The 57,671-nt window shown below is 68.7% G+C and carries 44 protein-coding genes and 1 pseudogene (2 of these 45 only partly in view); 26 read left to right on the forward strand and 19 right to left on the reverse strand.

Annotated features, from left to right (window positions below):
• Together VXD91_RS00750 and VXD91_RS00755 are read right to left on the reverse strand one after the other, a co-directional pair.
• A protein-coding gene (locus VXD91_RS00750; RefSeq protein ID WP_346414385.1) for a helix-turn-helix domain-containing protein crosses the window boundary here: on the reverse strand, window positions 1-65 show its 5' end (the start). Its footprint begins 508 nt before the window's first position; only the first 65 of its 573 coding nucleotides appear in the window; its start codon is at window positions 63-65; the stop codon falls past the left edge of the window.
• A 162-nt stretch (window positions 66-227) separates the two neighbouring features.
• Window positions 228-1,544: a hypothetical protein gene (locus tag VXD91_RS00755; protein ID WP_346414386.1), complete on the reverse strand. Its 1,317-nt coding sequence runs from the start codon at window positions 1,542-1,544 to the stop codon at window positions 228-230.
• A gap of 197 nt (window positions 1,545-1,741) precedes the next feature.
• Here VXD91_RS00755 and VXD91_RS00760 point away from each other — a divergent pair, with 197 nt between their 5' ends.
• Genes VXD91_RS00760 through VXD91_RS00770 form a run of 3 tightly spaced genes read left to right on the forward strand, consistent with a single transcriptional unit; the run spans window position 1,742 to window position 5,415 of the window.
• Window positions 1,742-2,560 (forward strand): ComEA family DNA-binding protein, encoded by an 819-nt coding sequence (locus VXD91_RS00760; protein ID WP_346414387.1) that lies wholly within the window; start codon window positions 1,742-1,744, stop codon window positions 2,558-2,560.
• Complete coding sequence (locus VXD91_RS00765; protein WP_346414388.1) at window positions 2,557-4,026, forward strand: ComEC/Rec2 family competence protein; 1,470 nt, start codon at window positions 2,557-2,559, stop codon at window positions 4,024-4,026. The genes VXD91_RS00760 and VXD91_RS00765 overlap by 4 nt, the downstream gene beginning before the upstream one ends.
• Window positions 4,027-4,056: 30 nt before the next feature.
• Window positions 4,057-5,415, forward strand: coding sequence for a glutamine synthetase family protein (locus VXD91_RS00770; RefSeq protein ID WP_318985510.1), 1,359 nt, complete (start codon window positions 4,057-4,059; stop codon window positions 5,413-5,415).
• A gap of 4 nt (window positions 5,416-5,419) precedes the next feature.
• Here the strand turns inward: VXD91_RS00770 and VXD91_RS00775 are convergent, their stop codons facing one another.
• Window positions 5,420-6,136: a hypothetical protein gene (locus VXD91_RS00775; protein ID WP_346414389.1), complete on the reverse strand. Its 717-nt coding sequence runs from the start codon at window positions 6,134-6,136 to the stop codon at window positions 5,420-5,422.
• Window positions 6,137-6,257: 121 nt separating this feature from the next.
• Between VXD91_RS00775 and holA the strand changes: the two genes are divergently transcribed.
• A complete protein-coding gene (gene holA, locus VXD91_RS00780) occupies window positions 6,258-7,199 on the forward strand; it encodes a DNA polymerase III subunit delta (RefSeq protein WP_346414477.1) in 942 nt (313 codons plus the stop codon).
• A 65-nt stretch (window positions 7,200-7,264) separates the two neighbouring features.
• Here the strand turns inward: holA and rpsT are convergent, their stop codons facing one another.
• A complete protein-coding gene (rpsT, locus tag VXD91_RS00785; protein ID WP_020102146.1) occupies window positions 7,265-7,525 on the reverse strand; it encodes a 30S ribosomal protein S20 in 261 nt (86 codons plus the stop codon).
• A 228-nt stretch (window positions 7,526-7,753) separates the two neighbouring features.
• On the opposite strand from rpsT, the gene VXD91_RS00790 reads away from it, so the two are divergent.
• The 5 genes from VXD91_RS00790 to VXD91_RS00810 all read left to right on the forward strand — a co-directional run bounded on the left by VXD91_RS00790 (window position 7,754) and on the right by VXD91_RS00810 (window position 12,479).
• A complete protein-coding gene (locus tag VXD91_RS00790) occupies window positions 7,754-9,409 on the forward strand; it encodes a circularly permuted type 2 ATP-grasp protein (RefSeq protein ID WP_346414390.1) in 1,656 nt (551 codons plus the stop codon).
• Complete coding sequence (locus VXD91_RS00795) at window positions 9,409-10,380, forward strand: alpha-E domain-containing protein (protein ID WP_346414391.1); 972 nt, start codon at window positions 9,409-9,411, stop codon at window positions 10,378-10,380. The genes VXD91_RS00790 and VXD91_RS00795 overlap by 1 nt, the downstream gene beginning before the upstream one ends.
• Before the next feature lies 1 nt (window position 10,381).
• Window positions 10,382-11,221: a transglutaminase family protein gene (locus tag VXD91_RS00800; protein ID WP_064986590.1), complete on the forward strand. Its 840-nt coding sequence runs from the start codon at window positions 10,382-10,384 to the stop codon at window positions 11,219-11,221.
• A gap of 67 nt (window positions 11,222-11,288) precedes the next feature.
• Window positions 11,289-11,720, forward strand: a complete 432-nt coding sequence (locus VXD91_RS00805) for a CBS domain-containing protein (protein ID WP_064860038.1) — start codon at window positions 11,289-11,291, stop codon at window positions 11,718-11,720.
• Window positions 11,721-11,870: 150 nt separating this feature from the next.
• A complete protein-coding gene (locus VXD91_RS00810) occupies window positions 11,871-12,479 on the forward strand; it encodes a GNAT family N-acetyltransferase (protein ID WP_318985507.1) in 609 nt (202 codons plus the stop codon).
• 148 nt (window positions 12,480-12,627) lie between these two features.
• On the opposite strand, the gene VXD91_RS00815 is transcribed toward VXD91_RS00810, so the two are convergent.
• Window positions 12,628-13,242: a type II toxin-antitoxin system PemK/MazF family toxin gene (locus VXD91_RS00815; protein WP_318985506.1), complete on the reverse strand. Its 615-nt coding sequence runs from the start codon at window positions 13,240-13,242 to the stop codon at window positions 12,628-12,630.
• Window positions 13,243-13,292: 50 nt separating this feature from the next.
• Between VXD91_RS00815 and lepA the strand changes: the two are divergent.
• Window positions 13,293-15,184: pseudogene (lepA, locus tag VXD91_RS00820) on the forward strand (translation elongation factor 4).
• A gap of 55 nt (window positions 15,185-15,239) precedes the next feature.
• Here the strand turns inward: lepA and mddA are convergent.
• The 3 genes from mddA to VXD91_RS00835 all read right to left on the reverse strand — a co-directional run bounded on the left by mddA (window position 15,240) and on the right by VXD91_RS00835 (window position 19,036).
• Window positions 15,240-16,001, reverse strand: coding sequence for a methanethiol S-methyltransferase (gene mddA / locus VXD91_RS00825; RefSeq protein ID WP_346414392.1), 762 nt, complete (start codon window positions 15,999-16,001; stop codon window positions 15,240-15,242).
• A 310-nt stretch (window positions 16,002-16,311) separates the two neighbouring features.
• Window positions 16,312-18,126, reverse strand: coding sequence for a family 2A encapsulin nanocompartment cargo protein cysteine desulfurase (locus VXD91_RS00830; protein ID WP_346414393.1), 1,815 nt, complete (start codon window positions 18,124-18,126; stop codon window positions 16,312-16,314).
• Window positions 18,113-19,036, reverse strand: a complete 924-nt coding sequence (locus VXD91_RS00835) for a family 2A encapsulin nanocompartment shell protein (RefSeq protein ID WP_346414394.1) — start codon at window positions 19,034-19,036, stop codon at window positions 18,113-18,115. The genes VXD91_RS00830 and VXD91_RS00835 overlap by 14 nt, the downstream gene beginning before the upstream one ends.
• Before the next feature lie 327 nt (window positions 19,037-19,363).
• On the opposite strand from VXD91_RS00835, the gene VXD91_RS00840 reads away from it, so the two are divergent.
• Complete coding sequence (locus VXD91_RS00840) at window positions 19,364-20,602, forward strand: thioester domain-containing protein (RefSeq protein WP_346414395.1); 1,239 nt, start codon at window positions 19,364-19,366, stop codon at window positions 20,600-20,602.
• A gap of 61 nt (window positions 20,603-20,663) precedes the next feature.
• Here VXD91_RS00840 and VXD91_RS00845 read toward each other — a convergent pair whose 3' ends face one another.
• On the reverse strand, window positions 20,664-22,697 hold the full coding sequence (locus VXD91_RS00845) for a glycoside hydrolase family 15 protein (protein ID WP_346414396.1): 2,034 nt from the start codon (window positions 22,695-22,697) through the stop codon (window positions 20,664-20,666).
• Between the two features lie 112 nt (window positions 22,698-22,809).
• Between VXD91_RS00845 and VXD91_RS00850 the strand changes: the two genes are divergently transcribed.
• The 5 genes from VXD91_RS00850 to VXD91_RS00870 all read left to right on the forward strand — a co-directional run bounded on the left by VXD91_RS00850 (window position 22,810) and on the right by VXD91_RS00870 (window position 27,153).
• Window positions 22,810-23,004 (forward strand): hypothetical protein, encoded by a 195-nt coding sequence (locus tag VXD91_RS00850; RefSeq protein WP_346414397.1) that lies wholly within the window; start codon window positions 22,810-22,812, stop codon window positions 23,002-23,004.
• A gap of 333 nt (window positions 23,005-23,337) precedes the next feature.
• Window positions 23,338-24,378: a sulfate ABC transporter substrate-binding protein gene (locus tag VXD91_RS00855; protein ID WP_346414398.1), complete on the forward strand. Its 1,041-nt coding sequence runs from the start codon at window positions 23,338-23,340 to the stop codon at window positions 24,376-24,378.
• Window positions 24,375-25,259, forward strand: coding sequence for a sulfate ABC transporter permease subunit CysT (gene cysT / locus VXD91_RS00860; protein WP_346414399.1), 885 nt, complete (start codon window positions 24,375-24,377; stop codon window positions 25,257-25,259). Before VXD91_RS00855 ends, cysT begins: the two co-directional genes overlap by 4 nt.
• Window positions 25,256-26,068 (forward strand): sulfate ABC transporter permease subunit CysW, encoded by an 813-nt coding sequence (cysW, locus tag VXD91_RS00865; RefSeq protein WP_318985331.1) that lies wholly within the window; start codon window positions 25,256-25,258, stop codon window positions 26,066-26,068. Before cysT ends, cysW begins: the two co-directional genes overlap by 4 nt.
• A gap of 23 nt (window positions 26,069-26,091) precedes the next feature.
• Window positions 26,092-27,153, forward strand: coding sequence for a sulfate ABC transporter ATP-binding protein (locus VXD91_RS00870; protein WP_318985330.1), 1,062 nt, complete (start codon window positions 26,092-26,094; stop codon window positions 27,151-27,153).
• A gap of 87 nt (window positions 27,154-27,240) precedes the next feature.
• On the opposite strand, the gene epsC is transcribed toward VXD91_RS00870, so the two are convergent.
• The 6 genes from epsC to VXD91_RS00900 all read right to left on the reverse strand — a co-directional run bounded on the left by epsC (window position 27,241) and on the right by VXD91_RS00900 (window position 34,285).
• The gene (gene epsC, locus VXD91_RS00875; protein ID WP_318985329.1) at window positions 27,241-27,837 is read right to left on the reverse strand and encodes a serine O-acetyltransferase EpsC; all 597 of its coding nucleotides are present in this window, start codon (window positions 27,835-27,837) and stop codon (window positions 27,241-27,243) included.
• A 35-nt stretch (window positions 27,838-27,872) separates the two neighbouring features.
• Window positions 27,873-28,808, reverse strand: a complete 936-nt coding sequence (gene cysK, locus VXD91_RS00880; RefSeq protein WP_318985328.1) for a cysteine synthase A — start codon at window positions 28,806-28,808, stop codon at window positions 27,873-27,875.
• A 150-nt stretch (window positions 28,809-28,958) separates the two neighbouring features.
• The gene (locus tag VXD91_RS00885) at window positions 28,959-30,875 is read right to left on the reverse strand and encodes a potassium transporter Kup (protein WP_318985327.1); all 1,917 of its coding nucleotides are present in this window, start codon (window positions 30,873-30,875) and stop codon (window positions 28,959-28,961) included.
• Between the two features lie 296 nt (window positions 30,876-31,171).
• Window positions 31,172-31,903, reverse strand: a complete 732-nt coding sequence (locus tag VXD91_RS00890) for a sirohydrochlorin chelatase (RefSeq protein ID WP_318985343.1) — start codon at window positions 31,901-31,903, stop codon at window positions 31,172-31,174.
• Between the two features lie 7 nt (window positions 31,904-31,910).
• Window positions 31,911-32,612 carry a phosphoadenylyl-sulfate reductase gene (locus tag VXD91_RS00895; protein WP_318985326.1) on the reverse strand — a complete coding sequence of 234 codons (702 nt, stop codon included), beginning with the start codon at window positions 32,610-32,612 and terminating at the stop codon, window positions 31,911-31,913.
• Window positions 32,613-32,620: 8 nt separating this feature from the next.
• Window positions 32,621-34,285: a nitrite/sulfite reductase gene (locus VXD91_RS00900; RefSeq protein WP_212812264.1), complete on the reverse strand. Its 1,665-nt coding sequence runs from the start codon at window positions 34,283-34,285 to the stop codon at window positions 32,621-32,623.
• A gap of 319 nt (window positions 34,286-34,604) precedes the next feature.
• On the opposite strand from VXD91_RS00900, the gene hemW reads away from it, so the two are divergent.
• The 4 genes from hemW (at window position 34,605) to VXD91_RS00920 (ending at window position 40,785) form a co-directional block, all read left to right on the forward strand.
• A complete protein-coding gene (gene hemW / locus VXD91_RS00905; RefSeq protein WP_346414400.1) occupies window positions 34,605-35,747 on the forward strand; it encodes a radical SAM family heme chaperone HemW in 1,143 nt (380 codons plus the stop codon).
• An 82-nt stretch (window positions 35,748-35,829) separates the two neighbouring features.
• The gene (locus VXD91_RS00910) at window positions 35,830-37,632 is read left to right on the forward strand and encodes an ABC transporter ATP-binding protein (RefSeq protein WP_346414401.1); all 1,803 of its coding nucleotides are present in this window, start codon (window positions 35,830-35,832) and stop codon (window positions 37,630-37,632) included.
• A gap of 2 nt (window positions 37,633-37,634) precedes the next feature.
• The gene (locus VXD91_RS00915) at window positions 37,635-39,389 is read left to right on the forward strand and encodes an ABC transporter ATP-binding protein (RefSeq protein ID WP_346414479.1); all 1,755 of its coding nucleotides are present in this window, start codon (window positions 37,635-37,637) and stop codon (window positions 39,387-39,389) included.
• A 52-nt stretch (window positions 39,390-39,441) separates the two neighbouring features.
• Window positions 39,442-40,785, forward strand: coding sequence for a salicylate synthase (locus tag VXD91_RS00920; RefSeq protein WP_318985323.1), 1,344 nt, complete (start codon window positions 39,442-39,444; stop codon window positions 40,783-40,785).
• 1 nt (window position 40,786) lies between these two features.
• Here VXD91_RS00920 and VXD91_RS00925 read toward each other — a convergent pair whose 3' ends face one another.
• Complete coding sequence (locus tag VXD91_RS00925) at window positions 40,787-41,275, reverse strand: MarR family transcriptional regulator (protein ID WP_318985322.1); 489 nt, start codon at window positions 41,273-41,275, stop codon at window positions 40,787-40,789.
• Window positions 41,276-41,366: 91 nt separating this feature from the next.
• On the opposite strand from VXD91_RS00925, the gene VXD91_RS00930 reads away from it, so the two are divergent.
• Window positions 41,367-42,080 carry a hypothetical protein gene (locus VXD91_RS00930; protein WP_244872614.1) on the forward strand — a complete coding sequence of 238 codons (714 nt, stop codon included), beginning with the start codon at window positions 41,367-41,369 and terminating at the stop codon, window positions 42,078-42,080.
• Here VXD91_RS00930 and VXD91_RS00935 read toward each other — a convergent pair.
• The 3 genes from VXD91_RS00935 to VXD91_RS00945 form a co-directional block, all read right to left on the reverse strand.
• Window positions 42,002-43,363: an acyltransferase gene (locus VXD91_RS00935; RefSeq protein WP_346414402.1), complete on the reverse strand. Its 1,362-nt coding sequence runs from the start codon at window positions 43,361-43,363 to the stop codon at window positions 42,002-42,004. The two genes, VXD91_RS00930 and VXD91_RS00935, sit on opposite strands and share 79 nt — an antisense overlap.
• A gap of 43 nt (window positions 43,364-43,406) precedes the next feature.
• A complete protein-coding gene (locus VXD91_RS00940) occupies window positions 43,407-44,072 on the reverse strand; it encodes a VC0807 family protein (protein ID WP_318985320.1) in 666 nt (221 codons plus the stop codon).
• Window positions 44,073-44,179: 107 nt separating this feature from the next.
• On the reverse strand, window positions 44,180-45,829 hold the full coding sequence (locus tag VXD91_RS00945; protein ID WP_318985319.1) for an AMP-binding protein: 1,650 nt from the start codon (window positions 45,827-45,829) through the stop codon (window positions 44,180-44,182).
• 105 nt (window positions 45,830-45,934) lie between these two features.
• Between VXD91_RS00945 and VXD91_RS00950 the strand changes: the two genes are divergently transcribed.
• The 5 genes in view from VXD91_RS00950 to VXD91_RS00970 are tightly spaced (at most 4 nt apart) and all read left to right on the forward strand, a layout consistent with a single transcriptional unit that may run on beyond the window.
• Window positions 45,935-49,414, forward strand: a complete 3,480-nt coding sequence (locus VXD91_RS00950) for an amino acid adenylation domain-containing protein (RefSeq protein ID WP_318985318.1) — start codon at window positions 45,935-45,937, stop codon at window positions 49,412-49,414.
• Window positions 49,411-50,169, forward strand: a complete 759-nt coding sequence (locus VXD91_RS00955; RefSeq protein ID WP_318985317.1) for a thioesterase domain-containing protein — start codon at window positions 49,411-49,413, stop codon at window positions 50,167-50,169. Before VXD91_RS00950 ends, VXD91_RS00955 begins: the two co-directional genes overlap by 4 nt.
• 4 nt (window positions 50,170-50,173) lie before the next feature.
• On the forward strand, window positions 50,174-51,490 hold the full coding sequence (locus VXD91_RS00960; RefSeq protein WP_346414480.1) for a polyketide synthase: 1,317 nt from the start codon (window positions 50,174-50,176) through the stop codon (window positions 51,488-51,490).
• Window positions 51,490-54,396: a mycobactin polyketide synthase MbtD gene (gene mbtD, locus VXD91_RS00965; RefSeq protein ID WP_346414403.1), complete on the forward strand. Its 2,907-nt coding sequence runs from the start codon at window positions 51,490-51,492 to the stop codon at window positions 54,394-54,396. Before VXD91_RS00960 ends, mbtD begins: the two co-directional genes overlap by 1 nt.
• A gap of 1 nt (window position 54,397) precedes the next feature.
• Window positions 54,398-57,671, forward strand: partial view of an amino acid adenylation domain-containing protein gene (locus tag VXD91_RS00970; RefSeq protein WP_346414404.1) — the 5' portion only. Its footprint extends 1,820 nt past the window's final position; 3,274 of the gene's 5,094 nt are visible here — the first part of the coding sequence; the start codon lies at window positions 54,398-54,400; the stop codon falls past the right edge of the window.

The following is a 57,671-nucleotide window of genomic DNA, read 5'->3' on the forward strand; positions in this document are numbered from 1 at the left end:
TAACCGCGTTCCCAGAGCAGCTCTTGAGTCGCGTTCACAAGACGGGCGCGTGTTTGCACAATCACGAAACATACGTACTAGTAGTTACAGTCGTCAAGTGAAAGGGTCCCGATTGCTGTGAGCCTGCGGGCGGACGGGCGCAGGGTGCGGAGGTTCAAGCGTCGCGGGAACGTCCAGCATCCGACATGGAGAGGCCTCGTCAGAACGGTCTGTGAGCTGGAGTCCGGTCACCCGTGCCAAATCCGGTCGTGCTCGGCGTGGGTCGACAGATACGCCCCGGGCTGGAAATGCGTGTCGTAGAACCCGAGGTCGATGTGTTGTGCCTGAAGGTAATTCATGATGTGCACGGTGGGTACGGTGCCGGGAAACTTGCCGAACGTATCGTCGATGTATTGCGCGGCGATGGTGAGCAAGGTGATGAACTGCTCGTCGTGCCCAGCCGCGGCCGAACGCACGGCCCGCGAATCCCGCCACGGCCCTGGGGTGTCCGGGTGAAAAGGCCCGCCGGGGCCGAATTTTCGGTCGGCGAAGGCGCGCACCGCAGCCGCGATGTCCGGGTAGTGCGGGCGGCTGTACGTTTCGAAAACGCCGTCCAGCCCCGTCGGATTGGGCAGTGCCCACCGTTCGTCGGTTTGGACGTTGAATCCCAGCGCGGGAACCTCCGGGTCGCCGGACGCGCCGAGGATGGTGAGCCGGTCGATACCGTCGAACGTCCAACCGCCCAGGCCCAGCGCCCCGAGTAGTAGGTGCCCGTTGTAGACGCTCGTCATCAACTCGGCGGTGGCTTCCGTGAGCGAGTACTGCTCGACGAAGGTCAGTGGGAAAGGGTCGTCGTCCCGGTGCGCCAGACCCGCGGCGGCCTCCTTCAATCCCGGGATCGGCCGGTTGTTGACGTCGTCATAGATCAGGTAGCCGTTCTGCAGGAAGAACGCCAGATTGGCCAAGAGATGTTGTGCGATGTCGGCGACCGGGATGACCAGCAGGGAGCCGGGGTGATTGGCGATCCACGTGTTGTGGCCTTCGAGGTACGGCTCCGACCGTGGAATGTGGATGCGATCGGTGGAGAGCTGGCGATAGGACGACGCCGTCGCGGCCAGCCAGTCGTCGATGTCGACCACGCCGTCGTTGACCGGCACTGTCGGTGCCGTGTCTCGGGACGACAGGAAGTAGGTGCCCGAGTCATCGGTGAAGAAGAACTCGACGATCTCGAAACCCGCGGCTGACGGGAACGTGCGACCTGATGCCGACCCGCTGTAGTTCGGGAACGCCGGTGCATATCCGGGATGGTGACTGATCCCGAAATGCCAGCCGGTTACACCGGTTACCGTCGCGAGGATCAGTGCGCGTTCGACCTCGTCGAGTGGTTCGACGTCGCGGCTACTGGTGTAGGCCAACGGTCCCGATGGGATGGAGCCGCCGACGGGGAAGCGCCGCGACCGCCTGCCCTGGATCGCGCTCAACAGCGGGAAGCTCGCCGCCGCGGCCAGCGCTTCGCGTTGCTGTGCGGTCAAACTCAAACGTGGCGAAGGTATTTGGGTCGTCATGGTCACCCCGACTCTAGGGCTCGCGGCGCATGTCGGCCCACAGTTCGGCGCACCACGATGCCAATTTTGGCGGCGATCGATCCGGTTGGGATCGAAGCCGCCCACTTTTATCCACAGAACGCGATTGATCCACAGGCCGCGCGTTGGGCGGCCTTTTGGCGCCGTTCCGGTCGGACGCGGTGCTTAACGTCGCGGGCATGGTCACTCAGACACCGGTCGATCGGGCGCAGCGCCGGCTGGCCGCGCAGCCCGGCGACGCGACGGACCCCGACGCAGAGCCCGACTCGAACGACGACACCTCGCTGTCGCGGTGGTTGCCCGACGCCATGCCTGGCAAGTCGGGGTGGCTCGCGACGGTGCGGGCCGACCCCGGGCGTGCGGGCGTCATCGCGCTCGCCGTGGTCGGCGTGGTCGCGGTCCTGGTGACCGTCATCGCAGTGCTCGGCGATGACAAGCCGCCGGTGACCGCGGCGAAACTGCCACCCGTACAGATGGTTTCGTCCTCCGTGCCTGGGACGCCCGCGCCCGCGGCCAAGACTGAGGACGTCGTGGTCAGTGTGGCGGGCCTGGTTCACAAGCCGGGGCTGGTGACGCTGCCCGCCGGCGCCCGCATCGCTGACGCCGTCACCGCAGCTGGGGGAGCGCTGGCGGGAGCCGACCTCGTCGGGCTGAACATGGCCCGCAAGGTGGCCGACGGGGAGCAGATTCTGGTCGGCATCACCGCGCCGTTGGGTTCGCCCGCGGTGATGCGTAGTTCGGCGGGCGCGACGTCGGGGCCACCGGAGAAGGTGCCGCCCGGCGACGGAAGAGGCAGTGGTGCACAAGGACCCGTTGATCTGAACACCGCGACGGAGGAGCAGCTCGACGGTCTGCCCGGCATCGGTCCGGTCATGGCGAAAGCGATTGTGGCGTGGCGTGGTGCCAACGGCCGGTTCGCGAGTGTCGACCAGTTGGGCGAGGTCGACGGCATCGGGCCGGGCCGGCTGGAGAAACTGCGTGCCCTGGTCAAGGTGTGACGGCCAGCCCCGCGCCGGATGTCCCCGGCATCGACCTGCGGCTGGTGCCGGCCGCCGTGACGTGCTGGACGGTGACGGCGGCCGGCGTGTGGTGGGGGCCGTGGGCGGCGCTGGCGGCGGTGGTTGTTGCGGTGGCGGGCACCGTGGGAGTCGGGCTGTGGATGGGCTCGGTGCGCTGGCCCGCGGTGCTCGCCGTGGCGGCGGTGGGTGCGGCATTCGCGATTGTCGCGACGGTGCGGGTACACGCGGTCGACACCCACCCTTTGGCGGCGCGGTTCGGCACGACGGTGACGGTGACCGTCACGCCGTCGGAGTCGCCGAAGACCATCCAGGGTGGCCGCCTCATGTTCGCGGCGTCGTTGCAGAGGCTTCAGGAGGCCGAATCATCCGGGCGGGTCATGGTTTTCGCGCCGGCCGTCGGGTATTCGGAGGTCGGCGTGGGCCGCCCGATGGCGTTCCGGGCCAGGGTCACCCGGCCGAAGCGGCGCGACCTGTCGGTGGCGGTGCTGGCCGCCGTGGGCGCGCCCCGGTTCGGGACAGCCTCGACCGGGCAGCGCGCGGCGGCACACGTGCGGGCCGAATTCGGCGAGGCCGCGCGACTGGCGTTGCCGCCCGATCAGGCCGCGATGCTCCCTGGTCTGGTGCTCGGTGACGTGTCGGCGGTCGAGTCGGACACGACGGCCGCGTTCCGCCGGGCGGGGTTGACGCACTTGACGGCGGTCTCGGGCGCGAATGTGACCATCGTGTGCGGCGCGGTGCTCCTCAGCGCGGCGTTGGTGGGTCCGCGGATGGCAGTGGCGCTGGCCGCGGTCACGCTGTTCGCGTTCGTCGTCATCGTGCAACCTTCGCCGAGCGTATTACGGGCCGCGGCAATGGGTTCGGTGATGTTGCTGGGCATGCTGGTGCATCGGCGGCGGCAGGCGATCCCCGCGTTGTCGGCCAGCGTGCTGGTGCTCATGGTGCTCTCGCCGGCGCTCGCGGTGGACGCGGGCTTCGCGCTGTCCGTGGTGGCGACGGCGGGCCTCGTGGTCATCGCGCCGGGATGGTCGCGCCGACTGGTGGGCCGCGGTTGGCCGAAGCCGCTCGCCGACGCCGTGTGCGTCGCCGTTGCCGCACAACTCGTGACGGCGCCGTTGGTAGCGGCGATCTCGGGTAGCCTCAGTCTGGTCGCGGTGGCGGCCAATCTCCTTGTCGCCCCGGTTATTCCACCCATCACGATCCTCGGCACCGCGGCTGCGGCGGTGGCGTGGTGCTGGCCGGCCGCGGCGCAACTGTTGATCCGGTTCACCGGACCCGAACTGTGGTGGTTGTTGCATGTCGCGCGGCGGAGTGCCGCGGTTCCGGGCGCGGCGGTGAGTGTCCCGTCAGGTTGGGGCGGCGCGCTGCTGCTCGGCGCGACGACAGTGGGCGGCGCGCTGCTGCTGGCCGCGTGGCGCCGGCGACGGGGAAATGCGATCCGGCCATGAACTGGCGCGTCGCGTAGCAGAATTATTGACGTGGATGACGATCCGGCCGGGTCCGTGGCAGCGGCAGTTGCGGCGCTCGAAGCGGCGGGCGTCGGGACCCTGATCGGCACCGTGGTCAATGCCGCAGGCCTGACACAGGTCAAGGTGGTTCCGCTGAACCGGGTGGCGGTTTTCGCCGAGCATGGGTTGGGTACCAGCCCGACGTGGCACGTCTTCGCCATCGACCAGGCCGGCATCGTGGTGAGCGATGAGATCGGTGTGGTCGGGGACCGGCTGGTCCGTGTTGACCTGACGGGGCGGGCCCTCTTGGGGGACGGCCTCGCCTGGGCGCCAGGTGCGTTCTTCACCCAGGACGGCAACGCGGACCCGTACTGCGGTCGCGCTGTGCTGCAACGGGTTACGCAGCGATTGGCCGCGGCCGGGCTGACGGCCGTGGTCGGGCACGAGGTGGAGTTCGTGCTCGTCGGCTCCGACGGCGCGCAGCTGCCGGCCAACCTGTGGGCGCAGTATGGGCTGGCCGGCGTGCTCGAATTCGAGGGTTTCGTCCGGGACGTGATGGACGCGGCCGCCGCCGCAGGGTTGTCGATCGAACAGTTCCATCCCGAGTACGGAGCCAACCAATTCGAATTCTCGCTGTTGCCCCGCGATCCGGTGGCCGCCGCGGACCAGCTGGTGCTCGCGCGCGTCATCATCAGCCGCGTCGCCCGCCGCCACGGCCTGCGCGTCAGCCTGTCTCCGGTGCCGTTCGCCGGCAGTGTGGGTTCCGGTGCACATCAACACTTTTCACTGAATCGTGACAGTGTGCCGGTGTTCTCCGGTGGCTCAGGGGAGCGCGGTATGACCGATGCCGGCGAGTCGGCCATAGCGGGGCTGCTAGCCGGTCTGCCTGACGCGCAGGGCGTGCTGTGTGGCTCGATCGTGTCCGGTCTGCGAATCCAGCCGGGAAGTTGGTCCGGCGCCACCGTCTGCTGGGGCACCGAGAACCGGGAGGCCGCCGTGCGCTTCGTCAGCGCCGAGTCCGGAAATCCGCATGGCGCCAACGTCGAGGTCAAGATCGTCGACCCGTCGGCCAATCCGTACCTGGCGTCGGCGACCATCCTCGGCCTGGCGCTCGACGGCATCACCCGCGAACTGCCGCTGCCGCCCGAGGTCACCGTCGACCCCGGGTCCCTGAAGCAAGCCCAGCGCGAGCACGCCGGCGTGGTGACGCTGCCGGCGAAGCAGCCCGAGGTGCTCGATGCGCTGCGGCACAGCGCCGTGGTCCGCGACATCCTCGGGGACGCGCCGATCGACGCCGTGCTGGGTGTGCGCGGCTACGAACAGCAGAACTACGGCGGCCTGTCCGACACCGAACTGGCCGAGAAGTTCCGGCTGGCGTGGAGTGTGTGAGGGTTCAGTTGTCCAACGGCCCGGTGAGGAAGTCGTCCAGCGCTTCACCGAACGGCGCGATTTCGAAGTCAGGTTCGTAGTAGGTGATTGCTTGTCCTGCTGGGAGATCCGGAGAGACATACAGGGCAGTTTCGTCATTGACGCCGGTGAGGAATATCAAGCGTTGGGTGCCGGGGAACGGCACGTCTTCGAACCATTCGATGATCTCGTTGGTGTCGGGCGGCTGAAACCAGCGGGCTGCGAGTGTGACCATGCCAGACGGCGAAACCAATCCGTTGGACTCGCCGTCGAATGTGGCGTAGCCGGCGTGAACCTGGCGTAGGAATGTTTGTACCGGCGTGGGGAGGGTTGCGAAGAAGGGGGGTTCGATGTCTCCGAAGGTGCGAGGATCGTCACCCGCCCATACACGTAGTTCTCCTTCGTCGGTGCGCAGGACGTAGTCGAGAGAGGGTGCGCTGTAGTACCTGTGCTTGGCCACTCGCACGTCGACGAGCGCAGTCTGCAGCGAGTGCGCATAGCGCGGGATTAATGCGAGGAAGTCCGCGTTCCACAATTCCAGGGCCGCGTGTTTCCGTTCGTCGGGGTCAGTAGATTCGGCCACGGGCCACCAGGCTTCGGGAATGAGCTGCCGCGTCGTTGCCCCTGGTTCAAGAATCCGAACCTCGCTCAATTGCCAGTCCGCGACTGCGGCAATGAGAGTTTCCTCATCGATGCCAGTCATGGTCCCCTCCCTGGCATCACCAATCGCGCATTGCAACCCTAACCCGGTATTCGCAACCCGCACTGCGCTGATTGTCTGCCCGCCATGAAACGATCAACGGGTGAGTGGATCGACCGAGGCGTTGCATCTGGTGTTGGGCGACGAGGAACTGCTGGTCGAGCGGGCGGTGGCGGACGTACTGCGGAACGCGCGCAAGCAGGCCGGCAACGACAACGTGCCGGTCGACCGGCTGCGGGCCGGTGACGTGTCCACCAGCGAGCTCGCCGAGCTGCTGAGCCCGTCGCTGTTCGCCGAGGAACGTGTGGTGGTCCTCGAGTCTGCCGCCGAAGCCGGCAAGGACGCCGTCGCCCTCATCGCCGACGCGGCAGCCGACCTGCCGGGCGGCACCATGCTCGTCGTCGTGCACTCCGGTGGTGGCCGCGCGAAGGCGCTGGCCGATCAGCTGAAAAAGCTTGGCGCCGAGGTACATCCGTGCGCGAAGATCACCAAGGCCGCCGAGCGCGCCGACTTCGTGCGCAAGGAATTCCGGTCGTTGAAGGTGAAGGTCGGTGACGACGCCATCAATGCCGTGCTCGACTCGGTCGGATCGGACATCCGCGAACTGGCGGCGGCGTGCTCGCAGCTGGTGGCCGACACGGGCGGTCAGATCGATGCGGCGGCGGTACGGCGCTACCACTCCGGTAAGGCGGAGGTGAACGGGTTCGACATCGCGGACAAGGCGGTTTCGGGCGATGTCAGTGGTGTCGCCGAGGCGTTGCGCTGGGCGATGGCCGGCGGCGTGCCGCACGTGGTGCTGGCCGATGCGCTGGCCGAGGCCGTGCACTCGATTGCGCGGGTCGGCGGTCAGTCCGGTGACCCCTACCGGTTGGCGGGGGAGTTGGGGATGCCGCCGTGGCGCGTGCAGAAGGCGCAGAAGCAGGCGCGGCGCTGGAACCGGGACACCGTGGCCGAGGCACTGCGGGTGGTGGCGGCGCTGAACGCCGACGTCAAGGGTGTGGCGGCCAACGCCGACTACGCGCTGGAGTCGGCGGTGCGGCGCGTCGCCGAGTTGGCCGACAGCTAGTCCGGACACAACAAAACCGCGGCCCGGTGAACGGGCCGCGGTTTCGCGAAAGCTACCGGCTCAGATCAGAGCTTGTTGAAGGCCAGGGTCAGCGCCGACTTCTTGTTGGCGGCCTGGTTCTTGTGGATGACACCCTTGGTGGCGGCCTTGTCCAGCTTGCGGTTGGTGGCGACGAGCAGCTCGCCGGCCTTTTCCTTCTCGCCCGCCTCGACGGCCTCACGGAAACCGCGGATGGCCGTACGCAGCGCCGACTTCACCGACTGGTTGCGCAGACGTGCACGCTCGTTGGTGCGGATGCGCTTTTCCTGCGACTTGATGTTGGCCACGCGTGTCGTTCCTTCTAAATCTCAATTTGGGCATGCACGGGGACGAGCATGCTCGGTCTTAAGTCTGCGCTCTTCGCCCGTCAACGGGCAGCGACTGTTCAGGTTACCAGCGTCCATGCGAAAACCCCAAAGCGCGGCATGCGCGCACTGGCCGGCGACGACCCCGAGCATATCCGTGAATGCCAAGTTGCCCTGCCGAAACTGCCAGGTTGATGCAGCATGTCTGCCATGAGCCCACGGACATCGCACAGTGGTCCCGCGCGGACGCGGCCGACCTCCCCAGGGAATCGCTACGACGGTGTGTTCGACGGCTACGACGACGTCGACAGTTATGCCGCCGCGTACGACGAGATGTTCGACGCCCAGGGTGCCGTCCGGGGTCTCTACAAGGGCGTCTTCGCCGAATTGGCGCCATCGGACACGTCCGAGCTGGCAGCCCGGTCGGAAGCGCTCGGCCGCGCGTTCACCGACCAGGGCATCACATTCTCGCTGTCCGGTCAGGAGCGGCCGTTTCCGCTGGACCTGGTGCCCAGGGTCATCTCGGCCGCCGAGTGGTCGAAGCTGGAAAAGGGCATCAAGCAGCGGGTCAAGGCGCTCGAGATGTACCTCGACGACGTCTACGGCGACCAGGAAATCCTGCGCGACGGGGTCATCCCGCGCCGGCTGGTGACCTCGTGCGAGCACTTCCACCGCGAGGCCGCCGGGATCGTCCCGCCCAACGGCGTCCGCATCCACGTCGCGGGCATCGACCTGATCCGGGACGACAAGGGCGACTTCCGGGTGCTCGAGGACAACCTGCGCTCGCCGTCGGGGGTGTCCTACGTGATGGAGAACCGGCGCACCATGGCCCGCGTCTTCCCCAACCTCTTCGCGACGCACCGGGTGCGGGCGGTCGGTGACTACTCGTCGCACCTGCTGCGGGCGCTGCGCAACGCGGCGGCGTCGAACGAAGCGGACCCGACTGTGGTGGTCCTCACCCCGGGCGTCTACAACTCGGCCTACTTCGAGCACTCGCTGCTGGCCCGGCAGATGGGCGTCGAGCTGGTCGAGGGCCGTGATCTGTTCTGTCGCGACAACGTCGTCTACATGCGGACCACCGAAGGCGAGCGCCAGGTGGACGTCATCTACCGCCGCATCGACGACATGTTCCTCGACCCCATGCAGTTCCGGCCCGACACGGTGCTCGGCGTCGCCGGGCTGCTCAACGCGGCCCGCGCGGGCAACGTCGTCATCTCCAGCGCCGTGGGCAACGGTGTCGGCGACGACAAGCTCGTCTACACCTACGTGCCGACCATCATCGAGTACTACCTGGGCGAGAAGCCTCTGCTGGCGAACGTCGACACCTACCGCTGTTGGCTCGAGGACGAATGCGAGGAAGTGCTCGACCGCATCCGCGAGCTGGTGATCAAGCCCGTCGAGGGCTCGGGCGGCTACGGCATCGTCTTCGGACCGGACGCCTCCGAGAAGGAGATCGCCGCGATCTCGAAGAAGGTCCGCGCCGACCCGCGCGGGTGGATCGCCCAGCCCGTCGTGCAGCTGTCGACGGTGCCGACGCGCATCGGCGACAAGCTGGCACCCCGGCACGTCGATCTGCGGCCCTTCGCGGTCAACGACGGTGACGACGTCTGGGTGCTGCCCGGCGGCCTGACCCGCGTCGCCCTGCCGGAGGGCTCGCTGGTCGTCAACTCCAGCCAAGGTGGCGGCTCGAAGGACACCTGGGTGCTGGCGTCGCGGGCGTCGACCGCCACCCACGAGCTCGGCGCCGCCGAAGTCGTCCGCTCCCTGCCGTCCGCCGGCCAGGCCGCCGACGAGGGACCCCCACAGCAGGCCGTCCAGACTGCCCATCAACAGCAGCAGCAACAGCAACAGGCGGTGATGTACTGATGTTGGCGCGCAACGCGGAATCGCTGTACTGGATCGGCCGCTACGTCGAGCGGGCCGACGACACCGCCCGCATCCTGGACGTCACCGTGCACCAGCTGTTGGAGGACTCGAGCGTCGACCCCGACCTGGCGTCGCGAACGTTGTTGCGGGTCCTCGGGATCGAGCCGCCGGCGGCACCGCTGGACATGTGGTCGCTGACCGACCTCGTCGCGTTCGGCCGCGGTGACGCGCAGAACTCGATCGTCGAGTCGATCTCGGCGGCGCGTGAAAACGCCCGCGGCGCACGCGAAGTCACGTCCACCGAGATGTGGGAGTGCCTCAACACCACCTACAACGCCCTCGCCGAGCGGGAGCGGGCCGCCAGAAGGCTTGGGCCGCACGAGTTCCTGAGCTTCGTGGAAGGGCGCGCCGCGATGTTCGCGGGCCTGGCCGACTCGACGCTGTCGCGCGACGACGGCTACCGCTTCATGATGCTGGGCCGGGCGATCGAGCGTGTCGACATGACCGTGCGCCTGCTGCTGGCCCGCGTCGGTGACAGTGCGTCGTCGCCGGCGTGGGTGACGGTGCTGCGCTCGGCCGGTGCCCACGACACCTACCTGCGGACCTACCGCGGCGTGCTCGATGCCGGCCGGGTCGTCGAATTCATGTTGCTGGACAGGCTGTTTCCGCGGTCGGTGTTCTATTCGCTGCGATTGGCCGAGCGGCATCTGGACGAACTGCACAACCGGCCGCATGACCGGATCGGTGCCACCGGCGAGGCGCAGCGCCTGCTCGGCCGGGCGCGCAGCGAATTGGAGTTCCTGCAGCCGGGCCTGCTGCTGGACTCCCTGGAGGATCGCCTGGCGGGTCTGCAACGCAGCTGCCGGGAAATCGGAGAAGCATTGGCGCTGGAGTACTTTCACGCGGCGCCGTGGGTCGCATGGACGGACGCGGGCCACCCGGTATCGGTTATCGAAGAAGGTGAAATCTGATATGTGGCGGCTCAGAGTTGTCCATGCCACCGGGTATGCCTACAAGTCGGCGGTGACGGCGTCGTTCAACGAGGCCCGTCTGACGCCGCGCTCGGACTCGCGGCAGAACGTCGTCCTCAATCGCGTCGAGACCACGCCGGCCACCCGCTCGTACCGGTACATCGACTACTGGGGCACCGCGGTGACGGCCTTCGATCTGCACGCACCGCACACCGAGTTGGAGGTGACGTCGTCCTCGGTCGTCGAGACCGACAAGGGCGAAATGCCCGCGGAACTCGTCACGTGGGACGACCTGGCAGGCGCCGGCGTGCGCGACCGGTTCGACGAGCTGCTCGTCCCGACCCGGTACACGCCGGTCAGCAAGCGGCTGCAGCGCGTCGGCCAGCGGATCATGAAGTACTACGACCCGCAGGAGGCCGTGATCGCCGCGGCGAACTGGGTCAACACCGAATTGGACTACGTGCCGGGCACCACGGGTGTGCACTCGTCCGGACTGGACGCGCTGCGTGAGGGCAAGGGCGTCTGTCAGGACTTCGCGCACCTGACGTTGATCCTGCTGCGCGGCATGGGGATTCCGGCCCGCTATGTGTCCGGTTACCTGCATCCGCAGCGCCGGGCGGAGGTCGGCGACACCATCGAAGGCCAGAGCCACGCGTGGGTGCAGGCCTGGACCGGCGGCTGGTGGGACTACGACCCGACCAACGACGTCGAGATCAACGAGCAGTACGTGACCGTCGCGGTGGGGCGGGACTATGCGGACGTCACCCCGCTGAAGGGCATCTACTCGGGCGAGGGTTCCACCGACCTGGACGTCGTCGTGGAAATCACCCGGCTCGCTTGACTTTCGCCGCGCACTCTCAGTCGCCGACTACCATGGATGTGAGGTGGATCACGATCGGAGGCGGGCGATGCGGATCGCGGACGTACTGAGCAACAAGGGTGCCGCGGTAGCGACCATCGCCCCGGAGACCACGGTGTCGCAACTCCTGGCCAGCCTCGCGGCGTTGAACATCGGTGCCATGGTGGTCGTCGGGGACGACGGATTGGCCGGCATCGTGTCCGAGCGCGACGTCGTGCGCGAGCTGCACAAGCGCGGCGGCGGCCTACTGGGCCAGCCGGTTTCGGAGATCATGACGACGGTCCTGGCGACGTGCACGCCGCGCGACACCGTCGACCACCTGGTGGTGCTGATGACGCAGAACCGGGTGCGGCACGTGCCCGTCCTCGACGACGGCCGGCTGGCCGGCATCGTCAGCATCGGCGACGTCGTCAAGACGCGGATGGAAGAGCTCGAGACCGAGCAGCAGCACCTGCAGGACTACATCACCCAGGGCGGCTGACTTTCCCGTCGCCACTTCCCGCGAGCGGCCGTGTCTGCACGGCGACACGCCGAGTTCGGCGGGCAATTCGGGGGCGCTCACCGGCGGCGAGCGGGCGTGAATTGTCGGCGACGCCTGCACCGGCGGGGCGATTCACGGCAAGCTGGCGGCATGCGTGAAATCCAGACCCGGGCGGCCACCCGTTCCGACATCGGCGGCTTGTCGCACACCCTTGCCCGCGCATTCGCCGACGACCCGGTGATGACGTGGATGCTGCCCGACGATGGGCTGCGCCGACGCCGGCTGCCACGCCTGTTCACGGCGCTCACCAAGTACCAGCACTTGGGCCACGGCGGCGTCGAGGTGGCCTTGTCGGGGGACGGCATCGGCGCGGCGGCGTTGTGGGATCCCCCGGGCAAGTGGCAGCAGACGCGCGGCGCCGAGCTGCGGGCCGTGCCCATGATGCTGCTGACGTTCGGCACCGCGGTGCTGCGCGGCCAGGCGGCCGCGGAGCTGATGAAGAAGCACCACCCGGAGGAGCCGCATTGGTACCTCGCGGTGATCGGCAGCGACCCGACGGTGCGCGGCGGCGGGTACGGGCAGGCCCTCATGCGGTCCCGGCTGGACCGCGTCGACGCCGAACATGCCCCGGCCTATCTGGAATCGAGCAACCCGGTGAACGTGCCGTACTACGAGCGGTTCGGGTTCGAGGTCACGGGCGAGATGACGCTGCCGAACGGTGGGCCGAGCCTGATTCCGATGTGGCGTCCGGCGCGCTGAGCCCGCTCAACGCGCGGTCAACGCACGCTCGACGGGCACGAGCGGCCCCTGATTGCACGCCAAAAGCGGCGTGTCGCCGTACAAACACGGCCGCTCGCGGAAAGGAGGCTAGCGGGAGAGGGGTGGCTCGCGGGAAGGGGGCTCGGGGCTAGCGCCAGGAGTAACTGGCGCGGAGGCGGGCGGCGATGATCTCGAACTTCTCGCGGTCGAGGATCGCGCCTTCGCGGCGGATGCCTTCCTCGGGCACGTCGAGCACGCGGTCGAGGCGCACCCAGCTGGCGCGACCTTCGTAGTCCCAGCTGCCTGATCCGATGCCCACCCAGTCGGCGTCGCCCTGGTGGCGGTCCTGGCTGGACAGCATCAGCCCCAGCAAGGTGCTGCGGTCGCGGCCCACGACCAGCACCGGGCGGTCCTTGCCGCGCGTCGGGTCGTCTTCGTAGACGACCCAGGTCCAGACGATCTCGCCCGGGTCGGCCTGGCCGTCCAGGTCGGGGGAGTAGACGATACGACGGGCGCGGTGCGCCGTGGGGACGATGGTCTCGGTGATCGGGCGCCCGGCGGTGATGGCCGCCTGCGTTTCCGTCGGGACGGCGCCGAGCGCCGTCAGGCCCACCTCGATGCCGAACCGGATGCCCTGCTGAATGGTCCGGGACAGTCCGTCAGGCTGCTGCAAGGTGCGGATGAGTTTGGGCGCCTCGTTGAACACCAGTTGTTCCGCCAGACGCTGGAACGTCCTCCACTGCGACGCCATGGCATCGAGCATAGGGGAGTTTCCGGGCCGCGATTTAGTCGCCGGGGTCCTCGCTAGATACCCTGGTAGCCGCGCGTGATACGCGCAGACCCATCGTCACCAGGAGATTCCCATCAGCAGTTTCGCCGACAAGACGTTCACTGCGCCGGCGCAGATTCGGAACTTCTGCATCATCGCCCATATCGACCACGGCAAGTCCACCCTGGCCGACCGCATGCTGCAGCTCACCGGCGTCGTCGACGACCGGTCGATGCGCGCGCAGTACCTGGACCGCATGGACATCGAGCGTGAGCGCGGCATCACGATCAAGGCGCAGAACGTCCGGTTGCCCTGGAAGGTCGGTGACGAGGAGTTCGTCCTGCACCTGATCGACACCCCGGGCCACGTCGACTTCACCTACGAGGTGTCGCGCGCGCTGGAGGCCTGTGAGGGCGCCGTGCTGCTCGTCGACGCCGCGCAGGGCATCGAGGCGCAGACCCTGGCCAACCTGTACCTGGCGCTGGACCGCGACCTGACGATCATCCCGGTGCTCAACAAGATCGACCTGCCGGCCGCCGACCCGGACCGCTACGCGGGTGAGATCGCGCACATCATCGGCTGTGAGCCGTCCGACGTGCTGCGGGTGTCGGGCAAGACGGGTGAGGGCGTCAAGGAGCTGCTCGACGCCGTCGTCAGGCAGATCCCGGCACCGACCGGCGATCCGGACGCGCCGACCCGCGCCATGATCTTCGACTCGGTCTACGACATCTACCGCGGCGTGGTGACCTACGTCCGGGTGGTGGACGGCAAGATCGTCCCGCGCGAGAAGATCGCGATGATGTCGACCGGTGCGACGCACGAACTGCTCGAGGTCGGCATCGTGTCGCCCGAGCCCAAGGCCTCCGAGGGTCTCGGCGTCGGCGAGGTGGGTTACCTCATCACCGGCGTGAAGGACGTCCGTCAGTCCAAGGTCGGTGACACGGTGACGACGGCCCGCAAGGGCGCCACCGACGCGTTGACGGGCTACCGCGAGCCCAAGCCGATGGTCTACTCGGGCCTGTACCCCGTCGACGGGTCGGACTACCCGAACCTGCGCGACGCCCTCGACAAGCTCCAGCTCAACGACGCGGCTCTGACCTACGAGCCGGAAACCTCTGTGGCCCTTGGCTTCGGCTTCCGCTGCGGCTTCCTGGGTCTGCTGCACATGGAGATCACCCGCGAGCGCCTCGAGCGCGAGTTCAACCTGGACCTGATCTCCACGTCGCCCAACGTGGTCTACCGGGTGATCAAGGACGACAACACCGAGATGGTCGTCACCAACCCGTCGGACTGGCCGGAAGGCAAGGTGCGCAGCGTCTTCGAGCCCGTCGTGAAGACGACGGTGATCGCGCCCAGCGAGTTCATCGGCACCATCATGGAGCTCTGTCAGTCCCGCCGCGGTGAACTGCAGGGCATGGACTACCTGTCCCCGGAGCGCGTCGAGCTGCGCTACACCATGCCGCTCGGCGAGATCATCTTCGACTTCTTCGACTCGCTGAAGTCCCGCACGCGCGGCTACGCGTCGCTGGACTACGAGGAGGCCGGCGAACAGGAGGCCGATCTGGTGAAGGTCGACATCCTGCTGCAGGGCGAGGCCGTCGACGCGTTCAGCGCCATCGTGCACAAGGATTCGGCGTCGGCGTACGGCAACAAGATGACGACCAAGCTCAAGGAGCTGATCCCGCGTCAGCAGTTCGAGGTCCCGGTGCAGGCCGCGATCGGCTCGAGAATCATTGCGCGCGAGAACATCCGGGCCATCCGCAAGGACGTGCTCTCCAAGTGCTACGGCGGTGACATCACCCGTAAGCGCAAGCTGCTCGAGAAGCAGAAGGAGGGCAAGAAGCGCATGAAAACCATTGGCCGGGTTGAGGTTCCGCAGGAGGCCTTCGTGGCCGCGCTGTCGACCGACGCGACGAGCGACAAGCCCAAGAAGTAGGGATTTGTGCACGATTTTCCGCGGTCACCGCGGAAAATCGTGCACAAATCGCTGGTTACGCCGCGTGATGCGGGCGTGCTGAGTGGTGGTGCGGGTGCAGCCCGGGGATCATCATGGGCACCTCGTCGCGGTAACTCGCGTACGAGTCGCCGAGGCTCGCCACCAGGTCATGCTCCTCGAGCTGGATCGCGATCAGGATGTATCCGGTGGTGGCGAGCGAGAACATCAGATGCCCCGCCGTCATCGTCGGGGTGGCCCAGAAGGCGATGAGGAAACCCACCATGATCGGGTGCCGCACCACGCGGTAGAACAGCGTGGTCCGGAAAGGCAAGTCGCGGTAGGGCTCTCCACGCCATGCCAGATACACCTGGCGCAGCCCGAACAGATCGAAATGGCTGATCATGAACGTCGAGACCAGCACGATCGCCCAGCCCGCCCAGAACAGGGTGAGCAGCACGTACCGCCCGGCCGGCGCGCTGACGTGCCAGACGACCTGCGGCATGGTCCGCCACTGCCAGAAGAGCAGACCCAACAGCAGACTCGACATCAGCACATAGGTGCTGCGTTCGACGGACGATGCGACGACGCGGGTCCACCGCTGCTTGAACGCCGGACGCGCCATGACGCTGTGCTGCATCGCGAACAGGCTGAGCAGGATCAGGTTGACGATCACGGCCTGCGCGATCGGCGCGCTGATTCCGTGGTCGACGGTGCGCGGCACCACCAGGTTGCCCACGAAGCCGATGGCGTAGAGGAACGAGGCCAGGAACACCGCGTAACACAGCACGCCATAGCCAAGTGTCAGATAGCGCTTCATCCTGTCCTCCGATTCTCGGAATGGTCCGGTGACGCCGTCCGCACCGGTCGACTTGCGCGCAGCGGGGGCCGGGCCCCTAGACGCGGCCTGGATGTCGGGAACGATTGGTGCGGAACAGCGCAACTGCGTCGACCACAACGACGGAGGAGGGGCCGGCCGACAACCGGTCCATGACGTCATACCTGGCGCCGTAGCCCCTGGTCACTCTTTCAATATATTCCTGGCCCAGCAGCCGCGAAAACCCCAATTTCGGACGAAATTGGGGTCTTCACGACTCCTCGGCAAGAGGCGCCAGCGCGCGAAGGGGCCGTTACGGACTGCCCTCGGCGATCCGGCGGACGGCGTCGATGAACACGTCGATCTCCTCGAACGTGTTGTAGAACGCGAACGACGGACGCACCGTCGCCTCGAGTCCCAGGCGCCGCAGGATGGGCTGGGCACAGTGATGCCCGGCCCGCACCGCGATGCCTTCGGCGTTGAGTGCCTTGCCGACTTCGAGTGGTTCGTGCCCGGCCAACACGAAGGACAGCACGCTGGCCTTCTCGTCGGCCGTGCCCACGAGGCGTACTCCCGGAATGGCCGCCAACAGCGGCGTGGCGTACTCCAGGAGAGCGTGTTCGTAGGCCGCAATCCGTTCGATACCAATGCGTTCCACGTACCGGATGGCCTCGCCCAGCCCGACGGCATCGGCGATGTTGCCGGTCCCTGCCTCGAACTTGTTCGGTGGTCCCTGGAACACCGAGCGTTCCAGCGTCACGTCGGCGATCATGTTGCCGCCGCCCTGCCACGGCGGGGTTTCGGCCAGTACGTCCTCGCGCCCGTACAGCACGCCGATGCCCGTCGGCCCGTAGAGCTTGTGCCCGGAGAACACGAAGAAGTCCGCACCGAGTCCGGCCACGTCGATCGGGATGTGCGGGACGGACTGCGCCCCGTCGATGAGCACCCGGGCGCCGTAGCGGTGGCCCAGTTCGACGATGGTCTCGACCGGCGTCACGGTACCCAGCGCATTCGAAACCTGCGTGGCCGCAACCAGTTTGGTCCGCGGCCCCAACAGGTCCTCGAACTCGCCGAGCAGCAGGTTGCCGGCGTCGTCGACCGGGGCGACCTTGATGACCGCGCCCGTCTGCTGCGCGATCAGTTGCCACGGAACGATATTGGCGTGGTGCTCCAGGTGGGTGATGACGATCTCGTCACCCGGTCCCAGGTGCTTGCCACCCCACGAGTAGGCCACCAGGTTGATGGCCTCGGTGGTGCCGCGGACGAAGATGATCTCCTCGGTCTTCGACGCGCCGATGAACCGCCGCACCGCTTCGCGGGCGTCCTCGTAGGCATCCGTGGCTCGCGCCGCCAGCTCATGGGCGGCCCGGTGGATGTTCGAGTTCTCGTGGGCGTAGAAGTACGACAGTCGGTCGATGACCGACTGCGGTTTCTGCGTCGTGGCCGCGTTGTCGAACCAGATCAGCGGCTTGCCGTTGACCGTCTCCTTGAGGATCGGGAAATCGGCTCTGATCGCGTGGACATCGAAGACCTCGTGATCGTCGGGCACCACCGGAACCGGTTCGGCAGCAACGGATTCCGTCGGCGACTGCAGGAAGTAGTAACTCCCGGCATCCTCGGACGGTGCCGGGGCACCGGACCACCCGAGATTCGGAACGGACGGAACCGTCCCGGGCCACGTCGGAGCCGATCCACGGGGCGCGACGGGAGCGCTCGGCGTCCCCGCCAACACCCCCGGCACCGTCGGGACCAGACCCGTCGGCACCGCGAACGCTTCCAACCCACCGACGGGAGCAAGCGGGCTCGCCGCGTTGCCGCGCGGCGCCACCGGCGCGGTGCCCGGTGGAATGCCTTCCGGCCCAGGCGAAGTCGGGGCCGGCGCGAACAGCTCGGGCACCGACACGAGTTCGCCCGCAGTGCCCTGATGGGCCAGGCCGGCCGCAGTGGCGCCGGCGGATGCCGGAGCGGTGACGTCGGGCGCCACCCCGCGCGGTGCCACCTGAGTGGTCACCGGCGGGCTGTCCGGACCGGGCCGGAAACTGGTCGCGAACAGGTGGCTGGCCAGCGCCGACAGGTCGCTGTCACTCAGCGGCTGGTCCGGCCCTGGTCCCAGATCACTTGTACTCATGGAAGTGGTCCACCCCGACGTCCTCCAGGACCGCCAGCGCATCGTCGGTGAGCACCGCCAGCGACGAGTACAGGGTGACCAGGTACGACGCGATCGCCGACCGGTTGATGCCGGTGAAGCGCACCGACAGGCCCGGGGCCTGCTCGCCGACCAGTCCCGGCTGGAACAGGCCGACCACGCCCTGCCGCTCCTCGCCGGTGCGGACCAGGACGAACTTGGTCTTCCCGTCCACGACCGGCACCTTGTCCGACGGGATGATCGGGATGCCGCGCCAGGTGATGAACTGCGCGCCGAACAGGCTGACCACTGGTGGCGGCACGCCGCGACGGGTGGCCTCCCGGCCGAACGCCGCCACCCCGAGCGGGTTGGTCAGGAAGAACGCGGGGGTCTTCCACACCTTGGTGATCAGCGAGTCGAGGTCGTCCGGGGTCGGGGTCCCGCGCAGGGTCTGGATGGTCTGCTCCGGGGTGACCTGCGACAGCAACCCGTACTCGGGGTTGTTGATCAGCTCGGACTCCTGGCGCTCCTTGATGGTCTCGATGGTCAGCCGCAACTGCTGGGCGACCTGGTCGTGGGGGCTGGAGTAGAGGTCGGAGACCCGGGTGTGGATGTCGAGCAGCGTCGAGATGGACCGCAGTGTGTATTCGCGCGGGCTCGTCTCGTAGTCGACGTAGGTCTCGGGCAGCGGATCCTCGTTGCCCGAGCCCTGCTCGGCGTGGATGGCGACCTGCTCGGGGTTGACCACGCGGTTGACGCGGTAGATGCCCGCCTCGACCGGTACCCAGCTCAGCAGGTGCAGCAGGAAGCGCGGGGTGATGGTCGACAGTTGCGGAACTGTCTTGGTGGCATTGGCAAGCTGCCTTGCGGCGAGATCGCCGAGGGCCTGCGACTCGTTCTGCGCAGACGTCATGGGGCTACCTCCGACGGGTCGTGGTGGGGATGCGGCGGCCACGATACGGCTTCGCGGGGGTCTGCACAGGGTTAGCGCGCATCGTGGTTGAAACCCGTCCGACCTCGGACCGCTGTGATGAATTCGGCCGTGGCTTTTCTGTGCGGGTGCCGTATGGTAGGCGGCATGACCCACGACGGATCGCTGCGCATGCCCATGCGGCGCTGCTTCGTCGTGCCGTGTTGTTGTTGTTGATTTTCTGACGCCGGCCCTTTCGCGTTCAGCCCGCCCATCTTCTGGCGGAGCACCTAAACGCGCTGTTCACAGCCTCCAGAAAGCAACACAGCAATGCCCTCCTCTCTGCTCGCCCCCACCGGTACCTCCGTCGCGGTCCGCCGGACCGTGCGCCGCGACGCCGAGATCACCCGGATGACCCGCTACCGCGGTGGCACGTACTCGCCGACCGTCGACACCGTGGTGTTCGCCGACGGGACGACCGCGCGCACCGACCTGATCCGGCTGAACCCGAACATCGACGCGTACTCGCTGGACTTCCTCGGCGTGGCCCCCACCCGGCCGTCGCAGTACCGGCCCGCGAACTGGTCGGCGGTCCCCAACGTGGCGGCGCGCGCCTTCGAGGCCGAGGTGGACTGGATCATCCGCAACTCGTACCCCACGCTGGGCACCGTCGAGTTGAGCCGGCGGGTACGCGGAGCCGGCCACCTCAGCGGTGACGCGCACCTGGCCGAGCACGAGGCCATCGCCGCGACGCAGGCTGCGATCTGGCATTTCACCAACGGCCTGCGCCTGGACAACCGTCCCCTCAACGTGCCGGTCGCGGTCACGCGGGAGCCGGATGCCATCACCTTCGAGTTCGACGGCGAGCCCCAATTGGGCAGCTACACGGTCGAACTGACGAGTGACGCCGCCGTCTCGCTGGTGCTGCAGAAATCGGTCGACGGGACGACATGGCGCGACGTCGCCGCGTCGGGGCTCAACGTCGCGGCGGGCTACGGGCGCCACCGCCGGGGCATCGGCGTCGGGGCCACCGCCTCGGACAGCCGCCCGGGCCGCCAGCACCGCGGGTACCGCTTCTACCGGCTGCAGGTGCTCGCCGACAGCGGGGCATTCGTCGACATCGAAGACGTGAGCTTCACCCTCGACGGATCCGGCAACTACCGCAACGCCGAACGTGTTGTCGCGCTGTACAACCACCTCGTAGCCGGGGCCGAGGCAGCCCGGAGCCTGACGGTGGTGCCCCGACTCATCGCCGACCGCGCGGTGGTGGCCGACGTCGTCGGTCCGTTCCGGTTCGAAGCCACCGACGCGGCCGCGCTGACCGCCGTCGGCGGAACGCTCGTCGACGCGGCGGGCGAGCCGATCACGGCCCCCGTGGTCCCCGGCAGCGACATCTACCTGCGTCCGCTGTCCGGCGCCCGTCGGGTGACCGTCACGGCGAGTGTGCCTGCGGCACAGAACGGTTTCGGCGGCCGCGTCATCACCGGGGTGGCGCACGACAGCAGCCTGACGCCCGTCGCCCTCGCGGTGCCGACGCCGACCGTCATCGACTTCGAGCTCACCTTCTGACCCGTGGGATTTGTGCACGATTTTCCGCGGCCACCGCGGAAAATCGTGCACAAATCACTGGTTACATCGGGGCGTTGGCGGGCTGGAACACCCCGCTGCTGTCGGCTTCCTCTTCGGCGCGGATGACGTGCACGACGGCGTTGATCAGCGCCAGGTGGGTGAACGCCTGCGGGAAGTTGCCCAGGTGCCGGCCGGTGCGCGGCTCGATCTCCTCGGCGTACAGGTGCAGCGGGCTGGCGAACGACAGCAGTTTCTCGCACAGGTGCCGGGCCCGGCTCACCTCGCCGATCTCGACCAGCGCCGACACCAGCCAGAACGAGCAGATGGTGAAAGTGCCTTCCTCACCGGACAATCCGTCGTCGGTCTCCTCAGTGCGGTAGCGCAGCACCAGACCTTCCTCGGTGAGCTCTTCGGCGATGGCCATCACCGTCGCGCGCACCCGGGGATCGTCGGCCGGCAGGAACCGGGTGAGGATCGCCAGCAGCAGTGAGGCATCGAGGGCGTCGTCGCCGTACCGCTGCGTCAGCACACCGCGCTTGTCGACACCGTGGGCCAGGACGTCGGCCTTGATCTCGTCGGCGATGGCGCGCCACTGCTGCGCGTAGGACTTTTCCCCTTGCAGCTCAGCGAGTTTCGACCCGCGATCCAACGCCACCCAGCACATGATCTTGCTGGAGGTGAAGTGCTGTGGTTCGCCGCGCACCTCCCAGATGCCGCGGTCGGGTTCCTTCCAGTGCTTGATCGCTTCTTCCACTTGGTTTTTCAGCACCGGCCAGAGCATCTCGGGAATCTGCTCGCGGGATTTGGCGTGCAGGTACACCGAGTCGAGCATGGTGCCCCAGATGTCGTGCTGCATCTGGTTGTAGGCGCCGTTGCCGATCCGGACCGGCCGCGAGTAGTCGTAGCCGGACAGGTGATGCAGTTCCTCTTCGACGAGGCTGCGTTCGCCGCCGACGCCGTACATCACCTGAAGGGGATGGCGCTCACCGTTGTTGGCGCCGCACACGTCGGCGATGAACGAGAAGAAGTCGTCGGCCTCGCGGTCCAGACCCAGGGTGTACAGGCCCCACAGCGCGAACGTGGAGTCCCGGATCCACGAGTACCGGTAGTCCCAGTTCCGTTCGCCGTGCGGCGTTTCCGGCAGCGAGGTGGTGCTCGCGGCCAGCAGGGCGCCGGTCGGGGAGTACGTCAGGCCCTTGAGCGTCAGCGCGCTGCGCTGCAGGTACGACCGCCACGGGTGGTCGGGGAAGTCGCCGACGTTGATCCATTGCCGCCACGCCTCGCTGGTCTTCCACATCTTGTCCGAGGCCTCGTCGAAGGTCTGCGGCGCCGGGTGCTTGGACCACGAGAGCGCCACGAAAACCTTGTCGCCCTCGGTGAGCCGGGTCCGGGCCCGCGCCTCGTGGCCCTCCAGGCCGATCCGCAGGTTGGTGGTGAGCCGCAGCGTCGGGTGCGCCTCGGGGTTCTTGCCGGCGCGCGCGATCGCCTCGCCGTAGGCCGCGGCCGAGTACTCCCACGTCGCGCTCTCGCGGTGGTAGTCGAACGACGGCTCACAGCTCATGACGAACTCGACGGTGCCGCTAACACAGCGGACGGTGCGCAGCAGGATGTGCTCGGCGTCCCAGTCCATCGGGGTGCGACGGTGTGTGCGGGAACGGGTTTCGATGTCGTGCCACGGTCCCATCACCAGGGCGTCGCGCACGATGGCCCAGCCCGTGTGCGTCTGCCACGTGGTCTCCAGGATCAACGAGCCCGGCAGGTACCGCCGCGCCGACGGCACCGTCACGCCGTAGGGCGCCAAGCGGAAGTGGCCGGCACCGCGGTCCAGGATCGAACCGAAGACGCTGGGGGAGTCCGGACGGGGCACACACATCCACTCCACGGAGCCCGCAGACGAGATCAGGCAGGTGTTCTCGCAGTCGGACAGGAAGGCGTAATCCGCGATGGGCGGGAACGGCGTGCGGACCGCCGTGGAGATCGCACCGCCCGTCAGATCATCGCCCGCGGCGGCGAGGTGGGGAATCCCGTGGCCGTTCGCCAGGATGTGGCCTGGGTCGCTGGATTGGCCCGACTTGTCCGTTTGTGGCAGCACCATTCGCACATCATCGACTGCATCTGCGGTTGGCGTCCACCGAACGCCCTCGCGGGGGCCTGCCGGGTTCGGCCCAACGCGATTCGAAAGGGCGCACACCGTAGGGTGGGAATCGATGAACGGCATTCTGAATTGGTGGGACGGCGTCGAGCTGTGGCTGTCCGGACTGTCGTTCGTGGTGCAGACGATCATCGTGATGCCCGTGGTGCTGGGCCTCGCATATGGCCTGGCAGTGCTGCTCGACGTGGCGCTGGGCTACTCCATCACCCTGCTGCACCGGGCCCGCCACGTCGAGGAGGACGCACTGTGAACGGACTGCCGCAGTCGCGGGTGACGCTGATCCTGGTCCTGCTGGTGGTGCTGGTCATCGTCACGTGGCTGTTGACTCGCTGAGCAGTTGCTACCAGCCGACCTCTGATATTCTTCCCGCCATGCACGCAGCGTCCGGCACAACCGAGGGCCACATCCTGGCTCTCATTGCCGTGGGTACCCGCGCTGTTGCTGACGTCGCCTGTTGTCGCTGACCCGTTTCCGTCCGCGGTTTCTGGGATCGGCGTCGGCTTCTGCTATGCCCACGTGCTGATCAATCACCCTTGCCGTGTGACGGGTAATCCATCCGTAAACCAGCAAGGAAGGTTCATCAATGCACAAGATCATCAAGAACTGGCGGCCCGCCACCGCGGTCGCTGCCGTCGTGGCCAGCACCACGGTGCTCGCCGCTTGCGGTGGCGGCGCGAGTGACACCGCCGGTGGTGGCGGTGCACAGTCGGGTGCCAACACCACCCTCACCCTGGTGGCCTACGCCGTGCCGGAGCCCGGCTGGAGCAAGATCATCCCGGCGTTCGCCGCCACCCCGGAGGGCAAGGGCGTCGCCGTGACCACGTCGTACGGCGCCTCGGGCGACCAGTCGCGCAAGGTCGAGTCCGGCGCTCCCGCCGACATCGTCAACTTCTCGGTGGAGCCCGACGTCACCCGCCTGGTGAAGGCCGGCAAGGTCAGCAAGGACTGGAACGCCGACGCCACCAAGGGCATCCCGTTCGGTTCGGTGGTGTCGCTGGTGGTGCGCAAGGGCAACCCCAAGGGCATCAAGGACTGGGACGACCTGCTCAAGCCGGGCATCGAGGTCGTCACGCCCAGCCCGCTGAGCTCGGGTTCGGCCAAGTGGAACCTGCTGGCCCCGTACGCCGCGAAGAGCAACGGTGGCAAGGACGCCCAGGCCGGCATCGACTTCGTGCGGCAGCTGGTCGTCGAGCACGTCAAGACCCGTCCGGGCTCGGGCCGCGAAGCCACCGACCTGTTCCTGCACGGCACCGGTGACGTGCTGATCAGCTACGAGAACGAGGCCATCAACGTCGAGCGCCAGGGCAAGGACGTCGAGCACGTCAACCCGGCACAGACCTTCAAGATCGAGAACCCGGTGGCGGTCGTGACGTCGGGTCCGCACCAGGACAAGGCCAACGCGCTGAAGAACTTCCTCTACACCGCGGATGGACAGAAGCTGTGGGCGCAGGCCGGGTTCCGTCCGGTCGATCCGGCCGTGACCGCCGAGTTCGCCAAGGACTTCCCGACCCCGGAGAAGCTGTGGACCATCGCTGACCTCGGTGGATGGAAGACCGTCGATCCCGCGTTGTTCGACAAGGAGAACGGCAGCATCACCAAGATCTACAAGCAGGCCACTGGATGACATCCGCAACCACGTTTGACGGCACCCCGGCCCGGCCCGAGTCCACCAGCAACGGTGGCTCGACCGGGCCGGGGTCCGGCGTACGGCACGCATTCGGCACCACGTCGTTGCGCGTGGGGGCGGCGAGCATCTGGCTCTCCGTCATCGTGCTGCTGCCGCTCGCCGCGATCCTGGTCCAATCCGCTCGCGGCGGCTGGGGTTACTTCTGGTCCGCGGTCACATCGAATTCGGCCATCGCGTCGTTTCGCGTGACGCTCGAGGTCTCGGCGGCCGTCGCGCTCATCAACCTGGTCTTCGGGCTGTTGGTGGCGTGGGTGCTGACCCGGGACGACTTCGTCGGCAAGCGACTGGTGGACGCCGTCATCGACCTGCCGTTCGCGCTGCCGACCATCGTGGCCAGCCTCGTGATGCTGGCGCTGTACGGTCCGGCCAGCCCGGTGAATCTGCATCTGCAGCACACCAAGTGGGGCATCGGCGTCGCGCTGCTGTTCGTCACGCTGCCGTTCGTGGTGCGGTCGGTGCAGCCGGTGCTGCTCGAACTCGACCAGGAGACCGAAGAGGCCGCCGCGTCGCTCGGCGCCAACAACTTCGTCATCTTCACCAAGGTCGTACTGCCGGCGCTACTGCCGTCCCTGCTGTCGGGAGCCGGCCTGGCCTTCTCCCGCGCCATCGGTGAATTCGGTTCGGTGGTGCTGATCGGCGGCGCGGTGCCTGGCGAGACCGAGGTGTCGTCGCAGTGGATCCGCACCCTGATCGAGAACGACGACCGTACCGGCGCGGCCGCGATCTCGATTGTGCTGCTGGTGATTTCGTTCCTGGTGCTGTTCGTGTTGCGGGTCATCGGATCGCGGGCGGCCAAGCGTGAGGAGCTGGCGCCATGACTCTCTCGCCACTGGTCCGCTACCTGGCCCGGTACGTGGCGCTGGCCTACATCACCGTGCTCGTCATCGTGCCCGTCGGCCTGATCCTGTGGCGCACGTTCCAGCCCGGCCTGGGGGAGTTCTTCGCCCAGATCACCACGCCGGCAGCCATTTCCGCGCTGCAGCTGTCGCTGCTCGTCGTCGCCATCGTGGTGCCGCTCAACGTGCTGTTCGGCGTCCCGACCGCACTCGTGTTGGCCCGCAACCGGTTCCGCGGCAAGAGCGTGCTGCAAGCGGTGATCGACCTGCCGTTCGCGGTGTCGCCCGTCGTCGTCGGTGTGGCCCTGATCCTGCTGTGGGGCTCGGCCGGCCTGCTCGGCTTCGTCGAGAACAGCTGGGGCCTCAAGATCATCTTCGGCTTCCCCGGCATCGTGCTCGCCAGCATCTTCGTCACGGTTCCGTTCGTGATCCGCGAGGTCGAACCGGTGCTGCATGAACTGGGCACCGACCAGGAAGAGGCGGCCTCCACCCTCGGCGCGCAGTGGTGGCAGACGTTCTGGCGTATCACGCTGCCGTCCATCCGCTGGGGCCTGACCTACGGCATCGTGCTGACCGTCGCCCGCACGCTGGGGGAGTACGGCGCCGTCATCATGGTGTCCTCCAATCTGCCCGGCCAGTCCCAGACCCTCACCCTGCTGGTCTCGGACCGGTACAGCCGCGGCGCCGAATACGGCGCCTATGCCGTGTCGACTCTGTTGATGGCGGTCGCGGTGATCGTGCTGATCGTGCAGGTAATCCTCGACGCCCGGCGTGTCCGGGCGGCACAATAGCTTTTCGATAGGAAGAACCGATCATGAGTGACGAGCAGAAGCAGGGCAGCACTCCCGCCATCACGGTGCGTGGTGCCAACAAGCGGTACGGCGACTTCGCGGCCCTCGACAACGTCGACTTCGACGTGCCCGAGGGCTCGCTGACCGCGCTGCTGGGCCCCAGTGGGTCGGGCAAGTCCACGCTGTTGCGGGCCATCGCCGGCCTCGACACCCCGGACACCGGCACCATCACCATCAAGGGCAACGACGTCACCGGGGTGCCGCCGCAGCGCCGCGGCATCGGGTTCGTCTTCCAGCACTACGCGGCGTTCAAGCACCTGACCGTGCGCGAGAACGTCGCGTTCGGCCTGAAGATCCGCAAGAAGCCGAAGGCGGAGATCCAGGAGAAGGTCGACAGCCTGCTCGAGGTCGTGGGCCTCAGCGGCTTCCAGACGCGCTACCCCAGCCAGTTGTCGGGCGGCCAGCGTCAGCGCATGGCGCTGGCCCGGGCCCTCGCGGTCGATCCCCAGGTGCTGCTGCTCGACGAGCCGTTCGGCGCCCTCGACGCCAAGGTGCGTGACGACCTGCGCAGCTGGCTGCGCCGTCTGCACGACGAGGTGCACGTGACCACGGTGCTCGTCACGCACGACCAGGCCGAGGCGCTCGACGTCGCCGACCGGATCGCGGTGCTGAACAAGGGCCGCATCGAGCAGGTCGGGTCCCCGACCGAGGTCTACGACAGCCCGGCCAACCCGTTCGTGATGTCGTTCCTCGGCGCCGTGTCGACCATCAACGGCACGCTGGTGCGCCCGCACGACATCCGCGTGGGCCGCAACCCCGACATGGCGATCTCGCAGGCCGACGACGACGTCGCGGCCACCGGCGTACTCCGCGCCAAGGTCGACCGCGTCGTCGTCCTCGGCTTCGAGGTTCGCGTCGAGCTGACGACCGCAGCGGACCACACGCCGTTCACGGCCCAGATCACGCGCGGTGACGCCGAGGCGTTGCAGCTCATCGAGGGCGACACCGTGTACGTCCGGGCCACCCGCATCCCGCCGATCGCGGGGCAGACGCAAGAAGTCGAGGCGGTCCTCGCCGGGGCCTGAGCCACCAGGGATCACGCACTGCGGCCGCGCAACCAGACTGGTTGCGCGGCCGCAGTGTTTTGCGTGTTGACCCGGTGGCCGGGTGCGTCAGATGTACATCGCGGGGTCGATGTAGGTTGTCGGGTCGACGGCGGGTTCGCGCTGTTTCTCGGTGCGCGGGCGCACGATCGCTGGAATGCCGGTGGCGATGGAGTCCGCCGGAACATCGTGTGTCACAACGGCATTCGCGCCGATGGCCGAGTCGTCGCCGACGAGGATGGGGCCGAGCACCTTGGCGCCGGCGCCGACGGTCACGCGGTTGCCGATTGTCGGGTGGCGCTTGCCCTTGTTGAGGCTGCGGCCGCCGAGGGTCACGCCGTGGTAGACCATGACGTCGTCGCCGATCTCGGTGGTCTCGCCGATCACCACGCCCATGCCGTGGTCGATGAAGAACCGCCGCCCGATGGTCGCACCCGGGTGAATCTCGATGCCGGTGAGGAACCGCGTCACCTGAGCCAGCACGCGGGCCGGCCCACGCCCGGCCGGCCGGGCCCACAGCCGGTGGGCCAGGCGGTGCGACCAGATGGCGTGCAGGCCGGAGTACACCAGGGCGTTCTCGAAGTCCCCGCGTCCCGCCGGGTCGTGGCTGCGCGCGTTGTCCAGGTCCTCGCGGAGGGTCGAAAGAGCCCCGGCGAACAGCGTCATTTTTGTTTCTTTTCCCGTCGCTTCGCTCGCCCCGGTCAGTCCCGGATGTGCTCGTACAGCGCCGTGGAGACGTACCGCTCGCCGAAGTCGGGGATGACCACCACGATGAGCTTGCCGTCGTTCTCGGGACGCTTGGCGAGCTGCAGGGCCGCCCACACGTTGGCGCCCGCCGAGATGCCGCCGAGGATGCCCTCCTGGGTGCCCAGCTGCCGCGCCACCTCGATGGCGTCCGGGAAGGAGACGTCGATGATCTCGTCGTACACGTCGCGGTCCAGCACCTCGGGGATGAAGTTGGCGCCGATGCCCTGAATTTTGTGCGGCCCGGCCTGGCCGCCGGTGAGGATGGGGGAGTCGACCGGTTCGACGCCGACGATCTTCACATCGGGCTTGCGGGACTTGAGGACGTGCCCGACGCCCGTGAGGGTGCCGCCCGTGCCGATACCTGCGACGAAGATGTCGACCGCACCGTCGGTGTCGGCCCAGACCTCCTCGGCCGTGGTCTTCTCGTGGATCGCCGGGTTGGCCGGGTTGGCGAACTGATCGGCAGCGACGGAGTTCGGGGTCTCGGCGAGAATCTGCTTGGCCTTGGCGACAGCGCCGGCCATGCCTTCGGCACCCGGGGTCAGCACGATCTCGGCGCCATACGCGCGCAGCATCACGCGTCGTTCGAGGGACATCGTCTCCGGCATGGTCAGGATGACCTTGTAGCCACGGGCCGCACCCACCAGCGCCAGCGCGATGCCCGTGTTGCCGCTCGTGGCCTCCACGATGGTGCCACCGGGCTTGAGTTCACCGGACTGCTCGGCGGCGTCGACGATCGCCACACCGATGCGGTCCTTCACGCTGTTCGCCGGGTTGTAGAACTCCAGCTTCGCGACGACCTGCGCGCCGGCGCCATCGGTCAACCGGTTGAGCCGGACCAGCGGCGTGCGCCCGACCAATTCGGTGACATTGGCGTAGATCTTGCCCATCGGTGACCTCTCGTCGGCGCTAGCTTGGTGAAATTGTGGTGCCCGCGCAGGCACCTGCCGAATCTGCTGAATGGCAGGTGTCCCGTCAAGGGTTTCATTCATCACAAAATCTATCTGTTTGCGACAACGCGCGAGCCCGGGGTGGGTATTTCACACCTCGATGCGGGAGCCCAGGATCACCGTGCGGTCGAGGGGCAGCCGGAAGTAGGCCGCGGCATCTGACGTGATGTAGGACGTGCCGATGAAAAGCCTTGTCCGCCATGGGGCCATCGATGGTTCCTTGCCCATCACCAGATCGACTTTGGACAGGAAGTAGGTCGCACCGGCCAGATCCAGTGGACCTTCGGTGCGAGCCGAGTCGAGCAGCGCCAGCGCGGCGGGCACGTCGGGCCGGTCCATGTATCCGTAGGTGGCCGTGACGTGGATGATGCCGTCGTCGCGGTAGCCCAGATCGTCGACCGCCAAGCGGGCGCCGTCGGCGACCCTCGGCACCGTCGCGGTCTCGAGCGACAGCACCACGACGTGCTCGTGCAGCATGCGGTTGTACTTCACGTTGGCGCGCATGGCCAGCGGTGCGGTCTCGATGCCGCGGTTGAGGAACACCGCGGTGCCCGGCACCCGCGTCAACGGCGGATCGCTGGTGACGATCGATTCCACGAACTGCCGCAGCGGGCCTTCGACCGCGTCACGGGCCCGCGTCACCACCGCGCGGCCGTCCTGCCACGTCGTCATCACCGTGAACGCGATCAACCCGATCAGCAATGGCAGCCAGGCGCCGTGGACCAGCTTGGTGAGGTTGGCGGCGAGGAACAACAGGTCCACGGTGAGCAGCGGGACCCCGATCGTGATCACGGACCACAGGGGCCAGTTCCACCTGGCACGGGCGATGTTGAGGAACAGCAGCGTGGTGATGGTCATGGTCCCGGTGACCGCCATGCCGTACGCGTAGCCCAGCGCCGCGGAGCTGCGGAAGGCGAAGACCAGGGTCAGCACCGCGATCAGGAGCATGCTGTTGATCCACGGCACGTAGATCTGGCCCATCGTGGACGCCGACGTGTGCAGGATCCGCAGCCGCGGCAGATAACCGAGGTGTGCGGCCTGGGCGGCGACGGAGAACGCCCCGGTGATGACGGCTTGCGACGCGATCACGGTTGCCGCGGTGGCGAGCAGGACCATCGGCAGCCGGCCCCATTCGGGCGTCAGCAGGAAGAACGGGGCATCGTGGACGTTCGGGTTCTGCAGCAGCAGCGCGCCTTGCCCGAAGTAGCTCAACATGCAGGCCGGGAACACCAGCAGCAGCCAGGCGACGGTGATCGGTTTGCGGCCGAAATGCCCCATGTCGGCGTACAGGGCCTCGGCGCCCGTCACCGACAGCACCACGGCGGCCAGCGCGAAGAACGCGATGTGGAAATGCCCGGCCATGAAGCCCAGCGCGTACAGCGGATTCAGGGCGCGCAGGATCTCGGGCTCCCTGATGATGCCGCCGACGCCGCAGGCGCCGATCACCGTGAACCACACGATCATCACCGGACCGAAGAACTTGCCGACGACCGCGGTGCCGCGGTGCTGCACGCTGAACAACGCGATGATGATCACCGCGGTGATGGGCACCACCCAGTCCGCAAGGCCCGGGTCGATGGTTTTCGAGCCTTCGACGGCCGACAGCACCGAGATGGCCGGGGTGATCATCGAGTCGCCGAAAAACAGTGCGGCACCGAGGATTCCGAGCGCGGCGAGGAAGGCCGCGGTGCGCCTGCCGAGCTTGTTCGACGACTGCTTCACCAGGGTGATCAGCGCCATGACGCCGCCCTCGCCGTCGTTGTCGGCGCGCATCACCAAGCTGACGTAGGTGATGGTGACGATCAGCATCACCGACCAGAACACCAGGGAGACGACGCCATAGATGTTGTCGTGGCTGATCGGCACCGGATGCGGGTCATCGGGGTTGAACAGCGTCTGCATCGTGTAGATCGGGCTGGTGCCGATGTCGCCGAACACGACGCCCAGTGCGCTGATGGCCAGGCCCGCTCCCAGCCCCTTCCGACCGGTGTCGGGGTGTGTGCCCACGCGCGGCGTCTCCTTCGTCCGGATCGTTGACCAACCGTCCGGATCGTAGGCGACGTAGCCGTGCAGTGTTGTCAGGTTCGGACTGCGCCCGACGGCGGGTTGCGCCGGTTGACGCGTCGGCACACCAGCAGCACCGTCGCCGGCAGCGCCATCATCGACAGCAGTTGCAGCAGCTCAGACATCGGCGATCCCGAAAATTCGCATGAGGCCGAGTCAACCGGCGCCGTCGGTGCAATTCCACGATCTATACGCAATCCATACGGCGCCGGCCGCGGTCTTGCCGGGATTCAGACGAGTTACGCGGCGCGTGGAATCGCGGCGACCTCGTCGAAGCGGTCCAGTACGGTCTCGGCGACGAGCCGGTGTGCGCCCAGCGGCTGGGCCATGGCGAGGTGTTGTGCCGCAGCGAATTCGGCGACGCGATCGGTGATCGTGCCGTGGGCCAGGAACCAGGGCGCGATGACCAGACGCGTCGCACCCTGATCCCGCAACAGCTCGGCGGCTCGGGCCAGGTTGGCGTGCGGGCCGGTGGCGAACGCCGTCGTGGCGTGCCAGTGGGTGCCCGCGGCGAGCCCGGGGGCCACGGTGGCGGTGCGTGCGTTGGCGGCCGCCGACGACGACCCGACAGCCGTCACCAGGACGCCGACGCTCGAGTCCAGCCGGGACACCCCGCAGTGCGTCAGCCGCTGGCTCAGCACGTGGATCAGCCGATCGTCCTCGCCGAGCACGGCCGCTTGCCGGACCGCCGGACCGGCGTCGGCGATCATCGCGGGGATGTCGACGCGCGCGTGATAGGCGTCGGCCAGCAGCAGTGGCACCACGACGCCGTCGGCTGGGGAGTCGGCCAGCACGTCCCGCAGATTCGGCGAATTCTGTTCGCAGAACGCCACTTTGACGTCGACGTCGCGCCGTAGGGCGGCCACGGTGCGGGCCACCTCACGGGCGTTCGCCGCAGACCGCGGATCGGCACTGCCGTGCGCGGTGAGGATCAGTTGCACGGGTTCCTTCCCGTCGCTGCGCTCGCCCAGGGCGAACTCAGGACGCGTGCAGACCGCACTCGGTCTTGGCCAGACCGGCCCAGCGACCACTGCGGGGATCGGCGCCCTCGGCCGGCTTCTGGGTGCACGGTGCGCAGCCGATGGACGGATAGCCCTCGTCCACAAGCGGATTCACCAGAATGCCGTTGGCTTCGATGTACGCCTGCATGTCGTCATCGCTCCACGCGGCGATGGGGTTGATCTTCACCAGACCGAACGCCTCGTCGAAACTGATCAGCGGCGCGTTGGCGCGCGTCGGCGCCTCGACACGGCGGATGCCCGTCACCCACGCCGAGTAGCCCTTGAGTGCCTTGGACAGCGGCTGCACCTTGCGCAGGTTGCAGCACTGCGCCGCATCACGCGCGAACAGGTCCTTGCCGAGAAGCTGGTCCTGCTCGGCGACGGTGTGCTCGGGCGTCACGTTCACCACGTGCACGCCGTAGACGGCCTCGACGGCGTCCCGGGTGCCGATGGTCTCGGCGAAGTGGTAGCCGGTGTCCAGGAACAGGACATCGACGCCGGGACGGACCTTCGCGGCCATCTCGACGAGCACAGCGTCCTGCATGTTGGACGCCACGACATACCGGCCGGCGAAGTTCTCGTCGACCCAGCGCAGCAGTTCCTCGGCGCCGGCGTCGGCCAGTTCGGCAGCGCCGCGCTCGGCGAGTTCCCGTAGGTCAGTTTCCGATACGTCTGTCATGTCAGCGGTCACCTCAAGTCAGCTTCGTCGGCCCGAACGGCCCACTGGGCAAAACGCTCTCCGGCCTCGCGTTGTTTCACGAAGTTGCGCACGACACGGTCGATGTAGTCACCGAGCTCGGTGGCCAGCACCTTGTGCTGACGCAGCTTGCGCCCGAAACCGCTGTCCAGGCCCAGGCTGCCGCCCAGGTGCACCTGGAAGCCCTCCTCGGGACCGTTGCCGTCGTCGATCATCTGGCCCTTGAAGCCGATGTCGGCGATCTGGATACGGGCGCACGAGTTCGGGCAGCCGTTGAGATTGATCGTGACCGGCACGTCGAGCTGCGAGTTCAGGTCGGCGAGCCGCTGCTCGAGCTCGGGCACCAGCGACTGCGCCCGGACCCGGGTCTCGGCGAACGACAGCTTGCAGTACTCGATACCGGTGCAGGCCATCAGGTTCTTGCGCCAGTGCGACGGCCGGGTCTGCAGGCCAAGCGCGTCCAGGCCGGCGATCAGTTCCTCGACCTTGTCGTCGGGCACGTCGAGGATGATCAGCTTCTGGTACGGGGTGAGGCGGATCCGGTCGGAGCCGGCGGCCTCGGCCAGGTCGGCGACCTTGGTCAGGATGGTGCCCGACGAGCGGCCGGCGATGGCCGCGACACCGACGGCGTTCAGGCCGTTCTTCAGCTTCTGCACGCCGACGTGGTCGATGGTGTGCGGCACCTGCTCGGGCGCCGGGCCGTCGATGAGCTTGCGGCCGAGGTATTCGGTCTCGAGAACTTCGCGGAACTTCTCCACGCCCCAGTCCTTGATCAGGAACTTAAGGCGGGCCTTGGAGCGCAGACGGCGGTAGCCGTAGTCGCGGAAGACCTTGGTGATGCCCTCCCAGACTTCGGGCACCTCCGCCAGCGGCACCCACGCGCCGAGGCGCTGGGCCAGCATCGGGTTGGTGGACAGGCCGCCGCCGACCCAGACGTCCAGGCCGGGGCCGTGCTCGGGGTGGTTGACGCCGATGAAGGCGATGTCGTTGATCTCGTGCGCGACGTCCTGCAGACCCGAGATGGCGGTCTTGTACTTGCGCGGCAGGTTCGAGAACTCCGGGTTGCCGACGTAGCGGCGCACGATCTCGTCGACGGCCCAGCTCGGGTCGAGCACCTCGGTGAGGGACTCACCGGACAGTGGGCCACCGAGCACGACGCGCGGGCAGTCGCCGCACGCCTCGGTCGTCTGCAGACCGACCGATTCGAGGCGACGCCAGATCTCCGGCACGTCCTCGACGCGGATCCAGTGGTACTGGATGTTCTCGCGGTCGGTGATGTCGGCGCTGTCGCGGGCGAACTCGACCGAGATTTCGCCGATGGTCCGCAGCGCGGCGCTGGTCAGGGCGCCGCCGTCGCAGCGCACCCGCATCATGAAGTAGGGCGCCTCGAGAAGGTCGGCGTTGTCGTCGCCGGTGTAGGTGCCGTCGTAGCCCTGCTCGCGCTGCGTGTACAGACCCATCCAGCGGTAGCGTCCGCGCAGATCGTCCTTGCTGATCGACTCGAAGCCCTGCTTGGAGTGGACGTCGATGATGCGCTGCCGCACGTTGAGGGCGTCGTCCTCCTGCTTGAACACCTCGTTGGGGTTCAGCGGTTCACGGTTGCCCAGCGCCCACTGGCCTTCGTCGCGGGTCTTGGCGGGTTTTGCTGTTGTCACTGGGTGGTTTCCTTCGCGCAAGAGCTGGCGTTGGATCACGCGTACACCGGGGGGCTGTCCGGCACTGCCGATCCTGTGCCGGCTGAAAGATTCTGGTGGTCAGAACTAGGGCATCAAGGCAGCATCAAGGCAGACAGCAACAGCTGCATACGCGCTTGAAGTCGACATGCCGCCGCATTACCAATGCGGAACCGAGGGCGCGGTTGAGGCTGGCGGACACCCGGCCATTCTGCCACGAACAGGACATTCGGCCTAACCGGGCCAGGTTCGGAATCATCGCGAGCAAAACCTCGCTCGCCGCGGTGGGACACTGGTTGCCATGACCGACGCCCATACCAGCGCTACCGGGCCGTTCGGCATCTATATCCACGTCCCGTTCTGCGCAACCCGCTGCGGCTACTGCGACTTCAACACCTACACCGCCAGTGAGCTGGGCGGAGCCAGCCCCGAGGGCTGGCTGACGGCGCTGCGCACCGAGCTGGCGATGGCCGCCGCCCAGGTCGACCTGCCGGTCGACACGGTGTTCGTCGGCGGCGGCACCCCGTCGCTGCTGGGTGGCTCCGGCCTGCGGGCCGTGCTCGACGCGGTGCGGGACAATTTCCACCTCGGCCCCGGCGCCGAGGTGACGACCGAGTCCAACCCGGAGTCGACGTCGCCCGAGTTCTTCGCCGAGTTGCTGGACGCCGGCTACACGCGGGTTTCCCTCGGCATGCAGTCGACGGCGCCGCACGTGCTGGCGGCACTCGACCGCACCCACTCGGCCGGCCGCGCCCCGGCGGCGGCGCGGGAGGCGCTGGCGGCCGGGTTCGCGCACGTCAACCTCGACCTCATCTACGGGACGCCGGGGGAGTCCGACGACGATCTGCGCCGGTCCGCGGATGCGGCCATCGAGGCCGGTGTCGACCACGTCTCGGCGTACGCGCTGATCGTCGAGGACGGCACCGCGCTGGCCCGCAAGGTGCGGCGCGGCGAGATCCCGGCACCCGACGACGACGTGCTCGCGACCCGCTACGAGCTGCTGGATACGCACCTGAGCCAGGCCGGGCTGGACTGGTACGAGGTGTCGAACTGGAGCCGTCCGGGCGGCGAGTGCCGGCACAACCTCGGCTACTGGGACGGCGGCCAGTGGTGGGGCGCCGGGCCGGGTGCGCACGGTTTCGTCGGCGCCCGGCGCTGGTGGAATGTCAAGCACCCCAACGCTTATGCCGAGGCCCTCGCCGCGGGCAGACTGCCGGTCGCGGACTTCGAGGAGCTGGACGACGCCACCCGGCACGTCGAGGACGTCATGTTGCGGTTGCGGCTGCGCAGCGGTCTGCCGGTCGCCGTGCTCACCGCGGCCGAGCGGGACCGGGCCGAGGGCGCGGTGGCCGACGGCCTCGTGGCGGTCACCGACGACCGTCTGGTGCTGACGGAGTCCGGCCGGCTGCTGGCCGACGCCGTGGTGCGCACGGTCCTGGACTGAACCCAGCGGGCGGGTTCTCGCATCCCACAGCCAGTCGCTATGGTTAGGCAAACCTTAGTCTACGGGTGGAGTGGGTATTCCGATGACCGACGCAGAACCGTCGCCGCGTGCGCAGCTCAAACAGGCGAAGCTCGCGGCCGCGCAGGACCGCGCGGCGCTCAAGGAGCTGCTGGCCCCGGTGCGTGGGCGCACCGCGCTCGCGCAGTTGCTGCAGCTGATCGCGGCGGCCGCGACGGTGGTGCCGTTCATCGGCATCGTCGAGCTGGGCCGGTATCTGCTGGCGGGTGGCCCGATCGAGGCGGCCCGGGTGTGGACGATCGTCGCGGTCTTCATCGGCGGCGGCCTCGGCCTGCGCACCCTGGCCGGCGGCCTGGCGCTGACGCTCACCCACCACGCCGACGTCCAGTTGCAGGGCGAGCTGCGCCGCCGGTTGGTGACCGCGCTGGGACGGCTGCCGCTGGGCTGGTTCGATGCGACGTCCTCCGGCGAGGTGCGCAAGGCCGTCCAGCACGACGTCGGCGAGCTGCACCACCTGGTGGCCCACGCCGCGGTCGAGAAGACCGGCGCGCTCGCCACACCGGCATTCGGCCTGGCGTACTGCTGGTACCTGGACTGGCGGCTGGGGCTGCTGGCCATCGGCACCATTCCGATCTACCTCGTCGTCTACAGCGTCCTGATGCGCGGCGCGATGGCCCGCATGGCCCAGATGAACGAGGGCATCGCCCAGATCAGCGCGACCATCGTCGAGTTCATCGCCGGGGTCTCGGTCGTCAAGACCTTCGGGGAAACCGGCAAGGCGCACAAGCGATTTGCCGACGCTGCTGACGAGTTCAACGACGGCTTCGCCGGATTCGTGGGGCCCATGGTGCGGCTGCGCGCGGTGTCGTCGGTGTTCGTCGAGGCACCGGTGGTGCTGCTGGTGAACCTCGCCGGCGGGCTGTGGTTCATCCGCAGCGGCTGGGTGACGCCCATCGAGGTGCTGGGGTCGACGCTCGTCGCCGTCACCATCCCCACCGCCGTGCTGGCCGTCGGGTACTCCGCCGCCGCGAGCCGCCAGGCCGTCGCCGCGGCCGGCCGGCTGACGGCGCTGCTGACCGCCCCCGAGTTGCCGATCGACCAGAACCCGCAAGTGCCGCAAGATAATTCGGTCAGCTTCTCGGGCGTCGAATTCTCGTACGACGGCACCAACACGGTGCTGCACGACATCTCGCTCGATCTGCCCGCCGGCAGCATCACCGCGTTGGTCGGCCCGTCGGGCAGCGGCAAGTCGACGCTCGCGACGCTCGTCCCGCGCTTTCACGACGTCACCGGTGGCGAGGTGCGCATCGGCGGCGTGGACGTCCGTCAGATCGACCCCGCGGTGCTGTACCGGCACGTCGGTTTCGTCCTGCAGGACGTGCAGCTGCTGGGCATGAGCGTGGCCGACAACATCCGGCTGGGCCGCGCCGGTGCCGACGACGAGGAGGTGCGGCAGGCGGCGCGCGCCGCGCACATCCACGACCGGATCCTGGCACTGCCCAAGGGGTATGACTCGGTGGTCGGCGAGGACGCGCACTTCTCCGGTGGCGAGGCGCAGCGCATCAGCATCGCCCGCGCGCTGCTCGCCGACACCCCGATCCTCGTGCTCGACGAGGCCACGGCCTTCGCCGACCCCGACTCCGAGGCGCAGATCCAGGCCGCGCTGTCGACCCTGATCGAGGGCCGCACCGTGCTGGTGATCGCCCACCGGCTGGGGTCGATCGTCGGCGCCGACAACATCGTCGTCCTGCGGGAGGGGCGCATCGCCGAACAGGGGCGGTACGACGAATTGCTCGCTGCGGAAGGGGTTTTCGCGCGCATGTGGCAGACCTACACGGCCACCGGTGACTTGGAGGCGGCGCGATGACGATGATCAACGGGTTCCTGCGGATCCTCGGCCCCGAGCGCGGGCGGATGTACAGCTTCCTGGCCTGGGCCGTCGGTTACGGCCTGCTGCACGGTCTTTCGATGACGCTGCTGGTGCCGATCTCGCTGGCGTTGTTCGACGGTGACTTCGGTGCGGCGGGTCGCTGGCTCGTCGTCCTGGCGGTGGTGGTGCTGCTCAGCGCCGTCGCGCACTACGTGCAGGCCGCGCAGTCGATGCGGATGGCCCTGACCACGATGCGGCTGCTGCACCACCGGCTCGGCGACCACATGGTGACCCTGCCGCTGGGCTGGTTCACCCGCGAGCGGGTCGGCCAGGTATCCCAGATCGCGGTCAAGGGTACGACTTTCGTCGGCACGAGCAGCGCGCACCTGGTGACGCCGCTGGTGGTCAACACCACCAGCGCACTGACCGTCGTGGTCGGGCTGTTCGTCTTCGACTGGCGGATCGGCGTCGCGGCCCTGGCGGGTGGCGTGGTCCTGATCCTGGCCACCCGGGCGTCCGCGGCGTTGATCGCGTCGGCCGAGGCGCGCACGCATGCCGCCGAGATCGAGGTGAACTCCCGTGTCATCGAATTCGCGCGCTGCCAGCCGGTGCTGCGCGCGTTCGGGCGGACCGGGGCCGAATTCGATCCGCTGACCGGGGCGCTGGCCGAGCAAGAGCGGGTCGGCAAACGGGCGCTGTGGGCCTCGGTGGCGGGCATGATGCTGAGCGGCGTCGGCGTGCAGGCGGTGCTCGGCGGACTCATCACAGTGGGCGTCTGGCTGGCCGTCGGCGGTGCGATCAACCCGGTGACGCTGGTGGCCATCCTCGGGCTGGCGGCGCGCTTCACCTCGCCGCTGTCGGAACTGGCCGAATACGGCTCCGCGATGCGGATGGCCGGTGCCGAACTGGATCGGATCACGTCGGTGCTCGACACCCCGGCGCTCCCGGAACCGGCTGCACCGCAATCGGTCTCGATGCCCGGACAGGTCGAACTGGACGGCGTCGCCTTCAGTTATCCGGGGCGCCGCGTGCTCGAGGACGTCAGCTTCGTCGCGGCGCCGGGCACCATGACGGCGCTGGTCGGCCCGTCGGGCTCGGGCAAGACCACCATCACGCGGCTGCTGGCGCGCTTCTACGACGTCGACGCCGGCGTGGTCCGCGTCGGTGGCGTCGATGTCCGGGACCAGACCACCGCGGAGCTGATGGCCCAGCTGTCCCTGGTGTTCCAGGACGTGTACCTGTTCGACGACACGCTCTGGGAGAACGTGCGGATCGGGGCCCCGGCCGCGTCCGACGACGACATCCGGGAAGCGGCCCGCACCGCCGGCCTGCAGTCCGTCGTGGACCGGCTGCCGGCCGGTTGGCAGACGCGGGTCGGCGAGGGAGGTTCGGCGCTGTCCGGCGGTGAACGCCAGCGCGTCTCGATCGCGCGGGCATTGCTGAAAAACGCGCCGGTGGTGCTGTTCGACGAGGCCACCAGCGCGCTGGACCCCGAGAACGAACGCCACGTCGCCGCGTCCATCCGCGAACTGGCGGACCGCAGCACCGTCATCGTGATCGCGCACAAGCTGTCGACGGTCACGGCCGCCGACAACATCGTCGTGCTGTCCGATCGCGGCACGGTGGACGACATTGGCACGCATGACCAGCTGATGGCGCGCGGTGGCCGCTACGCCGACTTCTGGGCGCAGCGGACGTCGGCCAGTGGGTGGACCGTCGCGACGCGGGAGGCGAAAGCCGGCGCTGGGTCCTGAATCACAGGGGCGGGCAGTGTTTTTTGGGTGAGGTTAGGCTAAATTAACTTTCGTGACTGCTGAAGCTATAGACGCGGCGTCGGTGACGCGCATTGCTTTGCCCGCCGACGTCGTCCCGGCCGATCTGATCGCGCAACTGGCAGCCGAACTTCCGGAGCGCTCCGGCGCCGACTATGTCGGCTACGAGCACTCGGGCGAGTGGGTGCTGGCCATCGGAGTGCGCACCGCCATCGAATTCGACAGCGACGAATTGCGGATCGTCGACGCCGGCGGCGCAGTCGCCCGCCAGGCGTGGAGCGGCCGGCCCGGTGAGGTGCTGGGCGACGCCGTCGACCGGCTGCTCCTGGAGACGGACCGGCTTTTCGGTTGGGTCGCTTTCGAATTCGGCACCTACCGCTTCGGGCTGGCACAGCGACTGCCTGCGGGGACCCCGCTGGCGCGGGTCTTCAGCGCGCAGACGCAGGTGGTCGTCGCCGACGGCGAGGTGTGCGTGTCGGGCGACGGGGACGTGGTGGTCGAGACGCTGAATCGGCTGCTGCAGTCGGGTATTCCGGCGGCCGGGGCCACCCGCGCCGTCGACGTGAGCGTCGACGGCAGTGACTACCCGTCGCGGGTTGCCGCCGCCGTCGCCGAGATTGTGGCGGGCGACTACCAGAAGGTCATCCTGTCGCGCCGGTTCGAGGTGCCGTTCGCGGTCGACTTCCCGGCGACGTACCGGGTGGGCCGGGCGAACAACACCCCGGTGCGGTCATTCCTGTTGCGGCTGGGCGGAATTCGCGCGCTGGGCTTCAGTCCGGAGCTCGTCGCCGCGGTGCGGGCCGACGGCACCGTGGTCACCGAGCCGCTGGCCGGCACCCGCGCCTTCGGCCGCGGCGTGGATCACGACCGCGCTGCCCGCGCCGACCTGGAATCGAACTCGAAAGAGATTGTCGAGCATGCGATTTCGGTCCGCAGCTCGCAGGAGGAGATCGCCGAGGTGGCCAAGCCCGGCACCACGGTCGTCAGCGACTTCATGACGGTGCGGGAGCGCGGCAGCGTGCAGCACCTGGGCTCGACGGTGTCCGGCGAGCTGTCGGAACATATGAACCGGATGCATGCGCTGGAGGCGCTGTTCCCGGCGGTGACGGCCTCGGGCATTCCCAAGGCCGAGAGCGTCGACGCCATCATGCGGCTCGACGAGTCGCCGCGTGGTCTGTACTCCGGCGCGGTCGTGATGTTCAGCGCCGACGGCGGTATGGACGCCGCGTTGACGCTGCGCTCGGCCTACGAGGCCGACGGCCGGACCTGGCTGCGCGCCGGCGCCGGGATCATCGCCGAGTCGACGCCGGAACGCGAGTTCGAGGAGACCTGCGAGAAGCTGACGACGCTGGCCCCGTATCTGGTGCCCCGCGCCTGAGCTAGAAGTCCAGGCCGGCCGGGGCGTCGGCGGGCGGTTCGCCGCCGGCGTCGGTGAACGCGTGGAGCGCGCGGACCAACCCCATGCGCTCACGGGCCGGCATGACCTCGACGATCCGGGCGATCTCGGCACGGCGGCGGGCGGTCACGGTGTCCACGACGGCGCGTCCCCGGCGGGTCAGCTCCACGACGATCTCGCGGCGGGAACCGGGGTTCGGGTGCCGGTCGATCAGACCGGCCGTGACCAGGCGCTCGGTCATCCGGCCGATCGTCGAGGGCTGTACGTCGAGCTGACCGGCAAGTGTCGTCAGGTTGCTCGTGCCGTGTGCCGCCAGGATCGCCAGGACCCGCAGCTGGGGGATTGTCAGCATGTCGTCGACGACCGCAACGGAGCGGGCCGTGATGTCCAGGAGCAGGCGCGATGCGGTCACGAGAGCGTCGGCGATGGTGTCGACCGACGGCTCGGCGGCGGTTCTCGGTTGGGCGGACACCGCGGTTCCTCCTCGTGGGGTAGAGATAATTTACCAGCTCGCTAATTTTGAAGCCGTTATCAAACGGTGACCTGCGGGGTATGGTGCACCGGTGGACAAGGCCGGATTAGCTACCGCGACGCGCGCCAGGCGCCGCTGGTCGGTGGCTCTGGCGGCGCTCGTCATGCCGGCTGCGGCGTTCGTCACCGCCGGCACCGCGACCCAGGCCGTCACCACCGCCGCTGACGTGGATGTCTGCTGCGCGCAGGTGGTCCTGGCCGAGCGGGCCGCTTCCCATCCGGGTTCGCTGATCGTCGCCGAGGCCGCCGAGAGTTCGCGCGCCATGGTGCGCACCATGGCTTTGCCGGTGGGCGTCGCCGCCGAACGCGGCCTGCAGGTCGACACCATCCTCGCCGAACGCGCGGTCAGCGCGACGTTCCCGGAGATTCACACCATGACCGGGGTCCGGCCGGACGCGCTGCGCTGGCATCCCGAAGGCCTGGCGCTCGACGTGATGGTGCCCGACTACGGGTCGTCGGCAGGCAAGGCGCTCGGGGACCGCATCCTGCGGTACGTGCTGGCCAACGCGCAGAAGTTCGATCTGAACCATGTGATCTGGCGGCAGGCCATCTACTTCCCGGACGGCACCGCCCACCGGATGCCGGACTACGGCGGGCCCGACGCCAATCACTACACACACGTGCACATCTCGACCAACGGCGGCGGCTACCCCACGGGCAACGAGTCCTACGTCTTGTCCGCTTCCGGGCCGACGTTGGTCAAGGGTTCATCGACGCCGACCGTGACGTTCGTCAGCGCGCACTGAGTTCGACCCGCACTGAGTCGGGCCCCGGTGAGCGCACCGATGAAGAGCGCCAACAACATCCAGCCCGCGCTCGTGCCCAGCCCGTTCTTGGCCATCAGCAGCAGCGCCACCCCGGCCACGCAGACCAGCACACCGGCCGCGGTCGACGCGCGACCCGTCGCCCGCACGCGCGCGTCCCAACAGCGCAGCGGGTTGTGCTCGAGCGGGGACAGCAGCAGGAACATGACCGTCATCACCACGGCGAAGACCAGCGCGCGGATCGCGATGTTGCGCCAGAAGTACGGGGCCGCCGGGTCGTACGCGTCCAGGCCCACGGCATGCAGGCTGAACGTCGCGATGGCGATGGCCGCGATGTGCCACAGGTACAACGTCATCGCCCCGCTGTTGCCCACCACGATCAGGTACCAGATGCGGGGACGCCCGGCCCACCGGCGGACCGCACCGGCGCAGGCGATGAACAGACTGGACATCCAGACGCATTGCAGGGCAAGCAGCAGCGTCGGCGGGGTGACGTTCGACATCCGTTCGGTGCCGGTGACCACCAGTGACACGTCGTAGGGCCCGTACCTGGCAACCAGCACCTGGACGGCCAGGGTGCCGGCGGCGACGGCCAGCGCCGTCCTCGGTGCGATGAGCCGGTGCGCGTACGCCGCGCCGATGACCATCGGAATCAGCCAGACCACAATCAGATTCGCCGCGCCGGCTTCCAGCATGTGCGTGCTGATCCGGGCCCAGTCGCCGAGCGCCGCAGCCGCCATGAGGGCCGCGACGACCAGTGCGGCCGACCGCGCCGAGCGCAAGCGCGCCAAGGCGGGGACGAACGCCAGCACGATCAGATAGGTGCCGAGGAACCACAGCAGTGCGACGGCCTCGTTGCCCAGGGCCGCCGCGGACTCGGCACCCATGGTGAACCGCACCACGATCAGGGCGACGGTCCAGGCGCCCAGGTACCACAGCGCCGGTCGGCACAGGCGTTGCGCGCGGGTGAAAAGCCAGGTGCCCCAGGGCGTCCCGGCACGCCAGCTGTGAATGCCCGCCGTGGCTCCGGCGAAGAAGAACAACGGCATGACCTGCAACACCCAGGTGGCCGGCTGCAGGCCGGGAACGGCGCCCAGGGTGTTGCCGATGTGGATGCCGTCGGCCTTGATGGTGGCGAGCAGCATCGTGCAGTGACCGAACATCACCACCAGCAGCGCACCCAGGCGCGCCACGTCGATGCTGCGGTCGCGGTCGGGCGCGGTGCCGTCGATCACGGTGTGGAAATCGGGCAACAGTCTCGGCATGAGCTGATGATGCCCGAGCGCCGGGCGGCGCGGATGAGTGTGACTACTCAGACCCGCCGGCGACCACCGCGACGTCGGCGGCACCGTCGTGCTGCCCGACGAACCGGCGAATGCGGGCCACCGCGAACACGATGCACAGCACCACGAGCGTGGGGCCGGTCGCGACGATGACGAACTGCGAGATGTCGACCGGGTAGTTGAAGATCATGTACAGCGCGAAGACGGGATAGAAACCGCACAGGAGCCCGAGCCCGACGCACAGCTGCGTGTGCAGCCGGTGCCAGTCCTGGATGCTCTGCTCGGTCCAGCCGCGTTCGGGCAGCGCCGGCTCGGCGAGCGCGGGGGAGATGACGCCGGCCATCTTCTTCGAATTCGGTTTGCGCAGTAGCCCGCTGATGGCGAAGGACCACACCAGCAGCGACATGGGGACGAGTTCGAGGGCCTGCACGATGCGCGGGTTCCTGGTGGTGAGCGCGATGATCAGCGAGCACGCGGCGCCGACGATCACCACGACGTTCGCGGGCTCGACCTTGCGCTTGCGCACCATGGTCAGCGCGCCCTGCGCGGCGGCGGTGATGATGGCCCCGACCAGCGCGAGGTACGGCTCGAAGTCGAACACGCGCAGCACGTAGTACGCGATCAGCGGTGGAATGGTGTTGATCGCCGTGTTGACGATGTACTCGCGCAGGGTCTTCGGGGTATCGGACATGGAAGCTGGCTCCTAGCGGGGGTCGGTTTATCCCGCGAGCAGACGTAAAACTGTCGATATCTGGCGAAATTCGACAGTTTTGAGTCTGCTCGCGAGGGATTTCATGGTCAGGCGGATGTGGCGGCCGCGATGGCCCGGCTGATGGCCTTCTTGTCGACCTTGCCGACAGCAGTCACCGGCAGCGATGGCTGTGCGATCAGGGTGTCGGGCCGGCTGTGTACCGCAACGCCGCGGTCGTCGAGGTAGCTGTTGAGGTTGCTGAGGCTGACGGCAGGACCGCTGAATACGACCACCGCGCATATCTTTTCGCCCAGATAGGGGTCCGGCAGCGGGACCGCGGCCGCGGCCCGGATCGACGGGTGCGTGAGCAGGTGTTCCTCGAGATCGAGCGCCGAGATCGTCTCCCCGCCCCGGTGGATGACGTCCTTGATGCGTCCGGTGACCTCGAGGTAGCCGTCGGCCCGGCGGCGCACCCGATCCCCGCTGCGGTAGAAGCCATCCGGGCTGAATGACCGCTCGTTGTCGGACGGGGCCCGGTAGTAGCCGTTCAGGGTGTACGGCCCACGCACCAGCAGCTCACCCTCGCCGCCGACCGGCACGTCGGCGCCCTCGTCGTCGACGATGCGCAACTCGTCGTCCGGGCACAGCGGTGCCCCTTGGGTGTGGTCCAGCAGTTCGGGATCATCGCCGGGACGGGTGTAGTTGATCAGCCCCTCGGCCATGCCGAAAACCTGTTGCAGGCCGGGGGTCAGCGCGGCGCGCGCGGCCGCCGCGTCCGGTGCGGACAGTTTGGCGCCGCCGACCTGGAGCAGTCGCAAGGTGGTGGGGCGCTGCGGTTCCCAATCGCAGGCCTGCGTCCACAGGGTGGCCAGGGCGGGCACCAGAGCGCAGACGGTGACGCGGTGCCGGGCGATGGTGGCGAACGCGGACTCCGGGCTGGGATCGGTGGTGAAGACCGTGGTGGCGCCGACGGACATGGCGCCCAGCATCCCCGGGCACGACAGCGGGAAGTTGTGCGCAGCCGGCAGCACCGTCAGATACACGTCGTCACCGGTCATTTCGCACACCGCGGCGCTGGCGGTGGCGTTGTAGTAGTAGTCGTCGTGGGTGCGGGGGATCAGCTTCGGCGCCCCGGTGGTGCCGCCGGAGACCAGCAGCAGGGCGGGTTCCGCGGTGTCGATCGTCGGCGCGGCTGCCGCCGCGTGGCCGAAAAGGGAAGTCCAGCTGGTGAATTCGCCGGCATCGCCGCTGACGACCACGTGCCGCAGGCGCGGGTGCTCGGCAACCAGCTCGCGCGCCATGTCGCGATAGTCGAAGCCGCCGAACCGGTCGGCGATGACGAGCGCGACGGCGCCGCTGACCGTGGCGAAATGACCGAGTTCGGCGCGCCGATGAGCGGGCAGGCACATGACGGGCACCGCACCCGCGCGCAGCAGTCCGAACAGGGCGATGGCGAAGTCGGTGGTGTTGGGCATTTGCAGCAGTACGCGGTCGCCGGTTTCGATGCCGAGAGCGGCGAAGCCGGCGGCGGCTTCGGCGGCCAGCCGATCGAGTTCGGCAAACGTGTGTGACGCGGATGAGTCGACGACGGCGACGCGGTCCGGCCACTGTCGCGCGGCGTCGGACAACAAGCTGTCCAGCGGTTTGCCTGCCCAATAGCCCGCCTCGCGGTAACGCTCTGCGCGATCGTGCGGAAACGGAACGAATCCATTCAGCAAATGCTGGTCGGCCTCGGTGGAGACAGTGGTGCGCGTCACGGCGGATCCCTCGGGGTAGGCATGGAGGTAGCGGCAATATAGGGTAGCCTAATCAAAATTAGGACAGCCTGTCTTTAACGTGTTCGGGAGGGTTTTGTGGGCGTCGTGGCAGTGAATTCGCAGGCCATCCGCGAGGAGGTTGCCGAACTGCTGGGTGCCCGTGCCGACACCCTCGACCCGGGCGCCGACCTGATCAGCCAGGGCCTGGATTCCATCCGCATGATGTCCCTCGCCGGACGCTGGCGGAAGCAGGGCATCGACATCGACTTCGCCGCACTGGCCGCCGAGCCGACCATCGCGGCCTGGTCCGAACTGCTGTCGGCGGCGGGCGGCCTGCAGCGCGCCGAAACTTCGGCACCGCAGGATGATTCGGAACATGACCAGCCGTTCGGCCTGGCCCCGATGCAGCACGCCATGTGGATCGGCCGGGAAGACGACCAGCAATTGGGTGGCGTCGCCGGGCACCTCTATGTCGAATTCGACGGCCACGGCGTCGATGCCGGGCGACTGACCGCCGCCGCAACGGCTTTGGCGGCACGGCACCCCATGCTGCGCGTGCAGTTCCTCGCCGACGGCACGCAGCGCATCAAGGCGCTCGACGGCGACTTCCCGGTGACGGTCACCGACCTGCGGGACCTGCCGGCGGACCAGATTGCCGAGCAGCTGGCCGCGACCCAGCGCCGCAAGGCGCATCAGCAGTTGACCGACCAGGTCTTCGAACTGACCCTGACCCTGCTCCCGGACGGCAAGACCCGCCTGCACGTCGACCTGGACATGCAGGCCGCCGACGCCATGAGCTACCGCACCCTGATGACCGATCTCGCGGCCCTGTACCGCGGTGTCGAGCTGGCTCCGCTGGCCTACACGTACCGCGAATACCGCGTGGCCACAACGCAATCGGCGCAAGAACCCAATCCCCGCGCCGACGCGGATCGGCAGTGGTGGGGCGAGCGGCTCCCGGAACTGCCCGACCCGCCACGCCTGCCGCTGGTTCCGGTTGCCGAGCAGAACGACCCGCGGCACACCACGCGGCGCTGGCACTGGCTGGCCCCCGACGTGCGGGACGCGCTGTATGCCGCGGCCCGCCGGCGCGGCATCACGCCCGCGATGGCCCTGGCCGCGTCCTTCTCCGATGCCCTGGCCTGCTGGTCGGCCGGACAGCGCTTCCTGCTGAACGTGCCGCTGTTCGGGCGCGATCAGCGGCACGCCGACGTCGACCGCCTGGTGGGTGACTTCACGTCGTCGCTGCTGCTGGACGTCGACCTGACCGACGCGGCCACCGCGACGGCGCGCTGCGGCGTGCTGCAGGATGCATTCCGCAGCGCCGCAGCGCATTCCGAGTACTCCGGGCTCGAGGTGCTGCGCGACCTGAGCCGGCACCGCGGCACCCAGGTGCTGGCACCCGTCGTCTTCACCAGCGCCCTCGGCCTCGGCGAACTGTTCGGCTCGGCCGTGCTCGAGACGTTCGGCACGCCCGGGTGGATCAATTCGCAAGGGCCGCAGGTGATGCTGGACGCCCAGGTTACCGAGTTCAACGGCGGCGTGCTGGTCAACTGGGATGTGCGCGAGGACGCGTTCCCCGACGGCGTCATCGACGCCATGTTCGCCCGGCACATCGCCGAGCTCGAACGGCTGGCCGGCGACGACGCCGCATGGGAGGCACCCACCCCGGAGCCCTTGTCGGCGGCGCAGCGCGCGGTCCGTGACGCGGCCAACAGCCGCACCGCGGCGCCCAGCGGCGCGGCGCTGCACACCGGCTTCTTCGCCTCGGCAGCAGCCCGCCCCGACGCCATCGCCATGATCGGCGAGTCTCGGCAGTGGACGTATGCCGAACTGGCCGAGGAGGTTTCGGCCGTCGCGTCCGCGCTGCAGATCGCCGGTATCGTGCCGGGGGACACCGTGGCCGTCCTCGGACCCAAGGGCGCCGAACAGATCATCGCGCTGCTGGCCATCCTCGCCGCCGGCGCGGTCTACCTGCCGATCGGCGTGGACCAGCCCGCCGACCGCACCGAGAAGATCCTGGCCACCGGCGGCGTCCGCATGGCGCTCTACTGCGGTGACCTGGCACCGTCCTGGAAACCGTCGCTCACCGTGACGGAGGCATTGCGGATCGGCCGTCGCGCCGAGGGCCCGTTCGTCCCGGCCGCCACCGATCCGCACGAACTGGCCTACGTGCTGTTCACCTCCGGCTCCACCGGCGAGCCCAAGGGCGTCGAGGTCACCCACGACGCGGCGATGAACACCGCGGAATTCCTGTACGGGCACTTCGACATCGGACCGGCCGACCGCTGCCTCGCGCTGGCCACCCTCGAGTGCGACCTGTCGGTGCTCGACATGTTCGCCACGCTCGCGACGGGCGGCAGCATCGTCGTCGTCGACGAGCCGTACCGGCGCGACCCGGACCGCTGGGCCGCCCTCATCGCCCAGCACGGCGTGACGGTGCTCAACTTCCTGCCGGGCTGGCTGGAGATGCTCGTGGAGGTCGGTGCGGGGCGTCTGGACACCGTCCGGGTGGTGCTCACCGGCGGCGACTGGGTCCGGACCGCCATGGTCCGGCACCTGCAGGCGCAGGCGCCCGGTGTCCGCGTCGCGGGCCTCGGCGGAGCCACCGAAACCGCCATTCACGCAACGATTTTCGAGGCCGGCGAGTTGCCGGACACCTGGTCGGCGGTGCCCTACGGTGTGCCGTTCACCAACAACGCGTGCCGCGTGGTCAACGAGTCGGGCCAGGACTGCCCCGACTGGGTGGCCGGCGAACTGTGGTTCACCGGACGCGGCATCGCCTCGGGCTACCGCGGCCGGGCCGATCTGACCGCCGACCGCTTCGTGCGCTACGCGGGCCGAACCTGGTACCGCTCCGGCGATCTGGCGCGCTACCGGCCGGACGGCATCCTGGAGTTCGTCGGGCGTGCCGACCACCGCGTGAAGATCAGCGGCTACCGCATCGAGCTCGGTGACGTCGAGGCCGCACTGCAGCGGGTTCCGGGCGTGCGTGCCGCGGTGGCCGGCGTGGTCTCCGGCGGGGAGCGTGGACATGACGTGCTGGCGGCCCTGGTCTCGGTCGACGACGCGGAGCTGACCGCCGAGCGCATCTCCGCGGCCGTTGCCGAACTCGTACCGCCGCACATGATCCCGCGGCAGCTGCAGGTGGTTGCGGCGATTCCGTTCACCGTCGGTGGCAAGACCGACCGCCGGGCTGCGGCCGGTCAGCTCGCGGCACTGGTTCAGGCGGCCGACGGCGCCGGACGGGCGCAACCGGAGACCATGCTGGAGCGCGCCCTGGTGGCGATCGTCTCCGAGCTGGTCGCGGTCGATGCGGGTGTCGAGGACGACTTCTTCGAGCTCGGTGGTGATTCGGTTCTGGCGACCGCCACCGTGGCGCGGATCCGCAAGTGGCTGGACACCCCGACCGTGGGCGTGCCGGACATCTTCGCCGCCCGGACGGTGCGGGCGCTGGCGCAGCGGCTGACCGGCCGCGAGAACGGCAGCGACCGACTGGAAATGGTCGCCGAGCTCTACCTGGAGATTGCCGAGATGAACCACGACGACGTGCTCACCGCGCTGGATCCGGCGGCCGTCTCATGACCGACGTGCATACCGCCTCCGCGACCGAGCCGAAAAGCGCCTTCGCGCCCTGGATCAAGCACTACCCGGGCTCCGGCGACGCCGGGGCGGTCGTGATCTTCCCGCATGCCGGCGGGGCCGCGGTCGCCTACCGGGACCTGGCCACCGCCTTGTCGGGCAAGGGGATCGACGCGTATGTCGTCCAGTACCCGCGCCGCGCCGACCGGCTGGCGCATCCGGCGCACCCGACCGTCGAGCAGCTGGCCGCCGACCTGTACGCCGCGGGCGACTGGTCGGGCCTCGGCCCGCTGCGACTCGTCGGGCACTGCATGGGTGCCGTGGTGGCCTTCGAATTCGCCCGCGTGGCAGAACAGAGTGGGGCCACGGTGCACAGCCTGTGGGCATCGGCCGGCCAGGCGCCGTGCGATGTGGTCGACGCGCCGCCGCTGCCGACCGGACCGCGCGAAATGCTCGCCGAGATGGTCGATCTCGGCGGTACCGACCCCCGGCTGCTCGCCGACGTGGATTTCGTGGAAATGCTGCTGATGGCGGTGGGGGCCGACTACGAAGCCCTCAACCGCTACGTGGGTGGCGGCCGCATCGCCGCCGATATCCATGCTCTCGGCGGACGCGACGACCACCGCATCGACCGGGACATGCTGCGTCGCTGGGAGAACCACACGTCGGGTGCTTTCACGCTGGCCGAGTTCGATGGCGGCCACTTCTACCTCAATGACCAGCTGGACGCGATCGCGGAAGTGATCAGTGCGCGCTGAATCGATGGGCGCCGACTCGGCCGCGGACGATCCGGTGGTCATCGTCGGGATGGCGGTCGAGGCCCCCGGTGACGTGGACGACGCGGAAAGCTATTGGCAGCTGCTGTCTTCCGGCCGCGAGGCGCTCGGCGCGTTCCCGGAGGACCGTGGCTGGGCCGTGCGCGACCTGCTCGCGGGCTCGCGCCGCGACGGGTTCAAGCGCATCCACAACCGGGGCGGATTCCTGACCGGCGCAGCGCATTTCGACCCTTCGTTCTTCGGCATTTCGCCGCGTGAGGCGGTGGCGATGGATCCGCAGCAGCGCGTCGCGCTGCGCGTGACATGGCGGGCGCTGGAGAACGCGGGGATCAACCCCGATGATCTGGCCGGGCACGACGTCGGCTGCTACATCGGCGCCTCGGGCACCGGATACGGCCCCGATCTCGCCGAATACTCCGACCTGAGTGGGCATCTGATCACCGGGACGTCGCTGGGCGTGATCTCCGGACGAATCGGTTACCTGCTGGGCCTCGACGGCCCGGCGCTGACGATCGACACGTCGTGCTCGTCGGCGCTGACCGCGTTCCACACCGCGGTACAGGCACTGCGCTCGGGCGACTGCAGCATGGCGCTCGCCGGCGGGGTGTGCGTGATGGGGTCGCCGGGATACTTCGTCGAATTCGCCAAACAGCACGCCCTCTCCGACGACGGGCACTGCCGGCCGTACAGCGCGCAGGCCAGCGGCACCGTCTGGGCCGAAGGCGCGGGCATGTTCGTACTGGCACGAAAGTCGGTGGCGCAGCGGAGCGGTCACCGCGTGCTCGCGGAGGTCCGGGCCAGTTGCCTCAACCAGGACGGCCGCAGCACCGGCCTGACCGCGCCGAGCGGGCCGGCGCAGGCGCGGCTGTTCACCCGCGCGCTCGATCTCGCCGGTGCCCGGCCCGGCCAGATCGGGATGATCGAAGGCCACGGCACCGGAACCAAACTCGGGGACCGCACCGAATTGAACTCGCTGGCCCAGACCTACGGTGCCACCGCACCCGGCCAGGGCGCGGTCCTCGGTTCGGTGAAATCCAACGTCGGACACAGCCAGGCCGCCGCCGGTGCGCTGGGACTGGCCAAGGTCCTCGTGTCGGCCGAGCACGCCACCATCCCGGCAAGCCTGCACACCGCGCAGGCCAGCGCCGAAATCGACTGGAGCGCACAGGGATTACGGCTCGCGACCGACCACACCCCATGGCCCGCCGTCGGTGGTGAGCGCCTTGCCGCGGTCTCGGCGTTCGGCATGAGCGGCACCAACGCGCACGTCGTCGTCGCGATGCCGGAGGGATTGGTGGCGTGATGAGCCTTTCGCACTTTCCCGACGGCCGCGTCCCCGTCCTGCTCAGCGCGCACACCGAGGAGCTCCTGGCCGCTGAGGCGACCGGCGTCGCCGACTACCTGGACCGGCATGGTGCCGTGGGCCTGGGCGCGGTGGCCGCAATGCTGTTGCGGCTGCGCCGTCGCCGGCGGTTCCGGGCCGTGGTCCGGGCCCATGACGCCGCCGAGTTGGCCGCCGCGCTGCGGGCACTGGCGGCGGGGGAGGAGCATCCCCTGGTGGCCGTCTCCGCGCGGACCACAGCGCCCCGGACGGCCTTCGTGTTCCCGGGTAACGGCGGCCAGTGGCCGTCGATGGGCACCGATGCATACCGGCAGCTGCCGGTGTACCGCGCCGCGGCCGACCGCTGCGCCGCCGCATTCGTCGCCGCGGGCATCGACTCGCCGCTGGCCTTCCTGGTCGACCCGGCCGTCCGCGAGTGGACGCAAATCAACAGTCAGAGCGCGCAGTTCACGCACGCCGTCGGTCTCACGGCGGTGTGGCGGGCACTGGGCATCGAGCCCGACGTCACGCTGGGGCACAGCCTCGGTGAGATCGCCGCGGCGTATGTCGCAGGGGCCATCACGCTGGACGAGGCCGTCGCCGTGGTCATCGCCCGGGCCGGGGCACTCGACAGCCTGAGCGGTGATTTCGGCGCCGCGAGCCTGGGGATGAGCGTCGACGAAGCGCAGCAGGTCGTTTCGGACGCCGCCGGGTGGATGGAACTGTCCGTGGTCAACTCGTCGGCATCGGTCGTGGTGTCCGGCGAGCGCACCGCCGTCGCCGACCTGGTGTCCGGCCTGCAATCGCGCGGCCGCTTCGCGCGCGTCATCGCCATGAGCTTCCCGGCGCACACCAGTGCCCTGGATCCGCTGCGCGCACAACTGCTTTCCGGCGTGCCGAAGGCACAGTTCGGTGCCGGCGCGGTGCCGTTCATCGGATCGGTGACCGGCGCGGCAGTCGACGCGGGCACCGAATTCGGTGAGTACTGGTACCAGAACCTGCGGAACACCGTGCGGTTCGACCGGGCCGCCGCCGCGGCGCGGGACAGCGGCGTCGAGGCCTTCGTCGAGATGTCGGCGCACCCGGCGCTGTTGCACGCGCTCGCCGATACCGATGCGCCGCTGGCAGTCGGTTCGGGACGCCGCGACGAGGCGCTGCCCGACGTGCTGTCCGACAACATCGCCACGGTGGCCGTGTCCGACCCCGATTACGACTGGGCCGGGCACATCGAGCCGAATCAACCTCTGCTGCGCGGATTTCCGCATGCCCCCATGGCGGCGACGCACCTCTGGGCGACTCCCGAACCGCTGCCGCCGGTGGCCGGCCTGACGGTCGGTGCCGAGCAGTGGCTGCCCCAGCCGGACGAGACCGTGCCGCTGATCATCCGGCGCGCTGCCGTGGTCGAACTGGCGGGACCACGCGGCGAGCTCGCCGACCAACTGCGCGACGGGGTGCGGGCCAACCTCGGCACGGTGCTGGTCGCGCCCGTCGACGCCGATCTGCTCATCGTCGTCGCACCGATGCTCGACCACCCCGACGCCGAAGCGGCGGTCACCGACCTCGCCGAGCTGATCGGCGGCGGGCTGTGTGACTACCCGAATGCCATTGGGCCGCAATGCGCCGACGTGTGGCTGGTGACCGTCGGCGGCGAGCACGTGCGCGACGACGAGCCGGTGGCGCTGCCGGCCCAGGCGGCCCTCGCCGCCATGCACCGCAGCATCGGCTTCGACCATCCGGACCAGTCCTTCCGGCACCTCGACCTGGCATCCTGGGAACTCGACGCACCGGCGGCCACCGCCGTCATCGAGACCATGCTGGGCACCGGAACCGAAGTGGCGCTGCGTGATTCGCAGCAGTACCGCCGCGGTCTGCAAGCCCTGCCGGACGCCGACGCACCGCAGCCCGGGCTCCTCGACAACGTGGTGATCACCGGCGGCAACGGCGCCGTCGGGCTGCATTTCGCGCGGACCCTTGCCGCCGCGGGCGCCCGCCGCATCGTGCTGGTGAGCCGCAGCGGCACCGGCGCGCAGCAACTGGCCGGCCTCGACGGCACCGACGTGGTGTCGGTGCAGTGCGACATCACGTCGCCCGAACAGCTTTCGGCCGCCGCGGCCGCCCACGGCGGTGACGGTGCGACGCTCGTCATTCACGCGGCCGGTGCGGCGGTGTTCGGCACCGAGGTCGGTGCGGACGAATTCATCACCACCGCGGCCGCGAAGGTCGGCGGTCTGGCCCGGCTGGCCGAGTACTGGCCGCTGCGTCCGGACGCCCGAATCCTGGTGTGCTCGTCGGTGTCCGGACTGTGGGGCGGGCTCGGTCATGTCGCATACGCGGCCGTCAACCGCATGCAGGACGTGCTGGCCGGGCAGTTCCGCGCCAAGGGCCTTGACTGTGTCGCCGTGCGGTGGGGACTGTGGCCGGGTGCCGGCATCGTCGGGGCCGACGAAGTGGCGCGCATCGAGCGCGCCGGACTGCGGGAGATGGATCCTGACATCGCGATCGAGGCGGCTCTCGGAACCCAGGCGCCCGCACCGCTGATCTTCAGCGCGGACGCCGAGCGGCTGGCGACGCTGCTCGGCGCTGCGCCGCTGGCCACGGAACCGGCTGCACCGCAGCATGTTCCGGCGACCCTCGGCGCCGGTGCCGACGCAGCGGACGTCGTCCGGCACGAACTTTCGGCAGTGCTCAAACTGGGCGACCCCGCTGCCATCGACCTGACCGCGGCCCTGTTCGACCTGGGCCTGGATTCGCTGCTGGCACTGGACCTGCGCAAGCGACTGCGCCGGGGCACCGGCCGGTCCGTGCCGCTGGCCGGGCTGCTCAGCGGCATCACCGGTATCGAACTGGTGGATTTGCTAACCGACAGAACAGAAAAGGTGGAGAGCTAGCGTGACCGAGACCGACATCGGGGCACTGCGCACGCGAGGAGCAAACGGGGCAGACGACGCGCGCCTGGAGCTGTTGCGGCGCAAGCTGGCCGAGCGCGGCCTGCAGTCCCAGAACGGCACGCAGTCGGGCGATGGCGCCCCCGTCGTGCCGGTGCTGTCCGACGGCCAGCGCCGGATGTGGTTCGTGCAGACCGCCGACCCCGCCGGCGCACTGCTCAATGTCTGTGTGTCCTTTGCGATCACCGGTGCGCTGGACCACGAGCGCCTGCGGGACGCGGTGAACGCGGTGGCCCGCCGCCACCCGGTCCTGCGCACCACGTACCGGGCCGATGCGACGGGCGAACCCGGGCTGACGGTCCACGACGAACTGGCGCCCGGCTGGAGCACACACGACCTCAGCGACCTCTCCGAATCGTCGCGCGCCCTGCGGCTCGAAGTGCTGGCACAGCGGGAGTTCGGCACGCCGTTCCAGCTTGACACCGAATCACCCTTGCGGATCAGCCTGATCCGTACGGGGACCGACGAGCACGTCATGCTGCTCACCGCACACCACATCGCCTGGGACGACGCCTCGTGGCAGGTCTTCTTCGCCGATCTCACGCGCGCGTACGAGGGCGAGCAGCTGGCCGAGGTGATTCCGGCCGCGGTGCCCGCCGACGACCACACCGAGGAACTCGAGTACTGGCGTTCGGTGCTCGCCGATCCGCCTGAGCCCCTGGAACTTCCGGGTGCGCACGGCTCCCTCGTGCCGACCGGTCACCGCTCGCAGCGGGTCACCCGGCGCATCGACGCCGACACCGTGGCCCGGATTTCCGAGCTGGCGCGCCAGACCGGCTCCACCCCCTACACCGTGCTGCTGGCGGCGTTCGGGACCTTGCTGCACCGCTACACCCACGCCGACGACGTCCTGGTCGCCACGCCGGTCCTCAACCGCAGCGGTGGCACCGAGGAAGCGCTGGGGTACTACGGCAACACCGTGGCGCTGCGGCTGCGCCCCGACGCCCGGCAGAGCTTCGGGGAGTTCGTCAGCCATGCCAAGGACACCACCCACGGGGCCTTCGCCCATCAGCAGATCAACCTGGATCGCGTGGTGCGCGAGCTGAACCCGGACCGCCGCCACGGTGTCGAGCGGTTGGCCCGGGTCTCCTTCGGCGCCCGCGAGGCCGACGGCCGGGGCTTCTGCCCGTCCGGAATCACCTGCCGCCGGGCCGAGTACCGGGGTCACCAGACCCAGTTGCCGCTGGGCTTCATGGTGGAATTCGACGACGCCGGGGCAATCGTCGAGGCGGAGTACCTGACCGAGATCCTCGACGCCACACTGGCCGACCAGATGCTGCGGCACTACGTGGTGCTGCTGGAATCCGCGCTGACCGACCCGGGCCGGGCCCTCGCCGAGCTGGACCTGATGGACGAACACGACGCCGACTGGCTGCGCCGGATGGCCACCGGCGAGCAGTTCAGCACCCCGGACACGACGCTGGCCGCGCTGATCGAAGCCCAGGCCGAACGCACGCCGGACTCGGTCGCCGTCGCGTACGAGGGCCGGTACTACACCTATCGCGAGCTCAACGCCGAGGCGAACCGGTTGGCGCACTGGCTGATCGGGCAGGGCATCGGTACCGAGGACCGCGTCGCGGTGCTGCTGGAGAAGTCGCCCGAGCTGGTGATCACGGCGCTGGCCATCGTCAAGGCCGGCGGTGTGTACCTGCCGGTCGACCCGACCTATCCCGAGGACCGGCTGTCGTTCATCCTGAGCGACGGTGACCCGAAACTGGTCATCCGCGAGCCGATCACCGACCTCGACGGCCTGCGGGACGACAACCCGACCGATGCCGATCGGATTCGGCCGCTCACGGCGGCCAACACCGCCTACCTGATCTACACGTCGGGTTCGACAGGGCTGCCCAAGGGCGTGCCGGTGCCGCACCGTCCCGTCGCCGAGTACTTCGTGTGGTTCGTCGACGAGTACCAGATCGACGCCGACGAACGCCTGCTGCAGGTGGCCTCGCCGAGCTTCGACGTGTCCATCGCCGAGGTGTTCGGCATGCTGGCCTGCGGTGCGCGCCTGGTCATTCCGCGCCCGGGCGGGCTCAACGACATCGGGTACCTGACCGAACTGCTGCGCACCGAAGGCATCACCTCGATGCACTTCGTGCCCTCGCTGCTGGGGCTGTTCCTGTCCCTGCCGGGCGTCAACGAATGGCGCAGCCTCAAGCGCGTGCCGATCGGCGGCGAAGCGCTGCCGGGCGAGGTGGCCGACAAGTTCCACGCCACGTTCGACGCGCTGCTGCACAACTTCTACGGGCCGACCGAGACCGTCATCAACGCCAGCCGGTACCGCGTCGAGGGCAAGCAGGGCACGCGCATCGTGCCGATCGGCAAGCCGAAGATCAACACGCAGATGCACCTGCTGGACGACGCGTTGCGCCCCGTCCCGGTCGGCGTCATCGGTGAGATCTACATCGGCGGAACCCATGTCGCGCATGGTTACCACCAGCGTCCCGGCCTGACCGCCGAGCGTTTCGTCGCCGACCCGTTCACCCCGGGCGGTCGGCTGTACCGGTCCGGCGACCTGGCCCGGCTCAATGCCGACGGTGACATCGAGTTCGTCGGCCGTGCCGACGAGCAGGTCAAGATCCGCGGCTTCCGCATCGAACTCGGTGAGATCGCCGCCGCCATCGCGGTGGACCCCAGCGTCGGCCAGGCGGTCGTCGTGGCGAGCGACCTGCCCGGGCTGGGCAAGAGCCTCGTCGGCTACCTCACCCCGGCCGAGCGCGGCGACATGGAATCGGTCGACGTGCCACGGATCAAGGCGCGGGTAGCGGCAGCACTGCCCGAGTACATGGTGCCGGCCGGGTACGTCGTGCTCGACGAAATCCCGATCACCACGCACGGCAAGATCGACCGCCGCGCGCTGCCTGATCCGGACATCCAGTCCCGCACCGCATTCCGGGAACTGACGACCGACACCGAGCGGAAGGTTGCCGAACTGTTCGCCGACCTGCTCGGCGTCGAGCAGGTCGGTGCCGACGACTCCTTCTTCGAACTCGGCGGACACTCGCTGCTGGCCACCAAGCTGGTCGCGGCGATCCGGGCGCGGTGCAACGCCGACATCGGGGTGCGTGAAGTGTTCGAGTTGGGCACCGTCGCCGAGATCGCCGCGCGGGTCGACACCGGCGCGCCGCGCAACCGGCCGCCGCTGCTCGCCATCGAGCACACCGGCCCGCGCCAGATGTCGGCATCGCAGCTGCGCCAATGGTTCCAGTACCGCATCG

It is taken from the genome of Mycobacterium sp. SM3041, from assembly GCF_039668335.1.
In the GTDB taxonomy this organism is placed as follows: Bacteria; Actinomycetota; Actinomycetes; order Mycobacteriales; family Mycobacteriaceae; genus Mycobacterium.

Excerpts from the sequence above, each read along its gene's own strand:
- VXD91_RS00755 (WP_346414386.1), bottom strand. The coding sequence starts at position 1,544 with ATGACGACCCAAATACCTTCGCCACGTTTGAGTTTGACCGCACAGCAA.
- VXD91_RS00760 (WP_346414387.1), top strand. The coding sequence starts at position 1,742 with ATGGTCACTCAGACACCGGTCGATCGGGCGCAGCGCCGGCTGGCCGCG.
- VXD91_RS00775 (WP_346414389.1), bottom strand. The coding sequence starts at position 6,136 with ATGACTGGCATCGATGAGGAAACTCTCATTGCCGCAGTCGCGGACTGG.
- VXD91_RS00790 (WP_346414390.1), top strand. The coding sequence starts at position 7,754 with ATGAGCCCACGGACATCGCACAGTGGTCCCGCGCGGACGCGGCCGACC.
- VXD91_RS00795 (WP_346414391.1), top strand. The coding sequence starts at position 9,409 with ATGTTGGCGCGCAACGCGGAATCGCTGTACTGGATCGGCCGCTACGTC.
- VXD91_RS00800 (WP_064986590.1), top strand. The coding sequence starts at position 10,382 with ATGTGGCGGCTCAGAGTTGTCCATGCCACCGGGTATGCCTACAAGTCG.
- VXD91_RS00805 (WP_064860038.1), top strand. The coding sequence starts at position 11,289 with ATGCGGATCGCGGACGTACTGAGCAACAAGGGTGCCGCGGTAGCGACC.
- VXD91_RS00810 (WP_318985507.1), top strand. The coding sequence starts at position 11,871 with ATGCGTGAAATCCAGACCCGGGCGGCCACCCGTTCCGACATCGGCGGC.
- VXD91_RS00815 (WP_318985506.1), bottom strand. The coding sequence starts at position 13,242 with ATGCTCGATGCCATGGCGTCGCAGTGGAGGACGTTCCAGCGTCTGGCG.
- mddA (WP_346414392.1), bottom strand. The coding sequence starts at position 16,001 with ATGAAGCGCTATCTGACACTTGGCTATGGCGTGCTGTGTTACGCGGTG.
- VXD91_RS00830 (WP_346414393.1), bottom strand. The coding sequence starts at position 18,126 with ATGAGTACAAGTGATCTGGGACCAGGGCCGGACCAGCCGCTGAGTGAC.
- VXD91_RS00835 (WP_346414394.1), bottom strand. The coding sequence starts at position 19,036 with ATGACGTCTGCGCAGAACGAGTCGCAGGCCCTCGGCGATCTCGCCGCA.
- VXD91_RS00840 (WP_346414395.1), top strand. The coding sequence starts at position 19,364 with ATGCCCTCCTCTCTGCTCGCCCCCACCGGTACCTCCGTCGCGGTCCGC.
- VXD91_RS00845 (WP_346414396.1), bottom strand. The coding sequence starts at position 22,697 with ATGGTGCTGCCACAAACGGACAAGTCGGGCCAATCCAGCGACCCAGGC.
- VXD91_RS00850 (WP_346414397.1), top strand. The coding sequence starts at position 22,810 with ATGAACGGCATTCTGAATTGGTGGGACGGCGTCGAGCTGTGGCTGTCC.
- VXD91_RS00855 (WP_346414398.1), top strand. The coding sequence starts at position 23,338 with ATGCACAAGATCATCAAGAACTGGCGGCCCGCCACCGCGGTCGCTGCC.
- cysT (WP_346414399.1), top strand. The coding sequence starts at position 24,375 with ATGACATCCGCAACCACGTTTGACGGCACCCCGGCCCGGCCCGAGTCC.
- cysW (WP_318985331.1), top strand. The coding sequence starts at position 25,256 with ATGACTCTCTCGCCACTGGTCCGCTACCTGGCCCGGTACGTGGCGCTG.
- VXD91_RS00870 (WP_318985330.1), top strand. The coding sequence starts at position 26,092 with ATGAGTGACGAGCAGAAGCAGGGCAGCACTCCCGCCATCACGGTGCGT.
- epsC (WP_318985329.1), bottom strand. The coding sequence starts at position 27,837 with ATGACGCTGTTCGCCGGGGCTCTTTCGACCCTCCGCGAGGACCTGGAC.
- cysK (WP_318985328.1), bottom strand. The coding sequence starts at position 28,808 with ATGGGCAAGATCTACGCCAATGTCACCGAATTGGTCGGGCGCACGCCG.
- VXD91_RS00895 (WP_318985326.1), bottom strand. The coding sequence starts at position 32,612 with ATGACAGACGTATCGGAAACTGACCTACGGGAACTCGCCGAGCGCGGC.
- hemW (WP_346414400.1), top strand. The coding sequence starts at position 34,605 with ATGACCGACGCCCATACCAGCGCTACCGGGCCGTTCGGCATCTATATC.
- VXD91_RS00910 (WP_346414401.1), top strand. The coding sequence starts at position 35,830 with ATGACCGACGCAGAACCGTCGCCGCGTGCGCAGCTCAAACAGGCGAAG.
- VXD91_RS00915 (WP_346414479.1), top strand. The coding sequence starts at position 37,635 with ATGATCAACGGGTTCCTGCGGATCCTCGGCCCCGAGCGCGGGCGGATG.
- VXD91_RS00935 (WP_346414402.1), bottom strand. The coding sequence starts at position 43,363 with ATGCCGAGACTGTTGCCCGATTTCCACACCGTGATCGACGGCACCGCG.
- VXD91_RS00940 (WP_318985320.1), bottom strand. The coding sequence starts at position 44,072 with ATGTCCGATACCCCGAAGACCCTGCGCGAGTACATCGTCAACACGGCG.
- VXD91_RS00955 (WP_318985317.1), top strand. The coding sequence starts at position 49,411 with ATGACCGACGTGCATACCGCCTCCGCGACCGAGCCGAAAAGCGCCTTC.
- VXD91_RS00960 (WP_346414480.1), top strand. The coding sequence starts at position 50,174 with ATGGGCGCCGACTCGGCCGCGGACGATCCGGTGGTCATCGTCGGGATG.
- mbtD (WP_346414403.1), top strand. The coding sequence starts at position 51,490 with ATGAGCCTTTCGCACTTTCCCGACGGCCGCGTCCCCGTCCTGCTCAGC.